This is a genomic window from Bradyrhizobium sp. Pha-3 (assembly GCF_042258325.1).
Classification (GTDB): domain Bacteria; phylum Pseudomonadota; class Alphaproteobacteria; order Rhizobiales; family Xanthobacteraceae; genus Bradyrhizobium; species Bradyrhizobium elkanii.
On record NZ_CP170151.1, the window covers coordinates 1637014 to 1692348 of the forward strand.

Annotated in this window: 53 protein-coding genes (1 of these 53 only partly in view); 20 read left to right on the forward strand and 33 right to left on the reverse strand. The window is 65.3% G+C overall.

Annotated features, from left to right (window positions below; genetic code table 11):
* Positions 1-482: the end of a tetraacyldisaccharide 4'-kinase gene (lpxK, locus tag ACE10X_RS07885; RefSeq protein ID WP_038388028.1), read on the forward strand. 541 nt of this gene lie to the left of the window's left edge; the window shows 482 of its 1023 coding nt (coding positions 542-1023); its start codon lies off the left edge, out of view; it ends in the stop codon at positions 480-482.
* Positions 483-496: 14 nt separating this feature from the next.
* Here the strand turns inward: lpxK and ACE10X_RS07890 are convergent, their stop codons facing one another.
* Entirely contained in the window at positions 497-724 is a 228-nt protein-coding gene (locus ACE10X_RS07890) for a DUF2093 domain-containing protein (RefSeq protein WP_016848019.1), read from the reverse strand.
* Positions 725-908: 184 nt separating this feature from the next.
* On the opposite strand from ACE10X_RS07890, the gene ACE10X_RS07895 reads away from it, so the two are divergent.
* Positions 909-1739, forward strand: coding sequence for a dienelactone hydrolase family protein (locus ACE10X_RS07895; RefSeq protein ID WP_038388027.1), 831 nt, complete (start codon positions 909-911; stop codon positions 1737-1739).
* Positions 1740-1755: 16 nt separating this feature from the next.
* Here the strand turns inward: ACE10X_RS07895 and xseA are convergent, their stop codons facing one another.
* Positions 1756-3378, reverse strand: a complete 1623-nt coding sequence (gene xseA / locus ACE10X_RS07900; protein ID WP_038388031.1) for an exodeoxyribonuclease VII large subunit — start codon at positions 3376-3378, stop codon at positions 1756-1758.
* 165 nt (positions 3379-3543) lie between these two features.
* On the opposite strand from xseA, the gene purD reads away from it, so the two are divergent.
* The gene (purD, locus tag ACE10X_RS07905) at positions 3544-4821 is read left to right on the forward strand and encodes a phosphoribosylamine--glycine ligase (RefSeq protein ID WP_038388026.1); all 1278 of its coding nucleotides are present in this window, start codon (positions 3544-3546) and stop codon (positions 4819-4821) included.
* A gap of 46 nt (positions 4822-4867) precedes the next feature.
* Positions 4868-6193: an adenylate/guanylate cyclase domain-containing protein gene (locus tag ACE10X_RS07910; protein WP_038388025.1), complete on the forward strand. Its 1326-nt coding sequence runs from the start codon at positions 4868-4870 to the stop codon at positions 6191-6193.
* Between the two features lie 134 nt (positions 6194-6327).
* On the opposite strand, the gene ACE10X_RS07915 is transcribed toward ACE10X_RS07910, so the two are convergent.
* A complete protein-coding gene (locus tag ACE10X_RS07915) occupies positions 6328-7560 on the reverse strand; it encodes an acyl-CoA dehydrogenase family protein (protein ID WP_038388024.1) in 1233 nt (410 codons plus the stop codon).
* A gap of 120 nt (positions 7561-7680) precedes the next feature.
* On the opposite strand from ACE10X_RS07915, the gene ACE10X_RS07920 reads away from it, so the two are divergent.
* Entirely contained in the window at positions 7681-8586 is a 906-nt protein-coding gene (locus tag ACE10X_RS07920; protein ID WP_038388023.1) for an alpha/beta fold hydrolase, read from the forward strand.
* 269 nt (positions 8587-8855) lie between these two features.
* Here ACE10X_RS07920 and ACE10X_RS07925 read toward each other — a convergent pair whose 3' ends face one another.
* Positions 8856-9302, reverse strand: a complete 447-nt coding sequence (locus tag ACE10X_RS07925) for a nucleoside deaminase (protein WP_244978690.1) — start codon at positions 9300-9302, stop codon at positions 8856-8858.
* 140 nt (positions 9303-9442) lie between these two features.
* On the opposite strand from ACE10X_RS07925, the gene ACE10X_RS07930 reads away from it, so the two are divergent.
* Both ACE10X_RS07930 and rsmD read left to right on the forward strand, forming a co-directional pair.
* Entirely contained in the window at positions 9443-11485 is a 2043-nt protein-coding gene (locus ACE10X_RS07930; protein WP_038388022.1) for a pseudouridine synthase, read from the forward strand.
* 6 nt (positions 11486-11491) lie between these two features.
* On the forward strand, positions 11492-12055 hold the full coding sequence (gene rsmD, locus ACE10X_RS07935) for a 16S rRNA (guanine(966)-N(2))-methyltransferase RsmD (protein WP_038388021.1): 564 nt from the start codon (positions 11492-11494) through the stop codon (positions 12053-12055).
* 145 nt (positions 12056-12200) lie between these two features.
* Here rsmD and mutL read toward each other — a convergent pair whose 3' ends face one another.
* Positions 12201-14006 (reverse strand): DNA mismatch repair endonuclease MutL, encoded by a 1806-nt coding sequence (mutL, locus tag ACE10X_RS07940; protein ID WP_038388020.1) that lies wholly within the window; start codon positions 14004-14006, stop codon positions 12201-12203.
* A gap of 232 nt (positions 14007-14238) precedes the next feature.
* Here mutL and ACE10X_RS07945 point away from each other — a divergent pair, with 232 nt between their 5' ends.
* Together ACE10X_RS07945 and ACE10X_RS07950 are read left to right on the forward strand one after the other, a co-directional pair.
* Positions 14239-14559 carry a ribbon-helix-helix domain-containing protein gene (locus tag ACE10X_RS07945; protein WP_016848007.1) on the forward strand — a complete coding sequence of 107 codons (321 nt, stop codon included), beginning with the start codon at positions 14239-14241 and terminating at the stop codon, positions 14557-14559.
* A 7-nt stretch (positions 14560-14566) separates the two neighbouring features.
* Positions 14567-14872 carry a DUF6966 domain-containing protein gene (locus ACE10X_RS07950; RefSeq protein ID WP_157788143.1) on the forward strand — a complete coding sequence of 102 codons (306 nt, stop codon included), beginning with the start codon at positions 14567-14569 and terminating at the stop codon, positions 14870-14872.
* A gap of 94 nt (positions 14873-14966) precedes the next feature.
* Here the strand turns inward: ACE10X_RS07950 and ACE10X_RS07955 are convergent, their stop codons facing one another.
* Genes ACE10X_RS07955 through ACE10X_RS07970 form a run of 4 tightly spaced genes read right to left on the reverse strand, consistent with a single transcriptional unit; the run spans position 14967 to position 17872 of the window.
* Positions 14967-16535, reverse strand: coding sequence for a GMC family oxidoreductase (locus ACE10X_RS07955; RefSeq protein ID WP_028341065.1), 1569 nt, complete (start codon positions 16533-16535; stop codon positions 14967-14969).
* An 18-nt stretch (positions 16536-16553) separates the two neighbouring features.
* Entirely contained in the window at positions 16554-17102 is a 549-nt protein-coding gene (locus ACE10X_RS07960; protein ID WP_038388019.1) for a twin-arginine translocation pathway signal, read from the reverse strand.
* A 53-nt stretch (positions 17103-17155) separates the two neighbouring features.
* Positions 17156-17551, reverse strand: coding sequence for a VOC family protein (locus tag ACE10X_RS07965; RefSeq protein WP_038388018.1), 396 nt, complete (start codon positions 17549-17551; stop codon positions 17156-17158).
* Positions 17552-17872 carry a cytochrome c family protein gene (locus ACE10X_RS07970; protein WP_038388030.1) on the reverse strand — a complete coding sequence of 107 codons (321 nt, stop codon included), beginning with the start codon at positions 17870-17872 and terminating at the stop codon, positions 17552-17554.
* A 390-nt stretch (positions 17873-18262) separates the two neighbouring features.
* On the opposite strand from ACE10X_RS07970, the gene ACE10X_RS07975 reads away from it, so the two are divergent.
* Entirely contained in the window at positions 18263-18568 is a 306-nt protein-coding gene (locus ACE10X_RS07975) for a hypothetical protein (protein WP_038388017.1), read from the forward strand.
* Positions 18569-18825: 257 nt separating this feature from the next.
* Here ACE10X_RS07975 and arfB read toward each other — a convergent pair whose 3' ends face one another.
* The 9 genes from arfB to ACE10X_RS08020 all read right to left on the reverse strand — a co-directional run bounded on the left by arfB (position 18826) and on the right by ACE10X_RS08020 (position 30149).
* Entirely contained in the window at positions 18826-19245 is a 420-nt protein-coding gene (arfB, locus tag ACE10X_RS07980) for an alternative ribosome rescue aminoacyl-tRNA hydrolase ArfB (RefSeq protein WP_038388029.1), read from the reverse strand.
* Between the two features lie 140 nt (positions 19246-19385).
* A complete protein-coding gene (locus tag ACE10X_RS07985) occupies positions 19386-20483 on the reverse strand; it encodes an ISAs1 family transposase (RefSeq protein ID WP_038389016.1) in 1098 nt (365 codons plus the stop codon).
* Positions 20484-20776: 293 nt separating this feature from the next.
* Positions 20777-22141, reverse strand: coding sequence for a pitrilysin family protein (locus ACE10X_RS07990; RefSeq protein WP_162136689.1), 1365 nt, complete (start codon positions 22139-22141; stop codon positions 20777-20779).
* Entirely contained in the window at positions 22138-23532 is a 1395-nt protein-coding gene (locus ACE10X_RS07995; protein WP_375764135.1) for a M16 family metallopeptidase, read from the reverse strand. Before ACE10X_RS07995 ends, ACE10X_RS07990 begins: the two co-directional genes overlap by 4 nt.
* Positions 23533-23684: 152 nt before the next feature.
* Positions 23685-24416, reverse strand: a complete 732-nt coding sequence (locus ACE10X_RS08000; RefSeq protein WP_028341057.1) for a hypothetical protein — start codon at positions 24414-24416, stop codon at positions 23685-23687.
* Between the two features lie 100 nt (positions 24417-24516).
* On the reverse strand, positions 24517-25059 hold the full coding sequence (gene lspA, locus ACE10X_RS08005; protein WP_193375455.1) for a signal peptidase II: 543 nt from the start codon (positions 25057-25059) through the stop codon (positions 24517-24519).
* Between the two features lie 98 nt (positions 25060-25157).
* On the reverse strand, positions 25158-28208 hold the full coding sequence (gene ileS, locus ACE10X_RS08010) for an isoleucine--tRNA ligase (RefSeq protein WP_375764136.1): 3051 nt from the start codon (positions 28206-28208) through the stop codon (positions 25158-25160).
* Positions 28209-28629: 421 nt separating this feature from the next.
* Complete coding sequence (locus ACE10X_RS08015; protein WP_375764137.1) at positions 28630-29181, reverse strand: sugar O-acetyltransferase; 552 nt, start codon at positions 29179-29181, stop codon at positions 28630-28632.
* Positions 29178-30149 (reverse strand): bifunctional riboflavin kinase/FAD synthetase, encoded by a 972-nt coding sequence (locus ACE10X_RS08020; RefSeq protein WP_038388155.1) that lies wholly within the window; start codon positions 30147-30149, stop codon positions 29178-29180. Before ACE10X_RS08020 ends, ACE10X_RS08015 begins: the two co-directional genes overlap by 4 nt.
* A 214-nt stretch (positions 30150-30363) precedes the next feature.
* Here ACE10X_RS08020 and ACE10X_RS08025 point away from each other — a divergent pair, with 214 nt between their 5' ends.
* Positions 30364-30759, forward strand: coding sequence for a response regulator (locus ACE10X_RS08025; protein ID WP_016844467.1), 396 nt, complete (start codon positions 30364-30366; stop codon positions 30757-30759).
* A gap of 336 nt (positions 30760-31095) precedes the next feature.
* Here the strand turns inward: ACE10X_RS08025 and ACE10X_RS08030 are convergent, their stop codons facing one another.
* The 7 genes from ACE10X_RS08030 to uvrC form a co-directional block, all read right to left on the reverse strand.
* Positions 31096-31950 (reverse strand): TIGR01459 family HAD-type hydrolase, encoded by an 855-nt coding sequence (locus ACE10X_RS08030; RefSeq protein WP_038388156.1) that lies wholly within the window; start codon positions 31948-31950, stop codon positions 31096-31098.
* A 15-nt stretch (positions 31951-31965) separates the two neighbouring features.
* On the reverse strand, positions 31966-33378 hold the full coding sequence (locus ACE10X_RS08035; RefSeq protein ID WP_038388157.1) for an EAL domain-containing protein: 1413 nt from the start codon (positions 33376-33378) through the stop codon (positions 31966-31968).
* A 164-nt stretch (positions 33379-33542) separates the two neighbouring features.
* Positions 33543-34502 (reverse strand): 50S ribosomal protein L3 N(5)-glutamine methyltransferase, encoded by a 960-nt coding sequence (gene prmB, locus ACE10X_RS08040; protein WP_038388158.1) that lies wholly within the window; start codon positions 34500-34502, stop codon positions 33543-33545.
* Positions 34502-34969 (reverse strand): molybdenum cofactor biosynthesis protein MoaE, encoded by a 468-nt coding sequence (locus tag ACE10X_RS08045; RefSeq protein WP_038388159.1) that lies wholly within the window; start codon positions 34967-34969, stop codon positions 34502-34504. Before ACE10X_RS08045 ends, prmB begins: the two co-directional genes overlap by 1 nt.
* 8 nt (positions 34970-34977) lie before the next feature.
* Positions 34978-35229, reverse strand: a complete 252-nt coding sequence (moaD, locus tag ACE10X_RS08050) for a molybdopterin converting factor subunit 1 (protein ID WP_028333074.1) — start codon at positions 35227-35229, stop codon at positions 34978-34980.
* Positions 35226-35840 carry a CDP-diacylglycerol--glycerol-3-phosphate 3-phosphatidyltransferase gene (gene pgsA / locus ACE10X_RS08055; protein WP_016844474.1) on the reverse strand — a complete coding sequence of 205 codons (615 nt, stop codon included), beginning with the start codon at positions 35838-35840 and terminating at the stop codon, positions 35226-35228. Before pgsA ends, moaD begins: the two co-directional genes overlap by 4 nt.
* Positions 35841-36033: 193 nt before the next feature.
* Positions 36034-38133: an excinuclease ABC subunit UvrC gene (uvrC, locus tag ACE10X_RS08060; RefSeq protein WP_038388160.1), complete on the reverse strand. Its 2100-nt coding sequence runs from the start codon at positions 38131-38133 to the stop codon at positions 36034-36036.
* Between the two features lie 261 nt (positions 38134-38394).
* On the opposite strand from uvrC, the gene ACE10X_RS08065 reads away from it, so the two are divergent.
* Complete coding sequence (locus ACE10X_RS08065) at positions 38395-39018, forward strand: outer membrane protein (protein WP_016844476.1); 624 nt, start codon at positions 38395-38397, stop codon at positions 39016-39018.
* A gap of 274 nt (positions 39019-39292) precedes the next feature.
* On the opposite strand, the gene ACE10X_RS08070 is transcribed toward ACE10X_RS08065, so the two are convergent.
* From ACE10X_RS08070 to ACE10X_RS08085, 4 genes are all read right to left on the reverse strand, one after another.
* Complete coding sequence (locus tag ACE10X_RS08070) at positions 39293-39505, reverse strand: cold-shock protein (protein WP_016844477.1); 213 nt, start codon at positions 39503-39505, stop codon at positions 39293-39295.
* A 260-nt stretch (positions 39506-39765) separates the two neighbouring features.
* A complete protein-coding gene (locus ACE10X_RS08075) occupies positions 39766-40626 on the reverse strand; it encodes a 23S rRNA (adenine(2030)-N(6))-methyltransferase RlmJ (protein ID WP_038388163.1) in 861 nt (286 codons plus the stop codon).
* A 236-nt stretch (positions 40627-40862) separates the two neighbouring features.
* Positions 40863-41549 carry a ribonuclease T2 gene (locus ACE10X_RS08080; protein ID WP_038388164.1) on the reverse strand — a complete coding sequence of 229 codons (687 nt, stop codon included), beginning with the start codon at positions 41547-41549 and terminating at the stop codon, positions 40863-40865.
* Positions 41550-41663: 114 nt separating this feature from the next.
* Complete coding sequence (locus ACE10X_RS08085; protein ID WP_038388165.1) at positions 41664-42140, reverse strand: hypothetical protein; 477 nt, start codon at positions 42138-42140, stop codon at positions 41664-41666.
* Positions 42141-42306: 166 nt separating this feature from the next.
* Here ACE10X_RS08085 and ACE10X_RS08090 point away from each other — a divergent pair, with 166 nt between their 5' ends.
* The 3 genes from ACE10X_RS08090 to ACE10X_RS08100 all read left to right on the forward strand — a co-directional run bounded on the left by ACE10X_RS08090 (position 42307) and on the right by ACE10X_RS08100 (position 46228).
* A complete protein-coding gene (locus ACE10X_RS08090; protein ID WP_026192261.1) occupies positions 42307-42606 on the forward strand; it encodes a hypothetical protein in 300 nt (99 codons plus the stop codon).
* A 43-nt stretch (positions 42607-42649) separates the two neighbouring features.
* The gene (locus ACE10X_RS08095) at positions 42650-43180 is read left to right on the forward strand and encodes a DUF3617 family protein (RefSeq protein WP_018269802.1); all 531 of its coding nucleotides are present in this window, start codon (positions 42650-42652) and stop codon (positions 43178-43180) included.
* 747 nt (positions 43181-43927) lie between these two features.
* A complete protein-coding gene (locus tag ACE10X_RS08100) occupies positions 43928-46228 on the forward strand; it encodes a TonB-dependent siderophore receptor (protein ID WP_085970810.1) in 2301 nt (766 codons plus the stop codon).
* Between the two features lie 68 nt (positions 46229-46296).
* Here the strand turns inward: ACE10X_RS08100 and ACE10X_RS08105 are convergent, their stop codons facing one another.
* The 3 genes from ACE10X_RS08105 to ACE10X_RS08115 all read right to left on the reverse strand — a co-directional run bounded on the left by ACE10X_RS08105 (position 46297) and on the right by ACE10X_RS08115 (position 49062).
* The gene (locus tag ACE10X_RS08105; RefSeq protein WP_016844484.1) at positions 46297-47682 is read right to left on the reverse strand and encodes an ATP-binding protein; all 1386 of its coding nucleotides are present in this window, start codon (positions 47680-47682) and stop codon (positions 46297-46299) included.
* A gap of 110 nt (positions 47683-47792) precedes the next feature.
* Positions 47793-48497 carry a response regulator gene (locus ACE10X_RS08110; protein ID WP_038377300.1) on the reverse strand — a complete coding sequence of 235 codons (705 nt, stop codon included), beginning with the start codon at positions 48495-48497 and terminating at the stop codon, positions 47793-47795.
* Positions 48498-48516: 19 nt separating this feature from the next.
* Positions 48517-49062 (reverse strand): MarR family winged helix-turn-helix transcriptional regulator, encoded by a 546-nt coding sequence (locus tag ACE10X_RS08115; protein ID WP_375764138.1) that lies wholly within the window; start codon positions 49060-49062, stop codon positions 48517-48519.
* Between the two features lie 330 nt (positions 49063-49392).
* On the opposite strand from ACE10X_RS08115, the gene ACE10X_RS08120 reads away from it, so the two are divergent.
* The 5 genes from ACE10X_RS08120 to ACE10X_RS08140 all read left to right on the forward strand — a co-directional run bounded on the left by ACE10X_RS08120 (position 49393) and on the right by ACE10X_RS08140 (position 54252).
* The gene (locus tag ACE10X_RS08120) at positions 49393-50472 is read left to right on the forward strand and encodes a branched-chain amino acid aminotransferase (RefSeq protein ID WP_038388173.1); all 1080 of its coding nucleotides are present in this window, start codon (positions 49393-49395) and stop codon (positions 50470-50472) included.
* A gap of 274 nt (positions 50473-50746) precedes the next feature.
* Positions 50747-52261 carry a histidine--tRNA ligase gene (gene hisS / locus ACE10X_RS08125; RefSeq protein ID WP_038388185.1) on the forward strand — a complete coding sequence of 505 codons (1515 nt, stop codon included), beginning with the start codon at positions 50747-50749 and terminating at the stop codon, positions 52259-52261.
* 119 nt (positions 52262-52380) lie between these two features.
* Positions 52381-52584, forward strand: coding sequence for a tautomerase family protein (locus ACE10X_RS08130; RefSeq protein WP_018269806.1), 204 nt, complete (start codon positions 52381-52383; stop codon positions 52582-52584).
* 270 nt (positions 52585-52854) lie between these two features.
* On the forward strand, positions 52855-53796 hold the full coding sequence (locus ACE10X_RS08135) for an IS110 family transposase (protein ID WP_375764572.1): 942 nt from the start codon (positions 52855-52857) through the stop codon (positions 53794-53796).
* Between the two features lie 45 nt (positions 53797-53841).
* A complete protein-coding gene (locus ACE10X_RS08140) occupies positions 53842-54252 on the forward strand; it encodes a thioesterase family protein (RefSeq protein ID WP_038388174.1) in 411 nt (136 codons plus the stop codon).
* A gap of 162 nt (positions 54253-54414) precedes the next feature.
* Here the strand turns inward: ACE10X_RS08140 and proC are convergent, their stop codons facing one another.
* On the reverse strand, positions 54415-55245 hold the full coding sequence (proC, locus tag ACE10X_RS08145; protein ID WP_038388175.1) for a pyrroline-5-carboxylate reductase: 831 nt from the start codon (positions 55243-55245) through the stop codon (positions 54415-54417).
* Positions 55246-55335: the final 90 nt, after the last annotated feature.

Below are 55335 nucleotides of genomic sequence, written 5' to 3' on the forward strand. Positions count from 1 at the left end.
TGGAACGGACCGACGCGCTGATCGTGGTCGGCGAGGGGAGCGCGGCGCAAAGGATTGCGGCCGATCTCGCGTCCCGCGGCAAGCCGGTGCTGTCGGCGCATCTGAAGCCGGACCAGGCTTCGCTGGCGGCGCTGAGCGGAACACGTGCGCTCGCCTTTGCCGGCATCGGCGATCCCGCGCGCTTCTTCAACACGTTGCGCTCAAGCGGTGTCGACGTCGTGCGCAGCAAGGCTTTCGCCGATCATCATGCCTTCACGAAGGAGGAGATCGATCAGCTCGTTGCCGACGCGCGTCGCGACGCGCTGACGCTGGTGACGACGGAAAAGGATCTCGCGCGGTTACGTGGTCCGGACGGCATGCCGGCCTGGGCACAGGCGATCGTGCCGTTCGCGGTGACGCTGCAATTCGATGATGGCGACGCGCTGCGGCGCCTGGTGGCCGATCAGCTGTTCAGGGCGCGGGACAGGAGCTTGCGCAAATGAACCCGGCGTCGAGCCTAGGCTTGCGGCTTGAGGACGCCGGGATGATGGCGCTGCAGCACGGCGGTCGGGGTGGCGTAGGCTTCCTGCAGATCGACGCTCCAGTACTTCAGCTCGTCGAGCGGAATCCGGACGTCGGTGATGGCACAACGCACAAAGGTGCCGGGCGAGATCACGCGGAAATCGCCGTCGAGATATTGCACCTGCGCTTCGCCATGGCCCGAGGGACCGAACTTGTTCAGCACGATTGAGCTCTCCGCCTTGCCTCCAACGAGGCCACCTATGTCGATGAAACCGTCTATCACAGATAGGGTGTCATGTCCGCCCGTTAAACCACCGACTTGTGATGATTTGGCGGCGGAGGCGCATGGTAGCGTTGCGCCTGTGGTCCGCTGTGTTTGCAGCGCCATAACGAGCCGACCGGATCGGATGCGCCTCAAGCCAGTTTTCATGCTCCTCGCCATGCTTGCCGTGCCGGCCGCGGCCGCGGCGCCACTCCCGGCCCCGCATCAGGTCGAGATCCCCGAAGGCAACGTCACGCTGCACGCGCAGCTCTACCGGCCCGATGGCGATGGCCCGTTCCCGACCGTGATCGCGTTGCATGGCTGCGGCGGTCTCGCCGGCCGTTCCGAGCCGGTCCTGCCGCGCTATCGCGACTGGGCCGAGGAATTGCTGACGACCGGCCATGCGGTGCTGCTGCCGGACAGCTACGGCTCGCGCGAGCTCGGTCCGCAGTGCCGCATCAGGGAGCATCAGGTGCAGACCCGCCGCGCGCGGGTCGCCGACATCAACGCGGCGCGGCAGTGGCTGGTGCAGCAGAAATGGGTGGCGAAGCGCCGCATCAGCCTGATCGGCTGGGGCAACGGCGCCGCCGCTTTGCTGTGGGCGGTGCGGCCGCAGATGTGGTCGCGCAACGTCGAGCCGGATTTTCGCTCGGCGGTCGCGTTCTATCCGGATTGCCGCGCTTCGTTCGGCCTCGGCTGGAGCGCGCGGGTGCCGACGCTGGTCCTGATCGGCGCGCGCGACGACGTGACATCGTCATCGGCCTGCCACCAGATGGTCGACGGCGCCCGCGGCCGCAGCGCGCTGGCGCGGATCGTGGTCTATCCCGAGGCCTATCACGGCTTCGACCGGCCCAACCTGCCGCTGCACGCGGTCGCGGCCTCCGATGCCGAGATCGCCGAGCGCGGTCACATCGGCACCGATACCGGCGCGCGCAAGGATGCGCAAAAGCAAGTCGCCGAGTGGCTGTCGCGCTAAGACAGTTGTTGCCGAGCTAGAACAAGCTGCCCTGGTCCACCGGCTTGGTGACGCGCTTCGGCGCCGCCGGTTTCGCCTCACGCGGCTGAGGCTTCGGCTGGCTCTCAGGCGCCACCGTTGCCGGAGGCTGATTGGCGTCAGCGGTGGCGGCAACGCGGCCATCGGCGAACTCGATCGAAAGGCCGTCGTTCGGTCCGACCGCCGCGGCGGAGTGCAGGGCGTGACCGTGCTCGTCGCGCACCAGCGCAAAGCCGCGCGCCAGCACGCCGCGATAGGACAGCGCCGATAGCAGCTGGCCGCTATGGGCGACGCGTGCCTCGAGCCGCTGCATCGTCGTCACCAATGCGCGCCGGGCGCGCTCGCCGAGCCGGTGGGTGCGCTCGAGGTCGCGGGCGATGGCGTTGCGCTGGGCCTTGGCATTGGCGAGCTTCGAGGCCTTGAGCCGGATTTCGAGACCGCTGAAGCGCTCGCGCCTGCGATGCAGCAGCGCGCGCGCCGACAGCGTGATGCGCTCGCCGGATGCGGTGAGCCGCTGCCGCGCATGCGCGATCTGGCCGCGCAGCACGCCGATGGTGAGGCGCGAACTGCTGGCGGCAAAGCGGCGGAAATGCGCGTGCGTATTGGCCTTCAGTCCGCGCGGCAGCCCTGCTGCGAGATGATCGAGCCGTTGCCGCGGGATCGCCAGCAGCTCGTGCGCCGCCGGCAGCGCCCGCGCCGCGGCGCGCAGCTCGTTGCGGCGGGCCTCCTGGGCGCGCTGCCAGCACACCATGGTGCGGCGGGCGAGCGCGGCAACCTCGACGAACAGCTCGCTGCGCACCGGGACCGCCATTTCGGCGGCCGCGGTCGGCGTCGGCGCGCGCTTGTCGGCGACGAAGTCGATCAGCGTGATGTCGGTCTCGTGGCCGACCGCCGAGATCAGCGGGATGTGGCTCTCGGCCGCGGCGCGGACCACGATCTCCTCGTTGAACGACCAGAGGTCCTCCAGCGAGCCGCCGCCGCGCGCGACGATCAAGAGATCAGGCCGTGGAATCCGGCCGTCCTCCGGCAGCGCGTTGAAGCCGCGGATCGCGGCCGCCACCTGTTCGGCCGAGCCGTCGCCCTGCACCTTGACCGGCCAGACCAGCACGCGGCGGGGAAAGCGGTCCTCCAGCCGGTGCAGGATGTCGCGGATCACGGCGCCGGTCGGCGAGGTGACGACGCCGATCACCTCGGGCAGCCAGGGCAAAAGCTGCTTGCGGGCCTCGTCGAACAGGCCCTCGGCGGCGAGCTTCTTCTTGCGCTCCTCCATCAGCGCCATCAGCGCGCCGACGCCGGCCGGCTCCAGCGAATCGATGACGATCTGGTACTTCGAGGAGTTCGGATAGGTGGTCAGCTTGCCGGTGGCGATGACCTCGAGGCCCTCCTGCGGCTTGAAGCGCATGCGGGCGTGGGCGAACTTCCAGATCACCGCCTCGATCTTGGCGCTCTCGTCCTTCAGGGCGAAATAACAGTGGCCGGAGGAATGCGGGCCGCGAAAGCCCGAAATCTCGCCGCGGACACGGACATGGCCGAAGCGGTCCTCCACCGTCCGCTTCAGGGCGGAGGAGAGTTCCGAGACAGTGAATTCAGGCGCGTTGACGAGATTCGGAGCAGCGGTCATCTGATCCATAGAATCGGGGTTTTCGACCCCGTGTGCAAGGTCCGGACGCCGCGTTTCAGGCGTCGAATCACATATCCACATCTGATCGAACCGCGTGTTGCTGCGGTTCGGGAGCGTGCTAAACCGGACGAAATGGCGTTACAACCCCTCTGATCGGCGACACAGATGAACATCCTCCTGCTCGGTTCCGGTGGCCGCGAACATGCGCTGGCGTGGAAGATCGCCGCGTCTCCGCTGGTGACGAAACTCTGGTGCGCGCCGGGCAATGCCGGGATCGCGCGCGAGGCCGAATGCGTCGCGCTCGACGTCGCCGACCACGCCGCGGTGATCGAATTCTGCCGGCGCAATGCGGTCGATCTGGTGGTGGTCGGTCCGGAGACGCCGCTCGCCGCCGGGATCGTCGACGACCTCGCCGCGGTCGATATCAAGGCGTTCGGGCCCGCCAAACAGGCCGCCCAGCTCGAGGGCTCCAAGGGTTTCACCAAGGACCTCTGCAGCGAGTTCGACATTCCGACCGGTGCCTATCGCCGCTTCGACAATGCGAAGGACGCGGTGGCCTATGTCCGCGCCCAGGGCGCGCCGATCGTGGTCAAGGCCGATGGGCTTGCGGCCGGCAAGGGCGTCGTGGTGGCACAGACGCTGTCCGAGGCCGAGGCCGCGATCGCGATGATGTTCGAGGGCGCGTTCGGCTCGGCCGGCGCCGAGGTGGTGATCGAGGAATTTTTGTCGGGCCGCGAGATCAGCTTCTTCGCGCTGTGCGACGGCGAGACCGCGATCCCGCTGGCCTCGGCGCAGGACCACAAGCGGGTGTTCGATCACGACAAGGGGCCGAACACCGGCGGTATGGGCGCCTATTCGCCGACGCCGTTCGTGACGCCTGAGGTGCACGACCAGATCATGGCGCGGATCATCCTGCCGACGGTTGCCGGGATGAAGAGCCGCGGCGCGCCGTTCAAGGGCGTGCTCTATGCCGGCGTGATGCTGACCGCGCAGGGCCCAAAACTGTTCGAATACAATGTCCGCTTCGGCGATCCCGAGTGCCAGGTGCTGATGCTGCGGATGATGTCGGACATCGTGCCGGCGCTGCTCGCCTCCATCGACGGGCAGTTGAAGAACTTCGACCTGCGCTGGTATCCGGACCCGGCGCTGACGGTGGTGATGGCGGCCAAGGGCTATCCCGGCGATTACATCAAGGGCACGCGGATCGACGGTCTCGACGACGCCGCCAAGGTCGAGGGCGTCGAGATCTTCCACGCCGGCACGGTGGCGAAGGATGGCGCAATCATCGCCAATGGCGGGCGGGTGCTGAACGTCTGCGCGATGGGCAAGACGGTGACCGAGGCGCGCGACCGCGCCTACCAGTCCGTCGATCGGATCAAATGGCCGGACGGATTCTGCCGCCGCGACATCGCCTGGCAGGCGGTGGAGGCGGAGAAGGGTTGATCGATCCGGCCTCAGCGGCGACAATGGCGCGCCCGGGGGCCTTCGAATGACCGATTTCAGACTGCCCGAGACGCACTACGCGCAAAGCGCCGACGCGAGCATCGCCTATCAGGTGATAGGCGATGGTCCTGTCGACATCATCCTTGTCCCCGGCTTGTTCTCGCACATCGAGTTCATGCACGAGATGCCCGGCTACACCGCCGTGCTGCGCCGCCTGTCGCGCTTCGCCCGGGTCGTGACCTTCGACAAACGCGGACAGGGATTGTCGGATCGGATGACCGGCGCGCCCTCCCTCGAGCAGCGCATGGACGACGTCCGGGCCATCATGGATGCCATCGGCTCCACGAAGGCGGTGTTGTTCGGCTTCTCCGAGGGCTGTCCGATGAGTGTGCTGTTTGCAGCGACCTATCCGGACCGCGTTTCGCATCTCGTTCTGCTCGGCAGTTTTGCCCGCTCGAAGGATCGCCTGGCGGACGACGTGTGGCAGCTGCGCTGCAACGAGATCGTGCAGAACTGGGGTTCCGGCGACACGGTCAAGACTGTCGCGCCGAGCCAGGCAACGAATGCAGAAGTGATCGCGCAGATCGCGAAATTCGAGCGGCTGTCGAGCAGTCCGGGAGCGTTGCGGACGCTGCTGGTTCTCAATCGCGCGATCGACGTCACGACGATCCTGCCGATGCTCCAGACTCCGACGCTTGTCCTGCATCGGACCGGCGATGCCCGCGTTCCCGTGGCGCTCGGCCGTGCCGTCGCGCGCTCGATCCCCGGCGCGAAATACGTGGAATATCCGGGCTGCGATCACTACTATTGGGTCGGCGAGACCGAGGCGATGCTCGGCGATATCGAGGAATTCGTCACCGGCCATCGCGATGGTGGTGATGCCGAGCTCGACCGTGTGCTTGCGACCGTGCTGTTCACCGATATCGTCGATTCCACTCGCAGTGCCGCGGTGATGGGAGATCATCGTTGGCGACGTCTGCTCGACGATCACGATCAACTCGCGCAGCAGATGGTCGGTCGCCATCGCGGCCATCTGGTGAAGAGCACTGGCGACGGCATTCTGGCGACCTTCGACGGTCCCGGCCGCGCCGTACGCTGTGCGCTGGCGTTCGGCTCGGCCGCGCGGCAGATCGGCCTGCCGGTGCGAGCAGGCCTGCACACCGGCGAGATCGAGGTGAGGGGAGCGGATATCGGCGGCATAGCGGTACACGCCGCGGCGCGCGTGATGTCGCAGTGCGGCTCGAACGAGGTGCTGGTGTCGCGCGTGGTGACCGATCTGGTCGCGGGCGCCGGGTTGAAATTCGCCGAGCGCGGCGCGTTCGAGCTGAAGGGACTGCCCGGGACATGGGAGCTGTTTGCGGCGAGCGGTTAGGCCCCGCCCCACGCCGTCATTCCGGACGACGCGCATCGCGCGCCGATCCGGAATCTCGATGTTGTGGGCACCTTCTCACCTTATCTCGAGATTCCGGGTTCGGCGCGTTGCGCCGCCCCGGAATGACGAAGTGGTCAGAGCAAATCCCCACCCGCCGCTGACGCCGTGGTGCCGTGCTCGCGGAACGCCTTGATGACGTTCTTGCCGATCTTCCACTTGTGCACCTCGTCGGGCCCGTCGACCAGCCGTTGCGAGCGCACCTGGGTGTACCACTTCGCCAGCGGCGTATCCTGGCTGAAGCCGAGCGCGCCGTGCAGCTGGATCGCGGTGTCGATCACCTTGTGCACCATGTGGGCGTGGAAGATCTTGGCGATCGAGTTCTCCTGCCGGATGTCGAGGCCCTTCTCGGCCTTGTAGGCGATGTGCAGCAGCATCAGCCGGCCGATATAGAGCTCGCTCGCGCAGTCGGCGAGCATGAACTGCACCGCCTGGCGGTCGGCCAGCAACTGGCCAAAGGTCGAGCGCTTGGTGACATGGGCGGCCGCCATGTCGAGCGCGCGCTGCGCCTTGGCGACGTTGTGCATGCCGTGGCGCAGCCGGCCGTAGGCGAGGCGGTGCTGGCCCATGTTGAAGCCGTTGCCTTCGCCGCCGAGCAGGTTGTCGGCCGGCACCTTCAGATCCTTGATCTCGATCTCGGAGTGGCCGCCATGGATCACGTCGTCATGCGGACCCTCGATCGCCATGTTGGCGACGTTGCGCTTGATGCGGTAACCGGGGTTGGGCAGCTCGACGATGAAGGTCGAGTACTGCTTGTGGCGCGGCGCGTTCGGATCGGTCTTCGCCATGACCAGCGCGAGGTCGGCGACGCTTGCCGACGAGGAAAACCATTTCTCGCCGTTGAGGATGTAGTTCTCGTTGCCGTCCTTCACCGCCGTGGTCTGCATGCCGGTGGCATCGGCGCCGGCGGCCTTTTCCGTCATCGAGAAGCAGATGCGCTTCTCGCCGTTCAGCAGGGGCTTGAGGAATTTTTCCTTCTGGTACTCGGTGCCATGCGCCAGGATCGTCATCATCGAGGCGTCGTCCGGTCCCTGCGTGTTCATCGAGAGCGCGCCGAGCATGCTCTCGCCGAGCTCCATCTGCACCAGCGCGTTGGCGAGCGGGCCGAGCCCCATACCGCCGTACTCCTTGGGCACGAAGGGGCACCACAGACCCTGCGCGCGGGCCTTCTTCCGCAGCGGTCCCAGCACCTCGGCGAGCGGCTTGGTGTCGAGTTCCTTTTCCGCCGGAATGCACTCGTCGTGCACGAATTTGCGAACCTTCTCGCGGATCGCCTTGGCTTCGGCCGGGATTTCGAAGTCGATCGACATGGCACTTCCTCGTTTCATGTTGTTGTTGGCGGGACTTGAGGATGGCATAAACCTCGCCAAAGCCAGCGGCAACGCCGAACAAAGTTTGAAGCAGCGCCCGCGACAGGGAAGGAGCTACCGATGCCTGATCTCGCTGATCTTTTTCCCGGCTATGAATCAAAATGGATCAACACCTCGCAGGGCCGCATCTTCGCCCGCGTCGGCGGCAAGGGCCCGCCATTGCTGCTGCTGCACGGCTTCTCGTCGACGCATGTGATGTGGCACACGGTTGCGCCGAAACTCGACGACAGCTTCACGCTGATCATCGCCGACCTGCCGGGCTACGGCTGGTCCGATATGCCGGACAGCGACAAGGACCATACGCCCTACACCAAGCGGGCCTGGGCCAAGACCATGATCGAGGTGATGGAGCAACTCGGGCACGTGCATTTCGCGCTCGCCGGCCACGACCGCGGCGGCCGGGTGTCGTACCGGCTCGCGCTCGATCATCCCGGCCGGCTGTCGAAGCTTGCGGTGCTCGATATCGCGCCGACCTATGACTACTGGCAGAAGCTCAATCGCCTGTCGGCGCTGAAAATCTATCACTGGGCGTTCCTGGCGCAGCCCTATCCGCTGCCGGAGACGCTGATCTCCAACAATGGCGAATTCTTCCTCAGGGAGAAGATGGCGAGCCAGACCAAAAGCAAGACGCTGGAGGCGATCGATCCGCGCGCGCTCGCGCACTACCTCGCGCCATTCCGCGATCCCGCGCGCATCCATGCGATGTGCGAGGACTATCGCGCCGGCGCCTATGCCGACTACGAGAGCGACAAGGCCGATGTCGACGCCGGCAAGAAGATCACGGTCCCGATGCTGGCGCTGTGGGGCGATGCCGGGGTTGCGAGCGCCGCAACGACACCGCTCGACACCTGGAAGACCTGGGCCACCAATGTCAGCGGCGCGCCGGTGGCGTCGGGACATTTCCTGCCCGAGGAGGCTCCGGACGCGACCGCGAAACTGCTGCGGGAGTTTTTCCTGGCGGGATGATGCAGTCTTTGCCCGTCATCCTGAGGCGCGAGCGGAGCGAGCCTCGAAGGATGAATCGGCCCGACTGGTGGCCGTCAATCCTTCGAGACGCTGCGCGCACCTCAGGATGACGGGATCAAGATCTTGCGTAGCCCGGATGGAGCGCAGCGAAATCCGGGAATCTCTCCGCGGAGATATCTCCCCGGATTGCGCGGAGCCTGTCATCGGGCGCGCGTTCGCGCGACCCGTTGGCTTCATCCGGGCTACAGGTCGTCCGCGCTACGGATTCGTCATCGTCGCTCCCTGAAGAACTCGCGCAGCAGGCGCGCGGACTCGGTCTCGCCGACCGCGCCATAGACCTCCGGCACGTGGTGGCAGGTCGGCTGCGCGAAGAACCGCACGCCTGATTCGACCGCGCCGCCCTTGGGGTCGGCGGCGCCGTAATAGAGCCGGCGGATGCGGGCAAAGGAGATTGCGCCTGCGCACATGGTGCAGGGCTCCAGCGTCACGTAGAGGTCGCAATCGACCAGCCGCTCGGTGCCGATGGCCTCGGCGGCCTGCCGGATCGCGAGGATTTCCGCATGGGCCGTCGGATCGCGGTCGGTCAGGGTGCGGTTGCCGGCGGTGGCGATCACCTCGTAGCCCCGCACGATCACGCATCCGATCGGAACCTCGCCCGCTTTTCCGGCATTTTCGGCGGTTTTTAGCGCCAGATCCATGAAAGAAGGGGCAGACATGCCTCGTATCATCGGAAGAAACCTGCTAGTAGCGTCGCCTTCAGCAGAAGTGGATGCCGGTTTTGCGCCAGTCGCGCCCAGATGGCGCGCGTATCGCCGGTTGCCCTGCGCCCCAATTGAACCTCCAGGCGAGAACATTCATGCCCCGCGACAGCGACAAAAACAACGATTCCCGCGGCCGGCGGGACCGGCCCGGCGGCGGCAAGGGGCGCTCCGGTGCCGCCCGTGGCCCGGACAAGAAGTTTGCCGGCAAGGGTGATGGCGAAAAGCGGCCCTACCGCGGCGATCGCGAGGACCGTCCGCCGCGCCGCGAGTTCGGCGACAAGCCGAGGTTCAACCGCGACGACCGCCCCCGCGGCGATCGGCCGTTCCGCGATCGGCCCGCGCGTGACGGCGATGGCGAGAGGCGCACGTTCAAGCCGCGCGAAGACCGCGGCGGCGAAAAGCGGCCCTACACGCCCCGTGGCGACCGCCCGAACTTCAATCGCGACGACCGCGCGCCGCGGCGCGATCGCGATGATGCCCGCCCGGCGGGGCGGTCTTCCGATCGGAAGTTCGGCGACCGCAAGCCTTACGCGGCGCGCGAGCGCGACGGCGAGAAGCGGCCGTATACGCCGCGTGGCGAGCGATCGTTCGGCGATCGTCCCTCGCGCGGCGGCGACCGGCCCGCGCGGAAATTCGGCGGCGACAGCAAGTTCAAGCGCGGGCCGGCCGATCGCGGTGATCGCGGCCCGCGCAAGGACTTCGGCGATCGGCCGCCGCGCGGCGAATCCAAGCCATGGCAGAAGCGCGAGGGCGGCTCCGATCGTCCGGAGCGGGGTTCGCGTCCGTTCCGCGACGGCCCGCGCAATTTCGACAAGCCGCGTTACGACAGGCCGCGCGATGATCGTGGCGGCGGCGAGCGGCCCAGATTCTCGCGCTCACGCGACGATCGCGAGCAGGGCGATCGCCATGAGCGGCCGAAGTTCAGCCGGCCGCGCTGGGAGCGGGACGAGGCTGGTGGCGACAACCGCCGCCGCGAGCGCCCCGAAGGCCGCACCGATTGGCAGGAACATCCGCGCAGCGAAGGCCGCTTCTCCGACCGGCCGCGCCGCGACAATGAGGACGACAGCAAGGTCTTTGCGAAGCGCCCGGCCTTCGGCGGCCGCGGCGCCTATCGCGAACGCTCCTACGACGATCGCCGCGAGCGTCCCGAGCCGAAGCCGAAGAAGACAGGCGAACGCATCGCCAAGGTATTGGCGCGCGCCGGTCTCGCCTCGCGCCGCGATGCCGAGGAGATCGTCACGCAAGGGCGCGTCACCGTCAACGGACGCGTGATCAACTCGCCGGCGCTCGATATCACCGAGAACGATGTGGTGGCGGTCGACGGCAAGCCGTTGCCGCCGCGCGAGCGGACGCGGCTGTTCATGTATCACAAGCCGCGCGGGCTGATGACGACGCATGCCGATCCCGAGGGGCGGCCGACCGTGTTCGACAATCTGCCAGAGGGCTTGCCGCGGTTGATCTCGATCGGCCGGCTCGATTTCAACACCGAGGGCCTGTTGCTGCTGACCAATGACGGCGGCCTGGCGCGGACACTGGAGCACCCCGACACCGGATGGCTGCGCCGCTATCGCGTGCGCGCGCATGGCGAGGTGACACAGGGCCAGCTCGACCAGCTCAAGGGTGGCGTCGAGGTCGACGGCGTCAAATACGGGCCGATCGACGCGACATTGGAACGCGACCAGAGCGCCAATGTGTGGGTGGTGTTCGCGATCCGCGAAGGCAAGAACCGCGAGGTGCGCAATGTGATGGCGCATCTCGGGCTCGAGGTGAACCGGCTGATCCGGATTTCCTACGGCCCGTTCCAGCTCGGCGAGCTCGAGGAGGGCAAGGTCGAGGAGGTCAAGACGCGGGTGCTGCGCGAGCAGCTCGGCGAGAAGATCGCCAAGATCGCGGGTGCCGACTTCACGCGGCCGGAGCAGCGTGACGCCGCCGACGGCGACGATACGCCTGTCAGGAAGCCGAAGCCGAGCAAGCGCGAAACGATCAATGACCGCAAGGGCCGCCGCGTGCTGGTGCAGCGCACCGGCAGCGAGGAAGCGCGTGCCCGTAACGAGGACGAGGCCAGCGGCTACGGCCCGCCACGCCGTCCCAAGCGCGGCTATCACGGCAAGCGCGATCTCACGCCGAAGGACGAGTAACGGTCAATGCGTGTAGTTGGGGGCAGGCTGAAGGGCCGCAACCTGGCTTCGCCGTCGGGCCGCGAGATCCGCCCGACCGCGGACCGCCTGCGCGAGTCCGTGTTCAACATTCTGATCCACGCCTACGACAATCCGATCGAGGACGCGCGCGTGCTCGATCTGTTTGCCGGCACCGGCGCGCTCGGCATCGAGGCGGTCTCGCGCGGCGCCAAGTTCACGCTGTTCGTCGACAATGGCGCCGAGGCGCGGGCGCTGCTGCGCAACAATGTCGAGTCGCTCGGCCTCGGCGGCACGACCAAGGTCTATCGGCGCGATGCCACCGATCTTGGACCTGCACATCCGGTCGAGCCGTTCTCGCTGGTGTTTCTCGATCCGCCCTATGGCAAGGGCCTCGCCGACAAGGCGCTCGCCTCGCTGCGCGACGGCGGCTGGCTGACGCCGGGCGCGCTGCTCGTGGTGGAAGAGGCAAAGGCCGCGGCATTCGCGGCGCCCGAGGGCTTCGAGGAGCTCGAGCGGCGCGCGTATGATGACACGGAGTTCGTGTTCTTGCGAGCTGTCACCGCAATTTAGTGTGTCGTCCCTGCGAAAGCAGGGACCCATAACCACGAAACTGTGTTGTGAAGGCACGCTGGGGCCCCAGCCTCTCTCAAACGGGAGATCGGTGGTTATGGGTCCCGGGTCGCGCTTCGCTTGCCCGGGACGACGGGGATGGAGACTACCTCCGCCCGAACAGCTTCTCGATATCGCTCAGCTTCAATTCGACATAGGTCGGGCGGCCGTGGTTGCACTGGCCGGAGTTCGGCGTGTCCTCCATCTCGCGGAGGAGCGCGTTCATCTCTTCCGGCTTGAGGCGGCGTCCGGCGCGGACCGAGCCGTGGCAGGCCATGGTGGCGGCGACGTGCATCAGCCGGCGCTCCAGCGGCAGCGCCTCGTCCCACTCGGCCATGTGCTCGGCGAGGTCGCGGAGCAGCCCGGCCGCATTGGTCTTGCCCAGCAGCGAGGGCGTCTCGCGCACGGCGACGGCGCCGGGGCCGAAGGATTCGATCGCGAGCCCGAACGACGCCAGCTCCTCGGCGCGATCGAGCAGCTTCTCGACCGTCGCCTCATCGAGCTCGACGATGTCGGGGATCAAGAGGATCTGCCGCTGCACGCCGTTCTTCGCCAGCGAGGCCTTCAGCTTCTCATAGACGATGCGCTCATGGGCCGCGTGCTGGTCGACCACGATGAGGCCATCGCGGGTCTGCGAGACGATGTAGGTCTCGTGGATCTGGGTGCGCGCAGCGCCCAGCGGCCGGTCGAGCATATCGGGCGCGGGCGCGGCCTCGAAGCGCACATCGGCGGTCGGCGCGCCGACGTCGAACGCGGCCTGTCCGGGCTCGGCGAAGGCCGGCGCCGCCGCGCCGTCGAACGCGCGCATCGGACCAGCCGGATAGGACGGCGAGCCGCGCCAGTCCCAATTGCTCGTGAAGGCGGGGCGGAACGCCGAGAGCGCGGCGCCGTCGGCGGTATTGGCCGCGGTGCGCCTGCCTTCGCGCGCGAGGCCCTCCTTCAGGGCGTGCACGATCAGCGCGCGCACCAAGCCGGCATTGCGGAAGCGCACCTCGGTCTTGGCCGGATGCACATTGGCGTCGACCTCTTGCGGGTCGCAGGTCACGAACAGCGCCACGACCGGATGGCGGTCGCGCGGCAAATAATCTGAATAGGCCGCGCGCACCGCGCCGAGGATCAGCTTGTCGCGCACCGGGCGGCCGTTGACGAACAGATATTGCCCGAGCGCATTGGCGCGGGTCAGCGACGGCGCGGCGGCAAAGCCCTCGACCACGACGCCCTCGCGCTCGGCGCGCACGTCGATCGCGGAGCTGCGAAAATCCGCACCCAGGATATCGCCGAGCCGAGTCAGCCGGCCGGCGGCGCCGGGCAGCGCCGCGGCCCAGGTGACCGGCGCGCGCTCTTCGCCGGCCAGCGTGAAGGCGATGTCCGGGCGCGCCATGCCGAGCCGCCGCACCACCTCGCGGATCGCCTCCGCCTCGGTGCGGTCGGTCTTGAGGAACTTCAACCGCGCCGGCGTGGCGTAGAAGAGTTCGTTGACCTCGACGCGGGTGCCCTGGCCGAGCGCGGCCGGCATGATCTCCGACTTCTCGCCGCCTTCGACCGACAGCGACCAGGCATGCGGCTCGCTGGCATGACGCGTCGTGATGCCGAGCTTTGCGACCGCGCCGATCGATGGCAGCGCCTCGCCGCGGAACCCGAGCGTGCGGATGCGCAGCAGGTCTTCGTCGTCGAGCTTGGAGGTGGCGTGACGGTCGACCGCAAGCGTGAGGTCGGCGCGGGTCATGCCACCGCCATCGTCGGTGATGCCGATCCGGCGCCGCCCGCCGCCATCGGTGAAAACGTCGATCCGGCTGGCGCCGGCGTCGATCGCGTTCTCGACCAGTTCCTTGACCACGCTCGCGGGGCGTTCGACCACTTCGCCGGCGGCGATGCGGTTGACGAGCTGTTCGGGAAGCTGGCGGACGGGCATGGATTGGACGGTCGGAGAGCGATTCGAGGCTGGCCGTTACTATAAGTCGCCGCGCCGGCAAATGCATGGGACCGATCTGGCGGCCGGATGCGGGTTGGGGATGAGTCCGGCCTATCGCCTTGAAGACGCTTGGCTTCGGCGGCCGGCGCGTTACGCCCTACGTCCCGATTGTGGGGCCGCGCGCACAGGTATATCGTTTAGAAAAATTATAAGTTCTCGCCGGAGGAACGCCATGTGCCATCTTTTCGCGCATCAGCCGCAACGCGACTATGAATCGCAGACCCGATCGTTGCGGATCGACGGCCATTGCACCTCGATCCGGCTGGAAATGTCGTTCTGGGATACGCTGGAGGAGATCGCGGCCAAGGAAGGCATGACGCTGGCCAAGTTCCTCACCACCCTGCACAACGAGGTGCTCGATCATCACGGCGAGGTGAACAATTTCGCGTCACTGCTGCGCTGCTCCTGCCTGATCTACCGCGCCAAGGCGAATGCGCCGGCAGTCGTTCCGGACTATCGCGGGGCGGCGGCGATCATGGATGCGGCGGAATAGGCCTCACTTGAATAGTCGTTTGTCGCCTTCGGCCGTAGTACCGGAACTCATCCTTGTTTTGGACCGCCTAGCGGCTTTGCTGCGTGAAGATAGGTGGGGTTCGCGTTGGGCCGATTGGATGGAAAAGTCCCGTCGCGAAATTGTCGATGGCGATTTTCATGGCATCGAGCGACTGTTGAGTGCCTACGGCGGGATGGGGTCATTTAATGATCTGGTCTCATCATCATCAAACGATGAGATAGACCGGCTTCGAACCCAAGCCCGGGAGTTAGCGATCTCGATCAGGAATAACGCCGATATCAGCGGGTCGTAGCTCCGAGACTGTCAAAGGCAATAACCCCTAAAGAAAGGCGGCCTTGTCCAGTTGGGCAAGGCCGCCTCAGTGAGAGGGGAATTGTATTTTCTTGCTAGATCTCCTTGCGCTGCATCGCGCCGGCGATGTGGTCGGCCTGCCGGATCGCCAGCGACACGATCGTCAGCGTCGGGTTGCAGGCAGCACCGCTCGTGAACTGGCTGCCGTCGGAGACGAACAGGTTCTTGATGTCGTGGGTCTGGCCGAACTTGTTGACAACGCCATCGCGCGGCTTCTCGCTCATCCGGTTGGTGCCCATGTTGTGGGTCGAGGGGTAGGGCGGCGTCGGGTAGGTCACGGTAGCGCCGACCGCCTCATAGACCGCGGAGCCCTGCTTGTAGGCGTGATCGCGCATCGCGACGTCGTTCGGATGATCGTCGAAATGCACGCTGGCGACCGGCATGCCGAACTTGTCCTTGATCTTCGGGTCCAGCGTGATGCGGTTGGTCTCCTGCGGCATGTCCTCGCCGACCAGCCACATGCCGGCCATCCGCGGATAGCCCTCGATCGCGCTGGTGAAGCTGCGTCCCCAGGCGCCGGGATTGAGGAACGCGGCCATGAAGGGCAGGCCGAGCGACAGCGTCTCCATCTCGTAGCCGCCGACGAAGCCGCGCTTCGGATCGTTCTTGGCCTCGTCGCGGATGATACCGGCCATCGTGGTGCCGCGATACATGTGCACCGATTTCTCGAAGCTCGCATACACGCTGCCGGTCATGTGCCGCATGTAGTTGCGGCCGACCTGGCCGGATGAATTGGCGAGCCCGTCCGGGAACATGCTGGAGGCGCTGTTGAGCAAGAGCCGCGGGCTCTCGATCGAGTTGCCGGCAACGGCGACGACGCGGGCCTTCTGGCGCTGCATGGCGCCGGTCGAATCGGCATAGACCACGCCGGTGACCTTGCCGGACTGGTCGTGCTCGATCTTGATCACCATGCTGCCGGGACGCACTTCGAGGTTGCCGGTGGCTTCGCCCTTCGGGATCTCGGTGTAGAGCGTCGACCATTTGGCGCCCGACTTGCAGCCCTGGAAGCAGAAGCCGATCTGCTGGCAGGAGCCGCGACCGTCGCGCGGCTCGCTGTTGATCGCCATCCGCCCGGTGTGCACTTCCTTGTAGCCGAGCTTCTTCGCGCCGGCTTCCATCACCTTGAAGTTATTGTTGCCGGGCAGTCCGGGGATGCCGTTGGTGCGGGTGACGCCCATCTTGTCCTCGGCCTTGGCGTACCACGGCTCCATCTCGGCGAGCGTGATCGGCCAGTCGATCAGGTTGGCGCCGGGAATGGCGCCATAGGCCGACTTGATCTTGAACTCGTGCTCGTCGAAACGCAGCGAGGCGCCGGCCCAGTGCGTGGTCGAGCCGCCGACCGCCTTCACGATCCAGGCCGGCAGGCCCGGAAAGTCCTGGTGGACGCGCCAGCTGCCTGAGGTCGAGCGCGCGTCGGACCAGGCGAGCTGGGTAAAACTGTCCCATTCATCGTTGATGAAGTCCTGGTTCTCGATGCGCGGGCCGGCCTCCAGGATCACGACCTTGACGCCCTTCTGCGCCAGTTCATTGCCGAGCGTTCCGCCGCCGGCACCGGAGCCGACGATCACCACAACGCCGCTGTCATTCAGATCGAATTTTGCCATTGTTTCCTCCCGACCCGTTCAGACCTTCGGCAGCCAGTCGATATCGGCAAAGCCGCGCTTGATGTAGCCGCCATGCTCGGCGGAGGAGCCCTCGTAGCCGAACCGCGGCCACACCTCCTTGTTGTTGTAGATGGAGACGATGAGGTCGCCGCGGATCTTCTGGAAGAAGGCGCTTTGCTCGATCTGTTGCAGCAGCGCGACGCGGTCGTTTTCCCAGGCGACCTGGACATAAGGCATCTTGTGGCGGTCATTGGCCGCCTGATCGAGCCTCGTGACGCCGTCATTGATCAGCGACTTGACCGCCGGATCCTTCGCCGCCTTCTCATCATACGGCTTGACCGCTGCTATGTAGTAGCTGTCGCCGAGGAAATCGTGCGGATAGATGTCGCGCGCCATCTTCTGCAGCGTCTTCAGCGTGGCCGGCGTCAGCGTCGTGGCGCCTTCGGCCCATGCATCGGCGATGCCGAGCCCCGTCGAGGTCGCAATTGCGACTGCGGGTGCGGTAACGGCCGCGCCTTTGAGAAAGACACGCCGGTCATATTTGCTGCGTCGATCGATTTCTCTCATGGGTTCCTCCGTCAATTTTTATTTGTGCAATTGCCTTGTCATTTGAGCATGCTCTAGCCGAAGCGCCCGCCGCGCTGGATCACCTCGATCTTGTAGCCGTCGGGATCGGAGACGAAGAAGAAGCGCGCCAGCGTCTTGCCGTCATGCTTGAAGTCGCGCAGCGGCCCGGGCGACAGTTTCTCCTGCTCGAAGCGCGCGTGCTCGGCATCGACGTCATCGACGATGACGGCGAGATGGCCGTAGCCGTCGCCGAGCGCGTAGGGCTCCTTGCGATCGAAATTGACCGTGAGCTCGACCTCGAAGGGCGAGGAGGGATGGCGCAGGTAGATCAGCGCGAAATCGGGAAATCTCAGATTGTCCGCGATCTCCAGGCCAAACGCGCGCTGGTAGAAGTCGAGCGCTTTGGCTTCGTCGAACACGCGGATCATCGAATGCACGGGTTTCGCCATTCAGTTCAGCTCCTTCAGATAGGCGATGATCATGGCGCGGGTTTCCGGCTTGGCCTGCCGGTAGGCCATCACGGCGCCCGGGATCACCTCCTGCGGATTGGTCAGCCAGGCATCGAGCCGGGCGTCGTCCCAGACGAAATCGGCCTTGCCAAAGCCCGCGGAATATTTGAAGCCGTCGGCCTTGCCGGCGTGGCGGCCGACGATCCCGTAGAGCGACGGTCCCTGCCGGACGGCATCCGACATGTTGGTGGTGTGGCAGGTCGCGCATTGCTGCTTGAACAGAGTCGCCCCATCGGGCGGCTTGGCGGCGGGCAAGGGCATTTGCGCAGCCGTCATTTGCACTGCAAGCATTGCGCTGCAAAATCCCAGCCCCAACGTCCACCTTGCGCGCAGCTTTGTCATCTACATCACCGCCTCTGTGCGGTGACTGTAGGAGGCTGAAATCCGCCGTTGGTAGTAGCGGGCTGTTTCACAGCAGAACAAAGCTGGGCGGTGATCTGGCGCGGAACCGGTGGTTGCCGCATATGCGGACGACAATTTCGCAAAATGACCGCGAAATCCCTGCACGATCACCACACGACGCAGCTTGCATCTCGCGTGCGCCGTTTGCGGAAAATGCAGTCTTGCGCGATGGGGTTCAGGGTCGGCGCTGCAAACGGCGCACCACCTGCGCCGCTCCTCCATCGTCAATTAAAATCCCAGGAGAATTGGATGACGTTTGCAAAAACCAGCGTGCTCGCCCTTGCCATCTCGGCCGCGATGGCCGGCCCGGTCCTGGCACAGGGAACGACTGCACCGGATACCCAGCTTCGCGGCGGTGCGCAGGGCAGAGGTACCATGCAGCAGGGCGGCGGCATGTCCGGCAGCGGCGATGAGGAAATGGCGGCCCAGCCTGGCGCGCCGACGCAGAAGAGCGGTGCCACCGCCAAGTCAGGCAGCAAGGGAACGGTCGGCAGCGGACGCACGGCACCGAAGTCGGGCGGTTCCGAGATGGCGCCTGCAACCAAGAAGTACTAGAGCCTTCCCGGTTCTGATTGATCAGAACCAAAGCTCAAGCTTCTTGTTCTGACTCGTTTCCTTCGCGCGAACCGGCATCCGCTTCGCGCGAAAACGCGTCTGGTTACGCTGACCGGATCCCGGATGCAGTGCCGCGTGCGCTGCGTCCGGCGTTCCCTGGAGCATGATCCGGAAAAGTGGAAACCGGTTTTCCGAAAAGATCATGCTCAAACAAGGAGATGAGACCATGATGCGATTCCGTGGAAACGCATCATGATCTAGTCGTCGAAACGGCGCGTGCCGCGTCCCGCCTTGATGTCGCTGCGGCGCTTCTTGCCCTCGAGCCGGCGCTGCTTGGAGCCGAGCGTCGGCTTGGTCGGCCGCCGCGGTGTCGGCCGCACCATCGCCTCCTTCAACATCTCGAGCAGCCGCTCGATCGCATCAGCGCGATTGCGTTCCTGGGTGCGAAAGCGGAAGGCGTGGATCACGATCACGCCGTCCTTGGTCATGCGGCTGCCGGCGAGCCGCGCCAGCCGCTGCGCGGCGTCCGGCGGCAATGCAATCTTGTTGGTATCGAAGCGAAGCTGCGCCGCGGTCGAGACCTTGTTGACATTCTGCCCGCCCGGGCCGGAGGCGCGGACAAAGACGATCTCAATGTCGTTCTCGTCGATCGCAAGGTCGCGGGACACCCGCAGCATGACATCACCCATGGAAGAATCGGCGGCCGCAGAATAGCGGGTTTGGGTGTGCTTGGGTGGCGTTGATGCGGTGTTCGTTGCGTCAGCGGTTCGAGCCCGCGGCTCACCCCTCTCCCCAACCCTCCCCCGCAAGGGCAGGGCTATCGCATGTGACCGAGGAGTTCGAAGAGGAACGCATCGTTCCATCCGGCGCGTTTGAGCTTGCCGCGCAAGGAGCCTGTCGTGTCCGGGTGGGCTTGGGCGACGTTGAGGGCCAGGCGCCTGAGCACGGCCAGGTTGGCCGGCCCGTTGTCCTTGCGGTTGCGGGCGAGGTCCTCGTCGAGGGTGACATCGAGCGGCCAGTGCAGGTTATTTTCGATGCCCCAATGAGCGCGGACGATACGCAGGACGTCTTTGCGGCTGTAGGGGCGGCTCATCAGGAAGTAGCGCTCGACCGTGTCGTCCTGTCCACGCTTGCTGGTGATGCGGGCGACAGCTTTGAGGCCCGGGAAGTCGTGCTTCTTGGCCATGCCGGGAGCCGGCGCAACGAGAGCAACACGCTTGTCGGTGCGTCCATGGTCCGCATCGGTGGTGGCGAGCGAAGTCTTGCCCTTGCGTTTGACGGCGCAGATTGCGGCTTTGGCATCCTCCAACAGAGCGGGCTGGTTCGCCTTCACCGCCAGCACGTAGTCACCGCCCCGTGCCACGATCGCTTTGGCCATCGCGCGGTGGCAATGCAGGGCATCGGCCGTGACTACGCAGCCCTTGAGCTGCAAGAGCTCAAGCAACTGCAGGGCACCGTCGACTTCGTTGTTGTTCGGCGCCAGCACATTGGCAAGCGCCATGCGCGTCTGCGCCGCCCAGGCGGTCACCATCACCGGCGGCATGTGGCTCCTGCCGCGTTCGTAGCCGCGTCGCAACGCTTTGCCGTCGAGCGCGATCACACCGCGCGGCCGCTTGATCTTCGCGCCTTGCGCAAAATCCTTCATAAAACGCCGGAACGCGACCTCAAACGCCTTCGGGTCGAGCATCCGGAACACCCGACTGAACGTGTCGTGGCTCGGCAGGCCGTTCCTGAGCACCAGCACATCCTGCCAAAGGTAGGCCTTCATCCGGGCAAACAGCGCCATATCGGTGCAACTCGTCGCCCCGCACAGCGTCGCCATCAGCGCGATGAACAAGATCTCGGTCAGGTCATGCAGCGCGTTGTCGGCCCGCGGGTCCGGCAAATCCTCAAAGCACTCGGCAAATCGTTGCATCGGCCGCTCCCTTCAGATCAGGAACTGCCTTCAGAATCCCTTTCCTTCGATTCGGCAACTACTTGCACGCGCACACATGCGATTCCCCTGCCCGCAAGGGGGGGGGGAGGGAGCCCACCCGCTTGCGCGTCCCTAACGATCGAAGCGTCAGAGCCAATCCAAGCATCAGTGCCCGTGTTGGCAGTGTGTGAGGTGAGCACGGCCTTCATGCTCCCTCCCCCCTTGCGGGGAAGGTGGGGAGAGGGGTGGCCACAACGGTGGTGTATGAAGAAGTGGACGCCCGCCGAAAAGCGTCAGTTCGCCTTCGGCGGCGCCGACACCGGCTGCGCCGCGGCTTGCGGGGCGCGGCCGACGATTGCGGTGAGCAGGCCGTTGCCCCAGAGCCTCCTGGCGACCCGCTTGGCGTCGTCGAGCGTCACCGCGTCGACGATGGCGTTGCGCTTCTCGACGTAATCGATCGGCAGCTTGTCGAGCTGGTATTGCAGCATCGCCTGCGCGAGCTTGGAGGAGGTGTCGAGCGCCAGCATCTGCGAGCCCTTCAGGTAGGACTTCGCCTCGTCGAGTTCCTTCTGCGTCGGACCTTCCTCGGCGATGCGGCGGACTTCCGCTTCGATCGCATCGACGGTCTCCCCGGCGCGGTCGGCGCGGGTGCCGGTGTTGCCGATGAACAGCGCGGAGTGATCCATCCAGACCAGCGCTTCATAGATCGAGTAGGCCAGCCCGCGCTTCTCGCGCACTTCCTTGTAGAGCCGCGACGACAGCCCGCCGCCGCCGAGAATGTGGTTCACCACATAGGCCGCCATGAAATCCGGGTCGTGCCTGGCAATGCCGGGCCCGCCGAAGGTGACGACGGTCTGCGGCACGTCGAGCGGGACGAAGGCGCGCTGCGGCGGCCTGGTCGCCACGACGTCGGGGACGGGCGTCAATTCGGCCTTCGCCGGCAGGCCGCCAAAGGTCTTGTCCAGCAGCTTGCCGAGCGTATCGGCATCGACGTCGCCGACCACGGCAACGCGCAGCGTATCCTTGGCGATGATGCGGCGGGTATAGTCCTTGAGATCCGGGATCTGGATGGTCGGCACGCTGTCGAGCGTGCCGGTGGCCGTCCTGGCATAGGGATGATCGCCGAATGCGAGCTCGAGGAATTTGCGGCCGGCGAGCGAGGACGGATTGGTCGATTCGCGGCGCAGATTGGCGATCACCTGGGCGCGGATCCGTTCGACGTCCTTCGGCTCGAAATGCGGCGAGGTCAGCGCCATCCGCAACAGGTCGTAGGCTTCGTCCTTGTTGTCCTTGAGCATGCGCAGCGAGCCGCGGAATTGATCGCGGTTCGACTGGAAGCCGAGCTCGATGGCGCGGCGCTCGAGCCGCTCATGATAGGTCTTGGAATCGAGATCGCCGGAGCCTTCGTCGAGCAGGTCGGCGACCAGATTGCCGACGCCGGGCTTGCCGGGCGGATCCTGGCTGGCGCCGCCGCTGAAGGAATATTCCATTGCGATCAGCGGCACGGTCGCGTCCTGCACGAACCACGCCTCGATGCCGCCGGGCGATACCAGCCGCTGGATCTTGGCCGCGGCCTGCGAGGGCGCCGACGTCAGCGTCAGCAGCGCGGCGCAGGCGCCGCCGATCAGCGCCGCACGGCGGGTGAGGGAATAGATCACGAGCGCTTCTCCTCGCGTTTCGGCGCAGTAGTATCCTTGATCAGATAGCCGGTCACCGACCGCTTCTTGTCGAGCCAGCTGGCGGCGGCAGTGCGCACCTGCTCGGCGGTGACGGCGCGAATGCGATCCGGCCAGCTGCGGATATCCTCGATGCTGAGCCCGGTGGTCAGCGCGCCGCCATACCAGCGTGCCAGCGTCGCCTGGTTGTCCTGGGCGTAGATCGCCTCCGCGATGAGCTGGGTCTTGACCCGTTCGAGATCCTCGGCGCGCGCCGGGTTCTGCGCGAGGTCGGCGATCACCTTGTCGATCGCGTCCTCGATCTGCGCGAACTCGACGCCGGGTTTCGGCGTCACCGAGATCGAGAATTGCGACGGATCGAGCGAGGTGCCCTGGTAGCCGGCGCCGGCCGAGATCGCGAGGCCCTTGTCGATCACCAGTGAGCGATAGAGATAGGAGTTGGCGCCGCCGCCCATCAACTGCGCGAGCACATCGAGCGCCTGGCTCTCGCCTGAAGCCGCTGTTGTCGCCGAGGGCACGAGGTAATAGCGGCGCAGGCTCGGCTGCTCGACGCGCGGATCCGACAGCGTCACGGTGCGCGGCGCGGCCGGTGTCGGCTCCTGCGGCCGGACCCGCTTTTCGGGGATCGCATGCTGCGCCGGGATCGGGCCGAAATTCTTCTCGACCAGCGGGCGGATATCCTTGACGTCGACGTCGCCGGCGATGACCAGGATCGCGTTGTTCGGCGCATAGAAGCGCCGGTAGAAGGCGAGCGCATCCTCGCGGTCGAGCTTCTCGATCTCCTGGTGCCAGCCGATCACCGGCCGGCCATAGGGATGGTTGAGATAGAGCGCGGCCATGATCTGCTCGGTCAGCCTTGCATCCGGGTTGTTGGCAACCCGCATGTTGAACTCCTCGAGGACGACATCGCGCTCGGGCAGCACGTTCTCGTCCTTGAGGATCAGGCCGGTCATGCGGTCGGCCTCGAACTCCATCATGGTCGGCAGCTGCTCGCGCGGCACGCGCTGGAAGTACCCGGTGTAGTCGACCGAGGTGAAGGCGTTCTCATTGCCGCCGACGCGCAGCACGGTCTGCGAGAACTCGCCGGCCGGATGCTTGGCGGTGCCCTTGAACATCAGATGCTCGAGAAAATGCGCGAGGCCCGACTTGCCGGGCGTCTCGTCGGCCGAGCCGACCTTGTACCAGATCATCTGCGTCACCACCGGCGTGCGGTGGTCGGGGATCACCACGACCTGCAGGCCGTTGTCGAGCGTGAAACTGGCGGGGCGTTCCGAGGTGACGGTGGTCTGGGCGCGGAGGCTGGCACCCGGCAGCGGGATGGTGGAAACAAATGCGGCAGCGAACAGGGCGATCGATCGGCGAGAGCGCATCATGGTCCTTATGAAAGCCCGGACACACGGCCGGGGCGCGAAAGCAAGCCATCGTACACGGTCGTTGCCGTGCCCATGGTCACGAAGCGGAGAGACACCCGCCGCTCCGCATTAAGCTTTGCTCATGTCAGCCTTCGCCCGAACAGGCCAAGCGATCACTGCACCGGTTTTCCGGTCATGACGTCGTACTGGCCTTCCTTCGCCATCGGCGCCTGCGGACCGGTGCCGTAGGCATAGCCAGCGGACGGCGTCTGGTAGCCCGGAGGTGGCTCGGTCAGGGAATCGCGCGTCGGCTCGCCCTTGAAGGGTTTGGACTCGCTGCTGTTCCCCTTGAACATGCCGAGCAGGCCGCCGGTGTAACCGAGCTGGCTCGGCATCAGCGACGGATTGGTGCTCACGCCGGGCTCGAGCGGCTCCTTGCGGCCATCGGTGGCGGTCTGCTGCTTGCGGCCGGCCTCGATCTCGGCCGGCGTCAACGCCACCGCCGACTGCCACGGCTCCTTCTTGACTTCCTTCTTGCGCGCCGCGATCGCAGCCTTGCGCGCCGCGATATCGGGGTCTTTCGGCCAGTTCGGCGCGTTGACCTGGGCGGTCGATGCCGGCGGGGGCAAATCGAGCTTGGGCGGCACCACCAGCGGCGAGCGCTCGCGGTAGTCGATGCCCTTGCTGGCCGCGCTCTTGGCGCCGAGCCCGGTCATCAGATTGTCGACGATCCGCTCTTCGAAGGTCAGGCCGTCGTCGCCGTCATCCTCATCGTCGCCGGCGCGCACCGGGCCGGCCGTCATGACAAGGCCGATCCCGGCTGCGACGAACGCCAGGCGCAGGCCACGCATCAGCGACAGCCGGGACGTCTCGATCAGGTAACCGCGGGCTTTGGTGTTGCGCATCGCGCCATTCCCATCTCAAAATTCGCCAAAGCGATCACTGGCTTAGGCACAGTTCCGCTTGAGCAGGTGTCGACCGCTGACCGGCTCGTATCGGCCGGGATCAGGGCGCTTTTACGGCGGGGGTCCCCACCACGGAATCATACAATAGGGCTGCCACGCCAGCAACGATGGCTACATCGGCAAGGTTGAAGATGTACCAATTGAAGGTTTTTCCCCCGATCTCGGCATGAAGCAGGGCAAAATCGACCACCGCGCCATAGGCGAAGCGGTCGATGCCGTTCCCGATGGCGCCGCCGATGATCAGGCCGAGCGACACCGTCGCGAGCCAGGTCCGCGACCGCGCCATCCAGATCGCCAGCGCGATCACGGCCGCGGCCTTGATCACCATCAGCAAGATCTGGGCCGCCGGGGTTTCGCTCTGGAACCAGCCGAAACTGATCCCCGGATTCCAGGCGAGCACCAGGTCGAAGAACGGCGTCACCCGCACCGGGGCGTGACGCGCGATATCCAGGACGTGGAGCAGCCAGAGCTTGGAAGCCTGGTCGGCGATCAGGGTGATCACCGCCGCCAGCACACCGGCGCGGAGGGGAGGATTCATCGGAGCCCCACCAAAGGTGTCGTCCCGGCGAAAGCCGGGACCCATACGCCGTGCCAAGTGTTGTTTGAATGACTCGGAGTCATCAACCTCAGTCCATTCTAGACAGCGGTGGTTATGGGTCCCTGCTTTCGCTGGGACGACGGTTAGGCCGTGACGTCCAGCGCCTTCCATTCGCGCAGCGCTTGCGCATCGCGCGGCGAGACGTCGGGATATTCGGGGTCCTCGCCCACCGTCGGCAGGATCTTCCACGAACGGGCGCATTTGGTGCCGACCGCCTTCTCGACCACGACCGCAACCCCAGGCACGGCATCGAGGCGGAAGGCGTTCGCCGGCGCCTCGCCCTCGCGCACCTCGTAGTTCGAGGTGATGCAGACCTCGGCGAGATCGATGTCGAACAATGTGGCCAGCATCTGCCTGTCGGCGACGTAGATCACCGGCGATGCCTCGAGCGAGGAGCCGATCCGCTTGGCGGCGCGTTCGAGTTCGAGCGCGCCGGTGACGACGCGGCGGACGCTGCGGACCGTCTCCCACTTCGCGGCAAGCGCGTCGTCGCGGAACTGCTCGAGACCTTCGGGGAACAACGTCAGATGCACCGAAGGCTCGGCGTTCGGCCGATACATCCGCCAGGCCTCGTCGGTGGTGAAGCTGAGGATCGGCGCCAGCCATTTCAGGATCGCGTCGCAGAGCAGATCGATCGTGGTCAGCGCCGCCTTGCGCGCCACCGAGGACGGCGGATCGCAATACAGCGTGTCCTTGCGGATGTCGAAGTAGAACGCCGACAGCTCGGAGTTCATGAAGGCCGCGAGGCTTGCGACCACGGTCTTGTAGTCGAAGTCGGCATAGGCCTTGCGGATGGTCTCGGCGTGGCCGGCGAGCTCGTGCAGCATCAGCCGCTCGAGCTCGGGCATCTCGGCAAAGGCGACCTTCTCGCTCGGCTTGAAATGATGCAGCGTGCCGAGCATCCAGCGGATCGAGTTGCGCAGCTTGCGGTAGGTCTCGATGGTGTTCTTGAGGATCTCCGGGCCGATGCGCTGGTCGTCGGCATAGTCGGTGGCGCACACCCACAGGCGCAGGATATCCGCGCCGGAATCCTTGATCACCTTTTGCGGCTCGACGGTGTTGCCGAGCGACTTCGACATCTTGCGGCCGTTCTCGTCGAGCGTGAAGCCGTGGGTCAGCACGATGTCGTAGGGCGCGCGCCCGCGCGTGCCGGCACTTTCCAGCAGCGACGAGTGGAACCAGCCGCGATGCTGGTCGCTGCCTTCGAGATACATCACGGTGTCGTTGCCGCCATCGACCTTGCGGACGATGTTGCCGAGCTGCGGGAAGTTCTGCCGGTCTTCCAGCACGAAGGCGTGCGTGGAGCCGGAATCGAACCAGACGTCGCAGATGTCGTCGACCTTCTTCCAGTTCTCGGACGCGCGTGACCCGAGGAAACGCTCGCGGGCGCCGTCCATGTACCAGGCGTCGGCGCCTTCCTCCATGAACGCCTCGGTGATGCGCTGGTTGACGACCCCGTCCTGCAGGATCGCGGCCGAACCGTCGCTGTTCTCGCGCACGAACACGGCGATCGGCACGCCCCAGGCGCGCTGCCGCGAGATCACCCAGTCGGGACGGTTGGCGATCATGCCGTTGATGCGGTTCTCGCCGGCCGGCGGCACCCATTGTGTGACAGAGATCGCGTGCAGCGCGCGGGCGCGCAGCGTGTCGCCCTTCTTCGCATGGCCATTCTCGGCGATGTCCGTAGCCCCGGGCTTGCCCGGGGCGTCTACGATGGGCTTATCCATCGCGATGAACCATTGCGGCGTGTTGCGGAAGATCACCGGCTTCTTGGACCGCCAGGAGTGCGGATACTGATGCTTGAGGCGGCCGCGCGCGAGCAGCTTGCCGGCCTCGATCAGCGCCTTGATCACGGCCTCGTTGGCGTCACCCTTCTCGCCCTTGTCGTTGAGCACGCGTTTGCCGGTGAAGCCCGGAGCCTGCGCGGTAAACGCGCCGTTCTCGTCGACCGTATAGGGGATCGCCGTCGGGATGCCGCGCGCATCGAGCTCGCGGGTGTTGGCCGTCCAGACGTCGAAGTCCTCGCGGCCGTGGCTCGGCGCGGTGTGCACGAATCCGGTGCCGGTGTCGTCGGTGACATGCTCGCCGGCGAGCAGCGGCACGATGAATTCGTAGCCGCCACCGAGGCCGCGCAGCGGATGGGCGCATTCCACGGCGTCCAGCGTGTCGCCGGGAATATCGCGGACCTTGTCATAGGACGTGACGCGCGCCTGCTTGAACACCTCGGCGGCAAGCGCGTCGGCCAGGATCAGGAGATCGCCGGTCTTCGCCCAATTGTCGGCGGGCGCTTCGGTCACCTTGTAGAGGCCATAGGCGATCTTCGGCGAGAACGAGATGGCGCGGTTGCCGGGCAGCGTCCACGGCGTGGTGGTCCAGATCACGACCGAGGCATTGGCCAGTGCGCCATGCGCCGGCGAGGTGACCGGGAATTTCACCCACACCATGTCGGAGGTGTAGTCCTCGTATTCGACCTCGGCTTCGGCAAGCGCGGTCTTCTCGACCACGCTCCACATCACGGGCTTCGAGCCGCGATAGAGCGTGCCGTTGGCCGCGAACTTCATCAGCTCGCGGGCGATCTGGGCTTCGGCCGGATAGCTCATCGTCTGGTAGGGATGATCCCAGTCGCCGATGATGCCGAGCCGCTTGAACTCCTCGCGCTGCACGTTGATCCAGTGCGTCGCATAGGCGCGGCATTCCCTACGGAACGCGACCATCGCCGCCGAGTCGCGGAAATCGGGCTTCTGCTTGCCCTTGGAGCGGTAGTTCTCCTCCTCGATCTTCCATTCGATCGGCAGGCCGTGGCAGTCCCAGCCCGGCACGTAGTTGGAGTCGAAGCCGAGCATCTGCTGGCTCTTGGTCACGACGTCCTTGAGGATCTTGTTCAGCGCGTGCCCGATATGGATGTTGCCGTTGGCGTAGGGCGGGCCGTCATGCAGCACGAATTTGGCACGGCCCTCGGCTTCCCGGCGGAGCCTGTCGTAGAGGCCGATCTCGTTCCAGTATTTCAGGATTTCCGGCTCGCGCTGGGGCAGGCCGGCGCGCATCGGGAATTCCGTCTGCGGCAGGTAAAGGGTCTTGGAATAGTCCCTAACGTCAGTCTTTTGGGCGTCGGTCTTTTGCGGCTTGTCGGACATGAAGGCTCTGATTTGGCAGGTGCGGGCGCGGATACGCGATCAATCGCGGGTGAAACGGCGAAGTCCCGGTCTTGCGCCGAGCCTTCAGGCTCAGGCGGAAGCCGGGCAGCTAATCCGTATGATGCGCCGCGAAAACATGGGGTTTCCATAGCAGCCGGACGGGGAAATCGCAAAGCCCCCGGTTGCCGGCGGCCCGTACCGCGGGACCGCCCCTGGAGCGGGACTTGGTTGAGCTGGAGCGACAGCGGCGAGTTCACCTCTCCCTTGGGAGAGGTCGGCGCGAAGCGCCGGGTGAGGGGTTAAGGTCTCTCGGTGGAGCTGCGGCCCCTCACCCGATTTGCTGCGCAAATCGACCTCTCCCCGCCGGGGAGAGGTGGACCGAACCCGCGGTCAAACCGATTCAACCTGACTTCATCCCGCTCTAGGCAGCCAGTGCCCGGGCCGGATTTCCGGCCACGATTGCGCCGGGGGCGACGTTCTGTGTGACCACGCTGCCGGCCCCGACCAGGGCGCCGTCGCCGATCGTGACGCCGGGCAGGATGATGGCACCCCCGCCGATCCAGACGTCGCTGCCGATCCGGATCGGGCGGCCGAATTCCAGCCCGGCGCGGCGGGTTTCGGCATCGCGCGGGTGGTCGGCGGTATAGATCTGCACCGCGGGTCCGATCTGGGTCCGATCGCCGATCACGACCTCGACGACGTCGAGGATGACGCAATTGAAGTTGAGGAACACGCCATCGCCGAGGCTGATATTGCTGGCGTAGTCGCAAAAGAACGGCGGCCGGATCACGGCATCCCTGCCGACCTTGCGGAAGCGCTCGCCGAGCAGCGCGTGCAGCTCGGCCGCGGACGATGCGCCGGCCGCATTGTAGCGCGTCATCCAGTGTTCCGCCGCGGTATGGTCGGCGGCGAGCTCTGCATCCGGGCGATACAGCTCGCCCGCCAGCATTTTTTGCTTTTCAGTCCTGTTCAACCAATCACTCCGAGCTGCGGGAACGCGTCGGGCGCTGCGGCAAGTAGCGTGCGCGCCTTGGCGCTGTCGTCATCCATCTGGCGTATCAACGCCTCGATGGTGTCGAATTTCAGCTCTTCACGAATGAAACCGATGAATGCGACATCAAGGGCCGCGTCGTACAGATCGCCCTTGAAGTCGAACAGGAACACTTCGAGCAGCGGCGCGCCGTTGTCGAAGGTCGGCCGGCGCCCGAAGCTGGCGACACCGTCGAACCGTTGCGAGCCCTTGCCGACCCGCACCGCGTAGATGCCGTGCTTCAGGCCGCAATGCTTGTCGAGGCGGATATTGGCGGTGGGGTAGCCGAGGTCGCGGCCGCGCTTCTCGCCGTGGATCACCTTGCCGGTGACGAACCACGGTCCGCCCAGCATCGTGGTCGCATCCGCGATCTCGCCCTCGGTGAGCGCCATGCGGATGGCGCTGGAGGAAACCGGGCGTTCCTCGATGTCGACATGGGCCTGCACGTCGACCTCGATGCCGAGCCGCGGCGCTTCGCTGACCAGGAGGCTCGGCGAGCCGACCCGGCCCTTGCCGAAATGGAAGTCGTAACCGACTGCGATCCCGCTGATGCCGAGCCGGCCGATCAGGTCGTGGTGAATGAAATCCTGTGCCGAGGTGCCGGCGCGCGCCTTGTCGAACGTCATCACGACGGCACCGGCGAGCCCGGTGGCCGCGAGCAGCCGCAGCTTGTTGGTCTCGTCCGTGAGACGGAATTGCGGGGTGTTCGGGCTGAAGAAGCTGCGCGGATGCGGCTCGAAGGTCACGGCGAGCGCGGGTACGCCGTGTGCTCTGCCCATCGCAAGCGCCGCGCCGATCACGGCGCGGTGACCGAGATGGACGCCATCGAAATTCCCCATCGCGACCACGGCGCCTTTCGGAATGGCGCTTGCGGGGGTGTTGTCGCGGATAACGGTAAAGCCGGTGCTCATGAGCGGTATTCTTCAAGGATTCTTAAGCATGATTGGTGCGGGCCGGACCGTGACGCGGCGGCGGCGTGGAAGTCAAGGCTAACGAAAATCGCGTCAAATCCGTAACAATCCGGATTCAGCCGGTTAACGCGCTGTTTAACGGCTGCTGTTAGTCGTTGGCGGAAAGCTGCGTTCGTGCAGAAGCCAAGTTGCGTTTGTTGTTTTGGGGGGAAAGATGGCGGTTGATTTGTCCATGCCGGTTCTGGTGGTTGATGATTACAGCACCATGATCCGCATCATCCGGAATCTTCTCAAGCAGCTTGGATTCGAGAATATCGACGATGCCTCCGACGGCTCCGCAGCGCTGAACAAGATGCGCGGCAAGAAGTATGGCCTGGTGATTTCCGACTGGAACATGGAGCCGATGACCGGCTACGACCTGCTCAAGGAAGTCCGCGCCGATCCCAACCTTGCGACCACGCCCTTCATCATGATCACGGCGGAATCCAAGACCGAGAACGTGATCGCGGCCAAGAAGGCCGGCGTGAACAACTACATCGTCAAGCCGTTCAACGCGGCCACGCTGAAGACCAAGATCGAGGCGGTCTTCCCGGACATGGCGACGGCGTAAGACGCCCGCCCATCGCATCACGATTCATCCTCATCTCATCGCGCGTTAGCGAATGACCAGCGCCGCCTCACCGTCACCCTGAGGGCCGCGAAGCGGCGTCTCGAAGGGTCGACGGCCCGGCTGGTGGCCGTGCATCCTTCGAGACGCGCGCAAGAGCGCGCTCCTCAGGATGACGGGGCTAAAGCATGACGCGGATTGCACGATTTCGGAATATTAGAAGAATATCCCTGAGTTGCCCGACGTGTCAAGTTGGCTGGTCGAACGTCGGCCGCCGCCGACTCCTTTGCATGGGGTTGTTTTCGATATTTTGGCGGCGCGCCCCTGCGGGGGTGGCCGCTACCACTTCAGCTCGCGCATCAGCGCGCGTGGCGGATGGCCGAACAATTCCTTGATCGAGGCCGCATCGAGCTGCTCGATGCCCTCGAACTGTTCGGAATGGATGCCGCGGGTGACGAACAGGAGATCGATGCCGAAGCCAAGGGCGCCGGTGAGATCGGTGCGCACGGAATCGCCGATCGCGAGCACGCGGCTGAGCTCGGTCGGACCCCCGCGGCGCTCGGTGGCCAGCGCCATGGCGCGCTCATAGATCGGCCGGTGCGGCTTGCCGTAGAAGATCACCTCGCCGCCGAGCTCGCGATAGAGTTCGGCGACCGCCCCGGCGCAATAGATCAGCCGGTCGCCGCGCTCGACCACGATATCGGGATTGGCGCAGACGAGCGTGAGGTTGCGCTCGAGCGCCTTCAGCAGGGTGTCGCGGTAATCTTCGGCCGACTCGGTCTCGTCGTCGAACAGGCCGGTGCAGATGATGTAGTCGGCCTGCTCCAGCGGCACCAGCGTGGCGTCGAGGCCGCGATGGATCGAGCTGTCGCGCTCCGGGCCGATCCAGAAGATCTTCTGGCCGGGATGATCGGCCACGAAGTGGCGCGTCAGGTCGCCCGAAGAGACGATCGCATCATAGGTCTCGTCGGCGACGCCGAGCTTGCGCAGCTGTCGCTGCACGGAATCGGCCGGCCGCGGCGCGTTGGTGATCAGGATGACCGTGCCGCCTTTCTGGCGGAACGTGTGCAATGCCTCGCAGGCCTCGGGAAAGGACTCGAGCCCGTTGTGCACGACGCCCCAGATGTCCGACAGCACGACGTCGACGCCGCCAATGAGATCGCGCAGCCGCTCTACGTAACGCAGCGAGGTCATGATGCAATTGGCCGGCTAGTTTGGACCGAGGGCGCGGCGCGCCAGCGCGGCGCTGCCGGTTGCGCGCGGCGGGGCTGCGGGGCCGGAGACAGGGGCTGAAGTGCTGGCGCCATTAAGATCCTGGGGGTTGGTCTGCGGAGCCTCGGCGGTAGCAGATGCCCCCTCCGGCCGCAACGGCCGCGGCGGCGCGAACAGGAACCCCTGGCCGAACCGGACATCGTAGTCGAGCAGGTCGACCACCGAGCGCTCGCCCTCGATCCGTTCGGCGATCAGGTCGATGCCGTAGCGGCCGAGCAGGTCGGACAGATCGGAAGGATGGATATCGGTGCTCGCGATCTGCTTGGCGTCAAGCAGCAGCGCCGCCGGCACCTTGATGAAGCGGACACCGCGATCGGCGAGCTCGCGCGGCTCGAGGCGGAGGTCGCTGACATGGTCGATCGAGAACCGGTAGCCGCGCTGCGCCAGCGCCGCGAGATTCTCGCTCTCGGTCGGGCCGAGATTGCGGAAGGTCGCTTGCTTGAACTCGAGCACGAAGGACGGCGCCAGCGCGCGGTTGGCCTCGAGGAAGTCGAGACACTGGGTGAAATGCGCCGGGCTGGACAGCGTCGCCGCCGAGACGTTGCAGAACACGCCGACATCCTTGCTGCGGATCATCAGGCGGCGCAGCACCTGGACGCAGCGAAGCATCACCATGTGATCGATGCGGCCGATCAGGCCGCCGGCCTCGGCCGCCTCGATGAAATCCTCGGCGGCCAGCACCTGGTCGCGCTCGTCGCGCAGCCGCGTCACCGCCTCGTAGTAGCGCACCTTGCGTTGCGGCAGCGTCACCATCGGCTGCAGGTAGATGTCGAGGCGGTTCTCGTCGATGGCCTGCTTGATCGCGCCGATCAGCTGGGTCTGGCTGCGCGAGACCTCCGGCGGAGCCGCAGGTGTCGGCGGAGGCGCAACCACGACGGTCGGCGCCGGCGCGACCCGTTGCAGCACATCGTCGCGCGGGGACGCGACCGGCTGCACCGCCGGAGCCGCCGCCAGCAGGTCCTCATGATGGGCGACGGATGCCGCAAGCTGCCGCACCAGTCCACCGAGCTCGCTGATCTCGCCGGCCATGCCCTGCATCCGGTCGGCACCGGTGGAGTTGGCCGAGGCGACGCGGCCTTCGACTGCGGCCAGCCGGCGGCCGAACTCGGCGACTTGGCGGGCAAGGTCGGCGGTGCCGCGCGACAGATCCGCGATCTGGCCGCCGACATCGCTGCGGTCACGCAGCCGCATCGAGACCGCATTGTAAAGGATCAGGCAGGTGAGGGCGGTGAGCGCCACGATCGCCGATTCCGATCCGCTGATGCCCGCCACCGAATACAGCACGAAGCCGAGCGAGGCTGCGAGCAGCACCATGCAGATGGCGATGAAGATCGTCGAAATGCGAATCATGTCGCGCGCCCGCGCCCTCTGTCCGAACGTCCCCGGACCGCGACCTTAGCACCATTGTTGATTCGACGGGCCAGCGATCTTCGGAACCGGCTGGAACTGCACACGATTTTCGTTTCGCCCGGATCGGGCCGCGTAATTCGCCGGAGCCGGCGGCGGCACGCCGGTCAGAGGTCCGCGGCCGCGATCCAGAACACCTCGCCCTCGGAGTCCTCGGTGTCGAGCCAGAGCAGCGGCAGGTTTGGGTAGGCGGCCTCCAGATTGTCGCGGCCGCGGCCGATCTCGCAGAGCAGCCCGCCCTGCGGGGTCAGATGTTGCCTCGCCTCATCGAGCAGGCGACGGACGATATCGAGCCCGTCAGCGCCGCCATCGAACGCGATCTTCGGCTCGGCACGGCACTCGCGCGGCAACGCCGCCATGCCTTCGGCGTCGACATAGGGCGGGTTCGAGATGATGAGATCGTATCTGCTGTCGCCGAGCGGCTTGAACAGGTCGCCGCGATGGAGCGTCAGGCGACCGTCGAGGCCGTGGTCGGCGACGTTGCGCGCGGCGACCTCGAGCGCGTCCTTTGAAATATCGACCGCGTCGACCGCGGCGTTGGGAAAATGCCGCGCCGCCAAAATCGCAAGGCATCCGGAGCCGGTGCAGAGGTCGAGCACGCGTTCGACCTCCTCGGGATCGCCGATCAGCGAGGTGCCGTCCTCGTCGCCGCCGAAATGCGAATCCAGCAATTCGCCGATGAAGGAGCGCGGCACGATGGTGCGCTCGTCGACATAGAACGGCAGGCCGCGCATATAGACCTTGTTGACGAGATAGGCGGCAGGCTTCCGCGTCGCGATCCGGCGCTCGATCAGGTCGAGGATCTGCCTGCCTTCGGCAATCGTGACGCGTGCGGTGGCGAAGTTCTCGAACTGGTCGGGATGCAGGTGCAGCGTTTCGCAGATCAGGAACGCGGCCTCGGCCACCGGATCGGTGGTGCCGTGCGCGAACACGAGCTTGGCCGCGTTGAAGCGGCTCACGGCATAGCGCAGGAAATCAAACAGGGTCTGAAGCTCGCCGGCGCCGACTTTCGGCGCTTTCGGCACGGCGCGGCTGCGCTTGGCCGGCACTTTGCTGCGCTTGGCCATCAGGATTTGGTCCAGCGCGCGGCGGCCGCGTCGTCGTGGTCCTGCGCCTCGATCCAGCTCGCGCCGCGCGCGCTTTCCTCGCGCTTCCAGAACGGTGCGTTGGTCTTCAGATAGTCCATCAGGAACTCGGCGGCCTCGAACGCGGCCTGCCGGTGCGGCGAGGCGGTCACGACCAGCACGATGTTCTCGCCCGGCGCGATGCGGCCGAAGCGGTGGATGATGGTGAGGCCCTGCAACGGCCAGCGCGACAGCGCCTCGTCGGCGTGGCGCGCGATCTCGGCTTCCGCCATGCCCGGATAATGTTCGAGCGTCAGCGCCGCGATCGGCTCGCCCTGTTCGCTGCCGCGGCAGATGCCGCTGAAGCTGACGATCGCGCCGACATCGGTGCGGCCCTTGCTCAAGGCCGCGATCTCCTGCGCGACGTCGAAGTCGGCTTGCTGGATACGGATGGTCGCTGCGACGGTCATGTCGGGATCTAGCCGCCGGTCATCGGCGGAAAGAACGCGATCTCGCGGGCGCCGGAGATCGCCGCGTCCGATTTGACATGGGCGTGGTCGATCGCGGCGCGGATCACCGTCGGCTTCTCGAACGCATAGGCGTAGGCATCGTCGCGCGCGGCAAGCCAGCCGATCAGGTCGCCGACGGTGCGCACCTCGGCCGGCGGCTCGACGATCTCTTCAGCCTTGCCGACGCGTTCACGCACCCAGGCGAAATATTTCAGCTTCATCCCTCATCCTCCTTGATGAGGTGATGGATGCCGGCACGGAAATAATCCCAGCCGGTGTAGATCGTGAAGATCGCCGACATCCACAGCAGCACGATGCCGATCAGGGTGGTGGCCGGGAAGACCTGCTCGCCCGCCTCGCCGGCGATCAGAAAGCCGATCGCCACCAGCTGGATCGTCGTCTTCCACTTCGCCAGCTTGGTGACGGGAACGCTGACCCGCAAGCCTGCGAGATATTCGCGCAGGCCCGAGACCAGGATCTCTCGGCACAGGATCACGATCGCCGCCCACAGCGTCCAGCCATGGATCGAATTGTCGGCGGCGAGCATCAGAAGGCTGGAGGCGACCAGGAGCTTGTCGGCGATCGGATCGAGCATCCGGCCGAAGGCGGACTGCTGGTCCCACATCCGGGCATAATAGCCGTCGAGATAGTCGGTGATCCCCGCAGCAATGAACACGGCCAGCGCCACCCAGCGCAGCCACAACGGGCCGTCCAGGATCGATTGCCAGTAGACGCAGCCGATCACCACCGGGATCGCGGCGATCCGGGCGTAGGTCAGGATATTCGGGAGGGACATGGTCTTGGTCTGTCCCCGGGTCGTGGCGATGTTCATCCGTTCTACCAATACCGCTGAAGCGAGAAGGTCAACCGTGCGGACGCGTCAGGCGCGACCAGATTGCGCTGGATCGTCATAGCGCCTTAGCTCGTTGTTTAAGCATGATCTTTTCGGATAACTGCCTCACACTTTTTCGCATCATGCCCTAGATGCCCTGTCGCAGGCGACGCCCTGATGACTCGCCTTTGGTTTAACCCGGCTGAGCGTGGAAAAACTCGAAAATCTTGCGGGCACTCTCGGCGCTGACGCCGGGAACCTTGCCGAGGTCGGCGATCGAGGCCCGCTCGATCTCCTTGAGCGTTCCGAAGTGGTGCAGCAAGGCACGCTTGCGGGACGGGCCGATGCCCGGGATCTCCTGCAGGCCGGCCTCGCGGATGTCCTTCTTGCGCAGCTTGCGGTGCGAGCCGATCACGAAGCGATGGGCCTCGTCGCGCAGCCGCTGGATGAAATAGAGCACCGGGTCCCGCGGCTCCAGCTTGATGGCCTCGCGGTCGGGCATGAACAGGGTTTCGCGCCCGGCATCGCGCTCCGGACCCTTGGCCACCGCCATCAGCGAGACCTCGGTCAGCCCGAGATTCTGGAAAATCTCCCGGACCGCGTTGAGCTGACCGCGGCCGCCGTCGATGATGACGAGGTCGGGCCATTGCGGAAACGAATCGTCATCCGCTTTCGTCCTGGCGGCGGCCTCGCCCTCCGGCGGCTTCAGCAGCCGCTTGAAGCGGCGTTCCAGCACCTCGCGCATCATTCCGTAATCGTCGCCGGGCGTCAGCCCTTCGGACTTGATGTTGAACTTGCGGTATTGGTTTTTCATGAACCCGTCGGGTCCCGCCACGATCATCGCGCCGACCGCGTTGGTGCCCTGGATGTGGCTGTTGTCGTAGACCTCGATCCGCTTGGGTGTGTGCGGCAGGCCGAGCGTCGAGACCATGCCCTCCAGCAGCCGGCTTTGCGTCGCGGTATCGGCGAGCTTGCGGCCGAGCGCCTCGCGCGCGTTGGTGAGCGCGTGGCCGATCAGCTCCTTCTTCTCGCCGCGCTTCGGCACGGAGACCTCGACCTTGGATTCGGCCTTGACCGACAGCGCGTCGGCGAGCAACGCGCTTTCCTCGATCTCGTGCGACAGCAGGATCAGCTTCGGCGGCGGCTTGTCGTCGTAGAATTGCGCGAGGAACGAGGACAGCACCTCCTCGGGCGTGAAGCTCTTCTCGGCCTTCGGGAAATAGGCGCGGTTGCCCCAGTTCTGGCCGGTGCGGAAGAAGAACACCTCGACGCAGGAATAGCCGCCCTCCTGGTGGATCGCGAACACATCGGCCTCTTCGACCGTGCGCGGATTGATGCCCTGCTGCGACTGGATTGCCGACAGCGCCGCGAGACGGTCGCGGTACAGCGCCGCGGTTTCGAACTCGAGCTCGCCGGAGGCCTTCTCCATCTCGGCCGCGAGCAGCTCCTTCACGGCGTGGCTGCGACCGGAGAGGAATTCGGTCGCCTCGCGCACCAGTTCGCTATAGCCGGGGAAGTCGATCTCGCGCGTGCAGGGGCCGGCGCAGCGCTTGATCTGATAGAGCAGGCAGGGTCGGCTGCGGCTTTCGAAGAAGCCGTCGGTGCAGGAGCGGATCAGGAACGCGCGCTGCAGCGCCGTGATGGTGCGGTTGACCGCGCCTGCGTTGGCGAACGGGCCGAAATAGCGCCCCGGCCGCGACTGCGCGCCGCGATGCTTGAGGATCTGCGGCGCCCAATGGTCGCCGGTGATCAGAATATAGGGAAACGACTTGTCGTCGCGCAGCTGCACATTGAAGCGGGGACGGAGCTGCTTGATCAGATTGGCTTCGAGCAGCAGCGCCTCGGTCTCGGTCATGGTCGAGACGATCTCGACCTGCGTGGTCGCCGCGATCATGCGCAGGATGCGCGCCGGCAGCGGCGCGTTGGCCCGCGCATAGGACGACAGCCGCTTTTTGACGTTCTTCGCCTTGCCGACATAGAGCACGTCGTTGGCGGCGTTGAGCATGCGGTAGACGCCGGGCGAGGTCGGGGCGAGGCGGACCGCGTTCTCGATCGCGGCATGCCCGATTGAGAGCGTGCCCTCGGCGACCGCCTCGGCGGCGTCCTCGGAAGCCTCGGGCAGGCGCGCCTCGTCCTCCTCCTCGGCGGCGGAGGTTTCGGGATCGACGTCGCTTGTATCGAGCGTCAGATCGTCCTGCGGCAGGTCGGACTTTGAACCGCGCCGTGGCTTGGGATCAGCCTTGGAGTCGGCTTTGGGGGCCGGCGTCGGACGCTCGGGAGAATCGTGAACCATGGGCCGTAAACTAAGTGCTTGGGCGACCGGTCGCCAGCGTTGACGGCACCAAGAAAACCATCTCGATTGCAGGAGGTTACCGGCCCCGCGCGGACCGTCGGGAAGGGGTGCGTAACATCTTGTTAAGACTGATGAGCGGGCCGGTAACCGGGCTTAACAGCCCTTTAACTTAAAACTCTCGATAAACCTTAGCGAAAAAAGTGGAATTCCGTAACCACGCCGGCCTTGGCCGGCGGGCTGCGGCTGTTGCGTGGTGTACCAATGACCCGGTTTGTCGCGCGTGCGCTGGCATTGATCGTTGCAGGCTGGACGACCTCGGCGGCGTCGGCCGACCTCAACTACGGATCGCCCTATACCGTCTATCAGCCGCTCAATGCCTATAGCTGGGCCGGCCCCTATCTTGGCGGCAATGTCGGCTATGGCTGGGGTTCGGTCGAGAACAACCCGACCAAGCCGTCCGGGTTCGTCGGCGGTGTGCAGGCCGGCTACAACTTCCAGAACGGCTCCCCCTGGGTGTTCGGTATCGAGGCCGACATCCAGGGCACCACGGCCGACGACCGGTTCGCGCCGTGGAAGTTCTCCAACCCGTGGTTCGGCACGGTGCGCGGCCGCGCCGGCTATGCGGTCAACAACGTGCTGTTCTACGCGACCGGCGGTCTCGCCTTCGGCGAACTGCGCGGCGAGACGTTCGGTATCACGGAGAGCCACACCAATGCGGGCTTCACCGTCGGTGCCGGCGCCGAAATGGGCTTTGCCCCGCACTGGAGCGCCAAGATCGAATATCTCTACGTCGACCTTGCCAACAGCAATTTCACGATCACCGGTGGCGTGTCGAACGGCTACAGCTTCAGCCTGGTTCGCGCCGGCATCAACTATCACTTTTGAGAACAAGAAAACGTCGACCATCAACTCCCGGCCGCGCCTTGCGTGGCCGGGCTTTTCTTTGTGTTGATGGTCTTAACGTCGCGCATGGCGGCATGCACGCCGCGGCGTCCGCGAATCCAATCGGTGGGCCGCACGTGTGGGATATGCGGCACCGCCAGTCGCGTCCGCATCATAGAGGTGGTCACCCAGAGCACGCCAGCCGCGCGCTCGGCGGCCAACTCACACGCAACGCCTCATTCGGCGTTCATCACGAGCCGCGAATCGCGAGCGCTCGTCATGAGACCACCAGGTTGACCGCCTTCGGGCCCTTGCCCTTCTTGTCGGGCTCAACCTCGAACGTAATGCGTTGTCCTTCAGTCAGGTCCTTCAATCCTGCACGCTCGACAGCTGTGATGTGAACGAACACATCGCGGCCGCCATCATCAGGCTTGATGAAGCCGTAGCCACGCTCTCCGTTGAAGAACTTGACTGTCCCAGTCATGGCCATCGGGAAACTCCTCCCCCGTATTGCTCCACCGCTACGCGCACGCCGCGTAGCGGTTGACCGACATTCGCTTGTCGGAAGCTTGGCCACCTGAACAGGCCGGCGTCACGCCGCCGGTCTGCCTGGATTTATTTCGGCCTTGTCACTCCGCCGCAACCATTCGCGGAAGCGGAACGTAAAGCCAGTCGTAACAGGATGAGCATAATACGGTTCCGCGCAAATTGCCTATGCTCAAAATTGAACTTTTCAGTAGGAGCTGTCGATCAAGGTTTAGGCGTCTCGAGTCTGAAGCGTCCCGCACCGCCTTGACCGAGCGGCCGCTCGAGTTCGGGCAGGATGATCTTCAACTCATTCGCCAGCGTCCACGGCGGATTCACCAGCAAAAGCCCTGTGGAAACGAGGCCTGCGCCTGCTTCTTGCGGTGCCACACTGAATTCCAAACGCAGGCATTTGCCGGTGGGCCGACTCGCTGCTGCTGCAGCGGCCACACTGCGCGCTAGCTCATCGGTGGCTCTCCGGGTTTTTACGGGGTACCACAAAAGATACGTGCCGGTCGGCCACTTCGCGAATGCTTCCGTGAAAGCACTGGCCAGCCGCTCGAACTCGTCCTTCGCTTCGAACGGCGGATCGATCAGCACCAGGCCGCGCCGCTCGTTCGGCGGCACGAATGCGGGCAGCGCCATCCAACCGTCGAGATCGACGACGCGCGCTTGCGCGTCGCGTCGCAAGGTGTCGATCAGCTGTTTGCGCGCCGTCGGTTCGATCTCGCAGGCGGTGAGGCGATCTTGCGGACGCAGCAGCGCCCGCGCGATCAACGGCGAACCCGGATAGGCTTTCAGCTCGCCTCTCGGATTGAATGCCCTGACGATGTCGAGATAGGGCGCGATCAGCGGCAACGCCTTGTCGGAGAGCCGCGCCTGCATCAGCCGCGCGATGCCGGTGAGCCATTCGCCGCCGCGCTGCGCTTCGCTCGACGTCAAATCATAGAGGCCGGCGCCGGCATGGGTGTCGATAACGCGGAACGGCGCCGGCTTGTCCTGCAGATAGGTGAGCATGCGCACCAGCACGATGTGCTTGATAACATCGGCAAAGCTGCCGGCATGAAAGGCGTGACGGTAGTTCATGTGATGATCGTGCTGCGCTCCCAAAGGGTCGCGCATGTTGTACTCGTCATGCCCGGGCTTGTCCCGGCCTTCGCTAAAGCTTCGGCGGGGTTAACATCCGAGCTCGGCGAAGCCTTGGCGTAGCCGGCTCCCGGGCATCTGCGCCTGATCTTGCTTGTTTCGCGATGGCGCAGGTGGCCGGGACGTTCTGCGCGACGACGCGCGGCGCGGGTCCGCCGGCCATGACGCAGAGGGTTTCAGCCGCCGCGAACCGGAGGCATCAGCACCTGATCGCGGCGGCAGGCGCGGCGATCGATTTCCTCGCAGGAGCGGAATTGCAGATCCTTGCTGAGGCAGATCCGCACCTCGCTGAGCCGCTTGCTATCGCAGGTCACCGAGATCGCGGAGTTGCTGAGGCCCGGATTGACCTTGAGGAACGCCGCCTCCAGCTCGTCGGGCGCGACCGTCTTCGGCTCCGACAATTGCAGGAATTCCTCGGGGATCTTCACCGTGGCGCGGGCCTTGCGGATGGCTTCGAAATAGGCGCGTTCGCCGAGACCCGAGCAGGTGCCGTGCTTGTCCCACTCATTGTAGATCAGCCCGGGCGCCGGCATCAGGTCGAGCATCGAGCTCATGATGCTGCGGGCGAGTCGCGGCGAGGGCCGCTGGCAGTATTCCGGAAAGCCCCGCTCATATTGCGGCCACAGGCCGTGCACCACGAAGGAATAGGGCCGTCCGCCGCACTGCGCCTGCGTGCCGCGGCCGTTGTTGCCGCGCTCGCTCGCCGCCTCGCAGAACGAGGGCGACCACGACAGCGACAGCACATAGAAATCGAACTCACCGGGCGCATTCTGGCGACGATCCTGGGCCGAGGCCGCAACCGCACCGCACAGAATAATGACAACCGAAATCAAAAATCGGGAAATTATGTCCAACCGAGGCATCAAACGCTCCCCTCACTCGACCGCCCGGAGCCTAGCAGGCCGCGAGAACATTTCAAGAACAAAAAGCCGCCGTCCAAATGGCGGCGGCTCCTGCTTTAGCAATCTGGTCGGAGATCAGGGCCGGGCGGCCTTGCAGGACGGGTTATAGGCCCAGTTGCGGTCGAGCCCCGCGACGCACCATTCGACGCCCTGATTGATGCTGGCAAAGCCGCCGTCCTCGATGATCGAATAGTGCACCTTGCGCACCTTGCCGTCGCTCAGCATCGCCTCGCCGCTGCAATAGCGGCGCGGAATATTGTTGGACTGCCAGGGACGGAAGGCGGTTTCGTGAATCCCGTTGAAGCCGGTGATCACGAGCGGCGAATTCCAGAAGGTGGCTTCCTTTTCCTGGAATTGCGTGCTGATGACCGTCAGGGCCTTCTCGCATGGGGCCACATTGCCGTCATAGCGCGGGCCGGACAGCCAAAAGTTCATTTCGAGCGGATTGGCGGCCTGGGCCGTGCCCCCGAACGCCAGCGTGCCGACCACGAGTGCGGCGCCGAGGCCGAGCTTGCGGCCGAGTTTATTGCGGGAGCTGAACAGGTTGCGCATGGGAATCCACCCGATTATCCGATGCCGCGGACGGTGCCGCGAAGCCCCGGCAAGGTCAAGTGCAGCGCGGCAACACCTGCGGAGAAGTCCACCTTGGGGAGCCGGCTCGTTCTTTTCACGGTCGCCGGCGCACTCTATGTTGGCTCGAAGCGAAATGGAGTCTGCGATGCGAAGGAAATTGGCCGCGTGCCTGGTTGCCGTTTGCGGGATGCTGGCCGTTGTGCCGGCGCGGGCGGATTGGATGCAGCCGGTGCCGCCGTTCAAGGGCAATGATACCGGCGGTATCATCGCCTATACGCTGGCGACCCAGGCCGACGCCCGGCAGCTTGCCGTCGATCACTGCGCCTCCTACGGCAAGGTGGTCAAGTTCCTTGCGATGCAGAACTATCCGGGCGGCTACATATCTTTCGCCTGTCGCTGGGTGCCCTATGGCGCAGCCCAGAGGCCGTTGCGCACGCTCTACTGAGCGCGCTTCAAATCTTTCGATCGTTCAGCCGGGAGCCGACCGCATGACCCGACAGCTTGCCTTGCTTGGTTCGGCTGTGTGCCTTGTCCTGTCCGCTGGCGCCGCAAGTGCCGTCGACCTGCCGATCCGCAAGGCCGGTCTGTGGGAGATGAAAATGGTGCGCACCGGCGGGCCGATGCCGGAAATCACCATGCAGCACTGCACCGACGAGACCACCGACAAGGAGATGAGCGCGGCGGCCTCGCCGATGGCCAAGGAAGTCTGCTCCAAGCAGGACATCCAGAAGACCGCCACCGGCTATGTCAGCGACAGCGTCTGCAGCGTCGCCGGCATGACGATGCAGAGCCATGCCGAGATCGTCGGCGATTTCAATTCCGCCTACACGGTGAAGAGCACCTCGCATGCCGAGGGCGGCGCGGCCGGCTCGCGCGACACCACGATGACCATCGAGGCGAAATGGCTCGGCGCCTGCAAGAGCGACCAGAAGGCCGGTGACATCATCATGCCAGGCGGCATGAAGATGAACGTCAAGGACATGGAAAAGCTGAAGGGCCTCCTGCCCAAGCAGAAGTAGCGCGCAGCGCATTCGGCTGTTGCCGCGCCTGAATGCATCGCCTCGCATGCCGAGAGGCTGTGCCGCCTTGCACCACAGTCATTGCGAGCAGTTCGCGACGAAACTGCGGAGCAATCTTGCGCTGAGGCGATGCGCAATCCATCCGATCCCTCCCGGTCACCCCCAAGGCTATCGCGTATGCCCCTTGGCGACCGCGCAAGTGTTTGGCCCCGTGGTTCGAGACGCGCCGCAAGCGGCGCTCCTCACCATGAGGGTCTACTATTGTGCCGCAGAACAAGACCTCATCCTGAGGAGCCCGCCGACGGCGGGCGTCTCGAAGGATGGCCACGGGCACACCGCCACGAAATGCGATAGCCCTGCCGTCACCCCCGCGCAAGCCTTTGCGCGGGGGTGACGGTTCACCGCGTTCGTGCGCTCCTTGGCGCGCGATGACGTCGACGGGATGCAACATCATTGAATGATCGCTGCGTGCCTCGCGTTCGAGACTCTCTGCGAGAGACGACGCGCATCGCATTCGTCGAGTCGAAAGCCTGACGCGCCAACCTGTCGTTTTGAACCGTTCCAGTGTTGCGCATCTTGAATCATTCCAGTGTTGCGCTTCTTTTCTGCTTTCATCGATTCTATTTTGCGCGTGTGGAATTTCGCGCATCCCGCCGATAGAAGTCCGCCCCAATCGATGCCGGCCTTGTCGCAAACGCGACTCGATCGATGTCAGCGTAAGGCAATGTGGGGATTTGTTCGGTGGGAATGGTTTCGTATCGGAGCAAGCGCGGCTTGCTCGGATCAACGGCTGCGATCAATGCAGCGCTGCTCGGTTCGGTCGTGCTTGTGCCAATGGGCGCAGACGTCGCCTGCGCTCAGGCGCAGACAAGTCCTCCGCAGAACAATGTCAGCGAACTTCCCGCAGTGACGGTGGATGAACCTGGCGCCGCAAAGAAGCGCGGTGCCGTCGTTTCAAGTCAGAACACCAGGGCTTCGCGCGCCGTCGCGGCGAACCGGCGCCGCAATGCCGTGGCGCCCGCTCAGAGTCAGGCTCCGCGGTCGCAAGGCACAGGTGGCGCGATCGGTACGACGACGGGTTACGTCGCGACCGCCAGCACGGCCGGCACCAAGACCAGCACAGCGCTGATCGAAACGCCGCAGTCGCTATCGGTCGTCACGCAAAAGGAGCTTCGGGATCGCAACGTTCAGACGCTCAAGGACGCCGTCAGCTACACGCCGGGCGTGACGACCACGGCGTTCGGCTATGATCCAAGGTTCGATAGTTTCTACATCCGTGGCTTCGATGCGACCTATACGGGGATCTATCGCGACGGCCTGCGTCAGGGCGGCGGCAACTTCGCCATTCCAAAGATCGAACCTTACGGTCTCGACAGCGTGTCGATCCTCCGCGGACCGGCCTCGGGCCTCTATGGCCTCGGCTCTCCGGGAGGCATCGTGGATGTCACGACCAAGCGGCCGCCGTGGACGGCATTCGGTGAGGTGCAGCTGCAGGGCGGCACCTACGACCGTTACCAGGGCAGTTTCGATATCGGTGGTCCGGTGCCTGGCAGCGATCAGCTGTACTACCGGCTGACGGGGTTGCTGCGCGACGCAAAGACCTGGTACCCCGGCAACGACGACGATCGCGCCTATATCGCGCCTGCGCTGACCTGGCGGCCGGACGCCGACACGTCCTTCACCATCCTCAGCGAATATCAAAAGAGCCGAACCGCCGCCAGCATCGGCAACTTCCGCACGCCTGACGGACAGTTGACCAACATCTATTCGAATGATCCGGCCTTCAGCGCGATGGATCAGAAGCAGTATCGCATCGGCTACGCGTTCGAGCACAATGTCGACGACGTGTGGACGGTGCGGCAGAACTTCCGCTTCTACCAGGTCGACGTCGACGCGAAATACACCCAGATCGATTCGATCGACAGCAGCACCAATCGCGCCTCGCGGTCGGCCTGGCGGATCCTGGACAGCTTCAACACCGTAACGCTCGACAATCAGGCCGAGGCCAAGTTCATGCTTGGCGCGATCAGGAACACGGCGCTGTTCGGCGTCGACTACGGTCACTCCTACTACAACGACAAGATCGGCTACGGGCCGGCGCCCGATCTCAATCTCCTGACCATGAACTACGGCGCCCAGGCGATCGCGACGCCGGCATTCTCGATCTTCAACAAGCAGTCGACCGACGAGGTCGGTGTCTATGCACAGGAGCAGGCCAAGCTCGGGGGCTTCATTCTGACGCTCAACGGCCGTCAGAGCTGGGTGTCGCAGACGACGACCGCGGGTCTGGACGGCGTGCCGTCGACGCAAAAGGCCACCGCCTTCACGGGCCGTGCGGGGCTGAGCTACGTCTTCGACAACGGCATTGCGCCCTATGTCAGCTATGCGACGGCGTTCGCCCCGCAGGTCGGCGTCGATGCATCCGGATTGCCGTTCAGGCCGACCACCGGCGAGCAGAAGGAAGTGGGCATCAAGTACCAGATGCCGAACCTTCCGGTGCTGTTGACCGCCGCGGTGTTCGACATCACGCAGGACAATGTGCTGCGCACCGATCCGAACAACATGGCGTTCCAGGCAGCCACCGGGCAGGTCGAATCCAAGGGCGTGGAGCTCGAGGCGAAGCTGGCGCTCAAGCAGGGATTTGATCTCACCGCCGCCTACACCCATCTCAACGTCGTGATCACGCAGGGCGATCCCGACACGACCGGCAATGAGCTCTCCGGCATTCCGAGGAATTCCTTCGCCGCCTTCGGCAAATATACGTTCCAGTCCGGCGTGCCCGTCGAAGGGCTCGGGCTTGGTCTCGGCGTGCGTTATATCGGCACGAACTTCGGCAACGACCAGAACACGTTCCAGAATGCGGCGACGACGCTGTTCGATGCGGTGATCGATTACGATCTCGGCAAGCTGGACCGGCGCTTCCTCGGCGCCACCGCGCGCCTGAACGCGACCAATCTGTTCGACACGCACTACCAGACCTGCCAGTCCGGTTACTGTTATGCCGGCGAGCGGCGGCAGGTCATCGGCACCTTGTCTTACCGCTGGTAGCTCGAATTTGTTGTTTGGACGCGTTGTCTTCACGCGAACCGGCGTCCACTTCGCTCGAAAACGCTATGTTACACCGGCACCCGCACGACGGCGCGCAGGCCGCCCATCGGGCTTTCGCTGAGCATGATGTCGCCGCCATGCGAGCGGGCGATGTCGCGGGCGATCGCGAGCCCGAGCCCGGTGCCGCCTTCGTCCTGGTTGCGGGCATCGTCGAGCCGCAGGAACGGCTTGAACACTTCCTCGCGCATGTCGGCGGGGATGCCCGGTCCGTCGTCGTCGACCGTGACGTTGAGATAGCGATGGTCGCGATGGCCGGTGATCGAGATCGTGTTGGCGTGGCGCGCCGCGTTGGAGACGAGATTGGCGAGACAGCGCTTGAACGAGGCCGGCTTCACCGTGACGACGGGCAGGCCGTGGAACGCGACGGTTGCGGTGTGGCCGTGGCGTTCGGCGTCGCTGCGCAATTCCTCCAGCGCCAACGCCATGTCGGTCGGCTGCGCGACCTCGCCGGAATCGCCGCGCGCGAAGGCAAGGTAATCCTCCAGCATCATCGACATCTCGTCGACGTCCTTGCGCATCGCGTCGATCTCGGGGCCTTCGCCGATCAGGGCAAGCTCGAGCTTGAACCGGGTCAGGATGGTGCGCAGATCATGCGACACGCCGGCGAGCATCGCGGTGCGCTGCTCGATCGAACGTTCGACGCGCGCCTTCATCTCGATGAAGGCCTGCGCCGCGCGCCGCACCTCGCGCGCGCCGCGCGGCCGAAAGTTCGGCGCCTCGCGGCCCTTGCCGAAACTTTCGGCGGCGTCGGCGAGCCGCAGGATCGGCTTGATCTGGTTGCGCAGGAACAGCACGGCGACGATCAGGAGGATCGTCGAGGTGCCGAGCATCCAGAAGATGAAGATCTCCGAATTGGAGGCGTAGGCCGCGCTGCGCTGGGCGAAGATCCGCATCACCGAATCGTCGAGCTGCACGCGGATCTCGACCAAATTGGATTTGCCGACGGTGTCGATCCAGAACGGACGGCTGATCTGGCGGCCGAGCTGCACCGACAGCGTCTGGTCGAGCAGCGAGAAGAACGGCTTCGGCCCCGGCGGCGGCATGTCGCCGGCGGGCAGGAAGTCGACCACCAGCTGCAGTTTCTGGGCGATGCGGCGAAGCTGCGCGCGGTCCTTGTCCTGCGGATAGCTCTTGTAGACGTCGATCAGCGCGGCGATATCGGACACCACCGCGGCCGACAGCCGCCGCGTCACCGTGTTCCAGTGCCGCTCCATGAACACGAACGCCACCACTGTCTGCAGGATCACCATCGGCACGATCATGATCAGCAGCGCGCGCGCATAGAGGCCGGTCGGCATCCAGCTCTTGAACGCATTGCCCATCCAGCCGTTCGCCTTCGAGACGCGCTGCGAGGCGTTCTTGATCAGGGTCAGGCCGGAGTCGAGCGTGCTCATGCGGATGCTCTACAGCATGATCCGGAAAACTGCGCAGCGGTTTTCCGGCAAGATCATGCTCAAACAAGGATCTGAAGCGCGATGACGATTCATCCTGATCTCATCGCGCTTCAGGGCGAGGCCACCAGGCGATAGCCGATCCCGCGCACCGCCTGCAGGAACAGCGGATTGGCGGGATCGTGCTCGATCTTGCGGCGCAGGCGGTTGATCTGCACGTCGACCGCGCGTTCGTTGACGGTGCCGCCGGAGGTCAGTTCGGCCCGCGGCACGGTCTCGCCGGGCGCGCTGGCGAGGATGCGCAGCATCTCGCGCTCGCGATCGGTGAGATGAATGATCTCCTCGCCCTGACGCAGTTCGCTGCGCTCGATGTGGAAAATGTAGGGGCCGAACGCAATCTGCTCGACGACTGCGACCTGCGGCGGCGCGGTGCGCTTGAGGATATTGCCGATCCGGAGCACCAGCTCGCGCGGCTCGAACGGCTTGGCGACATAATCGTCAGCGCCGATCTGCAGGCCCTCGATGCGGGCTTCCGCCTCGTGGCGGGCGGTCAGCATGATGATCGGCACCGTCGAGGAGCTGCGGATGAAGCGGGCGAGGTCGAAGCCGTTCTCGCCGGGCATCATCACGTCGAGGATCAGCAGGTCGAAATGCAGCCCGAGCAGCTTGGCGCGTGCGTCGGTGGCGCTCATCGCCGTCGTGACGCGATAGCCCTCGCCGGAAAGAAAGCGCGACAGCAGGTCGCGAATGCGGCGGTCGTCGTCGACCAGGAGAAGATGCGGCGCGTCGTCGGCCGGCTCGACCGGCGCGCGCATCATGGTTGCAGCCTGCACCAGCTCACTCCCTCGTTTTTTTGCCGCCGCCGAAGATCGCTTCGAGCACCTTGTCGGGATCGTCGCGGTCGATCATCGCGCGGAGGAATTGCCGAACCGTCCCGACGCCGGCCGGATCGATGCCGGCGACCGCGCGGTTGATGCGGTCGGTCTGCAGCCCCGCGAGCTTGGCGACCAGCGCCTCGCCCTTCGGGGTGGCGTAGAGCAGGCGCTGCCGGCGGTCGTTGTTGCCGGTCTTCTGCACGATGTAGCCCTCGTCCAAGAGCTGTTTGAGCACGCGCCCGAGCGACTGCTTGGTGATGCGCAGGACGTCGAGCAGGTCGGCGACCTTCAGCCCCGGATAGCGGGTAACGAAGTGGATGACGCGGTGGTGGGCGCGGCCGAAGCCGAACGCCTCCAGCTCCTGGTCGGCGTCGCCGACAAAGTCGCGGTAGGCGAAGAACAGCAGCTCGATGATGTCCCAGCGCAGGTCGCGCGCCCCCGCCGCAGGAGCGTTGTCGTCTCCCTGCGAATCGGGCTTGGCAGCCCCTGAGAAATTTATGTCAGCCATATTGACGTATCTTGGGTTCAATGTTACAAAACTGCCTGTCACGACGAAACATTAGGTCGTTTTGTCCTCGACAGCGTTTAAGGCGGCCTGAACGAGCCTGTGAGGCGGTTTGGGCCGCAAATTGGACTACCGTGCGATTGTCGAGCGGCATTTCGGCAAACATACTGGACTTCAGCATTCCGCAAAAGCATGTCTAAACGGCATGTTGGCGATGGAAGCCGGCGGCGCGGCCGGCGGTGGTGAAGTTCGGGCCAGCCGAGCCTGATGGCTCCGGGGGAAACAGGCCGGCGCCGGGTATCGCGCCGGTTCCGACAGCGGAAAGCAAGAAAAATGACTTTGAAATTCGATATCCAGCCTTCGCCGAATGCAACGTCCGACAAGGATCGCGCGGCGAAGCTCGTGGACCCCGGCTTCGGCCGGGTCTTCACCGATCACATGGCGATCGTCCGCTACAGCCAGGGCAAGGGCTGGCACAGCGCCCGCGTCGAGGCCCGTGCGAATTTTCCGCTCGATCCGGCCGGCGCGGTGCTGCACTACGCCCAGGAAATTTTCGAAGGCCTCAAGGCCTACAAGCGCGACGATGGCGGCGTGAACCTGTTTCGCCCCGACGCCAATGCCCGCCGCTTCCATGATTCGGCCGAGCGCATGGCGATGGCGCCGTTGCCCGAGGATCTGTTTATCGATGCGGTCGAGCAGCTGGTGCGGATCGATCGCGCCTGGATCCCGGGCGGCGAGGGCAGTCTCTATCTGCGGCCCTTCATGATCGCGAGCGAGATCTTCCTCGGCGTGAAGCCGTCGGCCGAATACATCTTCTCGGTCATCGCCTCGCCGGTCGGCTCCTATTTCAAGGGCGGCCCGGCGCCGGTGTCGATCTGGGTGTCGGAGAATTACACACGCGCCGCCATCGGCGGCACCGGCGCCGTCAAGTGCGGCGGCAATTACGCCGCCAGCCTGCGCGCGCAGGCCGAGGCGATCGAACGGGGCTGCGACCAGGTCGTGTTCCTCGATGCGGTCGAGCGCCGCTACATCGAGGAGCTCGGCGGCATGAACGTGTTCTTCGCGTTCGACGACGGCTCGCTGCTGACGCCGCCGCTCGGCACCATCCTGCCCGGCATCACCCGCGACTCGATCATCGCGCTTGCCAAGGATGCCGGCACGCGTGTGCGCGAGGAGCCCTATACGATCCAGCAATGGCGCGCTGACGCCGCCAGCGGCAAGCTGAAGGAGGCGTTCGCCTGCGGCACCGCGGCCGTCATCTCGCCGATCGGCAAGGTGTGCTCGGCAAGCGGCGATTTCCAGATCAGCGGCGGCGTGGCCGGCCCGGTCGCCATGGGCCTGCGCAAGAAGCTGGTCGACATCCAGTACGGTCGCACCAACGACCCGCATAACTGGATCCGAAACGTCGCCTGAGCCGCCTCGGCTTAGCGTAAGGCAGGCGTGCTCGCTCACTCCCTCGCCCCGCCCTTGCGGGGAGAGGGTGGGGTGAGGGGCTGCTTCCGCAAATAAGAGACCGGCTCGTGGAGGGTCCCCCATCACCCGGAATTCGAGCTGCGCTCGAATTTCGACCTCTCCCCGCACCCGGGGCGAGGTAAGGAGCGCCGTAGGCTTGCTGCATCGGGCCTTGGCTGGTAACCCGGCGTTCTATTTGTAAGCTGCCGCGGCTTACGGACCTGTGACGCATGACATGGCCGAGAAACCCAAAAAACCCCAGAAACTGAAGGCGCGCCTGCCGCGCGGGCTGGAAGATCGCGGCCCGGCCGCGATTAATGCCACGCGGGCGATGGTCGAGAAGATCCGCGCCGTCTACGAGCTCTACGGCTTCGAGCCGGTGGAGACGCCGGCGATGGAATACACCGACGCGCTCGGCAAGTTCCTGCCCGACCAGGACCGGCCCAACGAGGGCGTGTTCTCGTTCCAGGACGATGACGAGCAGTGGATCTCGCTGCGCTACGACCTGACCGCGCCGCTCGCGCGCTATGTTGCGGAAAACTTCGATGCGCTGCCGAAGCCTTATCGGTCGTATCGGTTCGGCTACGTCTTCCGCAACGAGAAGCCCGGTCCCGGCCGCTTCCGCCAGTTCATGCAGTTCGACGCCGACACCGTCGGCTCGGCGACGCCGGCGGCCGACGCCGAGATTTGCATGATGGCAGCCGACACGATGGAAGCGCTCGGCATTCCGCGCGGCTCCTATGTCGTAAAGGTGAACAACCGCAAGGTGCTCGATGGCGTGCTCGAGGCGATCGGCCTCGGCGGTGAGGAGAATGCAGGCCGCCGTCTCACGGTGCTGCGCGCGATCGACAAGCTCGACAAATTTCCCGCCGACGAGGTTCGCAAGCTGCTGGGTCCCGGACGGTGGGATGGCGGCGAGGAAGGCAAGGGCGACTTTACCAAGGGCGCCGACCTGAGCCCCGCCGATGCCGATATCGTCCTGGCCGTCACGCAGCAGCGTGACGATTGGCGAGAGGCGATTGCTGCGGCAGAGACCTATCTGGCGAAGAGCGAAGTTGGTCAGGCCGGCGTGAGCGAGCTCGAAGAGATCGCCAAGCTGGTCGCGGCGTCCGGCTATGGCGCGGATCGCATTCGCATCGATCCGACCGTTGTTCGCGGCCTCGAATATTACACCGGCCCCGTCTACGAGGTTGAGCTGCTGCTCGACACCAAGGACGAGAAAGGCCGCCCGGTGCGGTTCGGCTCGGTCGGTGGCGGCGGCCGCTATGACGGCCTCGTCTCGCGCTTCCGCGGCGAGCCGGTGCCGGCAACCGGCTTCTCGATCGGCGTGTCGCGCCTGCAGGCCGCGCTGACGATGCTCGGCCAGCTCGACACGCAGGCCGAGTTCGGTCCTGTCGTTGTCACCGTGTTCGATCGCGATCGCGTCGCCGACTACCAGAAGATGGTCGCGCAACTGCGCCAGGCCGGCATCCGCGCCGAGCTCTATCTCGGCAATCCGAAGAACATGGGCAACCAGCTCAAATATGCCGATCGCCGTAACTCGCCCTGCGTGATCATCCAGGGCTCGGACGAGAAGGCGCGCGGCGAGGTGCAGATCAAGGATTTGATCGAGGGCGCCAAGGCCGCGGCTGCGATCGCCTCCAACCAGGAATGGCGTGAAACACGTCCGGCGCAGTTCTCCTGCGCGGAAGCCGATCTGGTCGCCAGGGTCCGCGAGGTCCTGGCGCGGCATGACGTGGCGTGGGGATAGCCATTCGCTTGTGACGTCATGCCCGGCCTTGTGCCGGGCATCCACCTCTTGTTTGATGCGCGGCGACGTGAATGGCCGGGAGGAGCCCGGCCATGGCGACAACGAGAGGGAGAGCAACAATGCCTGAGATCACCGTGAGCATGGCCGCCGGCCGCACCGACGAGCAGAAGCTCGGCATGATGCGCGACATCACCCAGGCGCTGGTGAAGAATCTCGGCGTCGATGCCGACGCGGTCGTGATCCAGATCAACGAAGCGCCGCTGCATCACAAGATGAAGGGTGGCAAGTCGTTCGTCGAGCGCGCCGCCGCCGCGAAGAAGTAATTCACCTCTGTCGTACCTGCGAAAGCAGGGACCCATAACCACCGATGCTTGTTGTGTATGTTCGCTGGGGCCCCAGCCATCGCAACACAAGCGTCGGTGGTTATGGGTCCCTGTGTCTTGGAAGTCTGTCAGGATGTGGGTGGGCGGGAAGCCGTTGGGTCCTTGGCGCTTGACGCCGCGAGCCGGCTCGGTCTCCCGCCCGTTCCATCTATCAACCTGAACAGTTGCACGAGGCTGCGCAACAGACCTCGCATCACAGGGGCAGGCACCGTGATCATAGCTCTTCGTTACGTCGGAATCGACGTCTCCAAAAAACACCTCGATATCTTTGATGAGGCTGACGGCGTGCCGAGGCGCATTGCCAACGCGACACAGGCCATCACACAGCAGGTGGCGCGTTGGCAATGCGATGCGCTGGTGGTCTTCGAGGCGACGGGTATCTATGACCTCGCGCTTCGCGAGGCGCTGCGTCAGGCCGGGATCCAGTTCGCACGGATCAACCCGGCCCGTGCCCGCGACTTTGCACGGGCCAGCGGCCTGCTCGCCAAGACCGATCCGATCGATGCGCGGATGCTGGCGGCCTTTGCGCGGGCCATGCAGCCCGCCCCCGAGCAGGTCGCCGATCCTGCACGGGGCGCCTTGGCGAGGCTTGCAAAACGGCGGGATCAGCTGGTCCTCATGCGCGCCCAGGAGAAGAACCGGCGCAGCGAGGCCGACGATCGCGCCATGGCCGAACGCATTGGCCGCCTCATCGAGGTCCTCGACAGCGAGATCGCCGAGATCGAGGCCGACATCAGCGCATTGATTAAAGCCGAAGCGCAGATCGCGGACGATGCGAAGTTAATGCGTTCGCTGCCCGGCGTGGGTCCCGTGGCCTGCATACAGCTCATCGCGCAGATGCCGGAACTCGGGCGGGTCGGACCGAAACAACTCGCAGCGCTCGCTGGCCTTGCTCCCTTCAACGTCGACAGCGGCACCTTCCGCGGCAAGCGCAAGATTGCGGGCGGCCGAAAGCGCGTTCGTGACGCCCTTTATATGGCGGCCCTCAACGCAGTTCGCAGAGCTGATCCGTTCAAGGCCTTCTATGCACGACTGCGACAGGCCGGAAAACCAGCCAAACTCGCCCTCATCGCCGTCGCCAGGAAGCTGCTCACGGTCCTCAATGCCATGATGCGAGACCGAAAGCCGTACCTGCAGACCAAACCAACATAACAGTTGCCGGCTCAAGGCCGGGACGACAGTCTTTTTGAGGCACCGATGGACGCACGCGAATTCATCAGGATCGGGATGAGTGCCGAGCGCATGCTCGTGGTGCCGCCGGAGCGCACCGTCGGGCATTTCGTGCCCGGCATGCCGATGGTCTATGCGACGCCGATGATGATCCTCGAGATGGAGATGGCGTCGGGCGATGCCATCCGCGCCGCGTTGCGGCCCGGCTGGGTCACGGTCGGGACCGAGGTCGATGTCCGCCATCTCGCCGCTGCGTTGGTCGGCGCCACCGTGCGGACCACCGCGAAGGTGGTCGCGGTCGAGCGCCGCGTGATCCGCTTCGAGGTCGAGGCCTTTGAGGGCACGCGCAAGCTCGGCGAAGGCCGCCACGCCCGCGGTCTGATCAATGTCGAGAGTTTTAACAAGCGGCTTGCCGGGACATCGGGTTCGGCGCACTAGATGAAGCCTTGAGGCCGATCCGCGTATTCCGACGTCATCCTGAGGTGCGAGCCTTGCGGCGCACTTGCGCCGCTGGGCGAGCCTCGAAGGATGGGCCGCGGGCCGTGCACCCTTCGAGGTGCGCAAGAGCGCACACCTCAGGGTGACGGGACTAGCAGGCGGCTATTTCGCCAATTCCTTCGAGCGCCTTGTCGCAGCGGCGATCGCGCGGGTCATCAGTGGCTGCATGCCGTCATTGGCCATCAGCACCTCGAGCGCGGCAGCGGTGGTGCCGCCGGGCGAGGTGACGTTCTGCCGCAGGGTCGCGGATGGCAGATCCGAGCGATGCAGCAACTCGCCGGAGCCGGCGACGGTCGCCCGCGCCAGCGTGGTCGCAAGCTGCTCGGGTAGGCCGGCCGCAACGCCGGCACGCGCGAGCTCCTCGGCGAGCAGGAACACATAGGCCGGACCGGAGCCGGAGACCGCGGTCACCGCGTCCATCAGGCTCTCATCGTCGACCCATTCGACGAGCCCGGTCGCTTTCAGCAGCGCATCGGTCATCGCGCGTTGCGCGGCGGTGACGCGCTTCGACGGTACGGCAACGGTAATGCCGCGACCGATCGCCGCCGGCGTGTTCGGCATCGCGCGCACCACCGCGCCGCCGACAACCTCTTCCAGCGCCGACATGGTCGTGCCGGCCATGATCGAGACGACGAGTGTCGAGGGACCGACGAAGGATTTCAGCGCGGCGCCGGCGTCGCGGAATGATTGCGGCTTCACCGCGACGACAAGCGTGTCGACCGTGCCGAGATCCTTTGCCTGCGGATTGAGCCGCACACCCTTTGCGGCAAGCGCGGAGATCTCCGGCGAGAGATGCGGATCGATCACCGCGACGAGCTCGGGTGCGAGGCCCTGGGCGAGCCAGCCGGTCAGCATGGCGCCGCCCATCTTGCCCGCGCCCGCTAGCGCGATGGTGCCGGTCGAATTTTTCAGTGCGCTGCTGGATGTGTTCACGGGTGGCTCCACAAACTCGGTGTCGTCCCGGCCTGGAGCCGGGACCCATAACCACAGGCGGTTCTAGTGAAGCGTGACGCCAGCCACAAG

What these genes read in the sequence shown, in the direction of transcription:
- ACE10X_RS07895 (WP_038388027.1), top strand. Translation starts at nt 909, where the DNA reads ATGCGCCTCAAGCCAGTTTTCATGCTCCTCGCCATGCTTGCCGTGCCG.
- xseA (WP_038388031.1), bottom strand. Translation starts at nt 3,378, where the DNA reads ATGACCGCTGCTCCGAATCTCGTCAACGCGCCTGAATTCACTGTCTCG.
- purD (WP_038388026.1), top strand. Translation starts at nt 3,544, where the DNA reads ATGAACATCCTCCTGCTCGGTTCCGGTGGCCGCGAACATGCGCTGGCG.
- ACE10X_RS07910 (WP_038388025.1), top strand. Translation starts at nt 4,868, where the DNA reads ATGACCGATTTCAGACTGCCCGAGACGCACTACGCGCAAAGCGCCGAC.
- ACE10X_RS07915 (WP_038388024.1), bottom strand. Translation starts at nt 7,560, where the DNA reads ATGTCGATCGACTTCGAAATCCCGGCCGAAGCCAAGGCGATCCGCGAG.
- ACE10X_RS07920 (WP_038388023.1), top strand. Translation starts at nt 7,681, where the DNA reads ATGCCTGATCTCGCTGATCTTTTTCCCGGCTATGAATCAAAATGGATC.
- ACE10X_RS07925 (WP_244978690.1), bottom strand. Translation starts at nt 9,302, where the DNA reads ATGTCTGCCCCTTCTTTCATGGATCTGGCGCTAAAAACCGCCGAAAAT.
- ACE10X_RS07930 (WP_038388022.1), top strand. Translation starts at nt 9,443, where the DNA reads ATGCCCCGCGACAGCGACAAAAACAACGATTCCCGCGGCCGGCGGGAC.
- rsmD (WP_038388021.1), top strand. Translation starts at nt 11,492, where the DNA reads ATGCGTGTAGTTGGGGGCAGGCTGAAGGGCCGCAACCTGGCTTCGCCG.
- mutL (WP_038388020.1), bottom strand. Translation starts at nt 14,006, where the DNA reads ATGCCCGTCCGCCAGCTTCCCGAACAGCTCGTCAACCGCATCGCCGCC.
- ACE10X_RS07945 (WP_016848007.1), top strand. Translation starts at nt 14,239, where the DNA reads ATGTGCCATCTTTTCGCGCATCAGCCGCAACGCGACTATGAATCGCAG.
- ACE10X_RS07955 (WP_028341065.1), bottom strand. Translation starts at nt 16,535, where the DNA reads ATGGCAAAATTCGATCTGAATGACAGCGGCGTTGTGGTGATCGTCGGC.
- ACE10X_RS07960 (WP_038388019.1), bottom strand. Translation starts at nt 17,102, where the DNA reads ATGAGAGAAATCGATCGACGCAGCAAATATGACCGGCGTGTCTTTCTC.
- ACE10X_RS07965 (WP_038388018.1), bottom strand. Translation starts at nt 17,551, where the DNA reads ATGGCGAAACCCGTGCATTCGATGATCCGCGTGTTCGACGAAGCCAAA.
- ACE10X_RS07970 (WP_038388030.1), bottom strand. Translation starts at nt 17,872, where the DNA reads ATGCCCTTGCCCGCCGCCAAGCCGCCCGATGGGGCGACTCTGTTCAAG.
- ACE10X_RS07975 (WP_038388017.1), top strand. Translation starts at nt 18,263, where the DNA reads ATGACGTTTGCAAAAACCAGCGTGCTCGCCCTTGCCATCTCGGCCGCG.
- arfB (WP_038388029.1), bottom strand. Translation starts at nt 19,245, where the DNA reads ATGCTGCGGGTGTCCCGCGACCTTGCGATCGACGAGAACGACATTGAG.
- ACE10X_RS07985 (WP_038389016.1), bottom strand. Translation starts at nt 20,483, where the DNA reads ATGCAACGATTTGCCGAGTGCTTTGAGGATTTGCCGGACCCGCGGGCC.
- ACE10X_RS07995 (WP_375764135.1), bottom strand. Translation starts at nt 23,532, where the DNA reads ATGATGCGCTCTCGCCGATCGATCGCCCTGTTCGCTGCCGCATTTGTT.
- ACE10X_RS08000 (WP_028341057.1), bottom strand. Translation starts at nt 24,416, where the DNA reads ATGCGCAACACCAAAGCCCGCGGTTACCTGATCGAGACGTCCCGGCTG.
- lspA (WP_193375455.1), bottom strand. Translation starts at nt 25,059, where the DNA reads ATGGGTCCCGGCTTTCGCCGGGACGACACCTTTGGTGGGGCTCCGATG.
- ileS (WP_375764136.1), bottom strand. Translation starts at nt 28,208, where the DNA reads ATGTCCGACAAGCCGCAAAAGACCGACGCCCAAAAGACTGACGTTAGG.
- ACE10X_RS08020 (WP_038388155.1), bottom strand. Translation starts at nt 30,149, where the DNA reads ATGAGCACCGGCTTTACCGTTATCCGCGACAACACCCCCGCAAGCGCC.
- ACE10X_RS08025 (WP_016844467.1), top strand. Translation starts at nt 30,364, where the DNA reads ATGGCGGTTGATTTGTCCATGCCGGTTCTGGTGGTTGATGATTACAGC.
- ACE10X_RS08030 (WP_038388156.1), bottom strand. Translation starts at nt 31,950, where the DNA reads ATGACCTCGCTGCGTTACGTAGAGCGGCTGCGCGATCTCATTGGCGGC.
- ACE10X_RS08035 (WP_038388157.1), bottom strand. Translation starts at nt 33,378, where the DNA reads ATGATTCGCATTTCGACGATCTTCATCGCCATCTGCATGGTGCTGCTC.
- prmB (WP_038388158.1), bottom strand. Translation starts at nt 34,502, where the DNA reads ATGGCCAAGCGCAGCAAAGTGCCGGCCAAGCGCAGCCGCGCCGTGCCG.
- ACE10X_RS08045 (WP_038388159.1), bottom strand. Translation starts at nt 34,969, where the DNA reads ATGACCGTCGCAGCGACCATCCGTATCCAGCAAGCCGACTTCGACGTC.
- moaD (WP_028333074.1), bottom strand. Translation starts at nt 35,229, where the DNA reads ATGAAGCTGAAATATTTCGCCTGGGTGCGTGAACGCGTCGGCAAGGCT.
- pgsA (WP_016844474.1), bottom strand. Translation starts at nt 35,840, where the DNA reads ATGAACATCGCCACGACCCGGGGACAGACCAAGACCATGTCCCTCCCG.
- uvrC (WP_038388160.1), bottom strand. Translation starts at nt 38,133, where the DNA reads ATGGTTCACGATTCTCCCGAGCGTCCGACGCCGGCCCCCAAAGCCGAC.
- ACE10X_RS08065 (WP_016844476.1), top strand. Translation starts at nt 38,395, where the DNA reads ATGACCCGGTTTGTCGCGCGTGCGCTGGCATTGATCGTTGCAGGCTGG.
- ACE10X_RS08070 (WP_016844477.1), bottom strand. Translation starts at nt 39,505, where the DNA reads ATGGCCATGACTGGGACAGTCAAGTTCTTCAACGGAGAGCGTGGCTAC.
- ACE10X_RS08075 (WP_038388163.1), bottom strand. Translation starts at nt 40,626, where the DNA reads ATGAACTACCGTCACGCCTTTCATGCCGGCAGCTTTGCCGATGTTATC.
- ACE10X_RS08080 (WP_038388164.1), bottom strand. Translation starts at nt 41,549, where the DNA reads ATGCCTCGGTTGGACATAATTTCCCGATTTTTGATTTCGGTTGTCATT.
- ACE10X_RS08085 (WP_038388165.1), bottom strand. Translation starts at nt 42,140, where the DNA reads ATGCGCAACCTGTTCAGCTCCCGCAATAAACTCGGCCGCAAGCTCGGC.
- ACE10X_RS08090 (WP_026192261.1), top strand. Translation starts at nt 42,307, where the DNA reads ATGCGAAGGAAATTGGCCGCGTGCCTGGTTGCCGTTTGCGGGATGCTG.
- ACE10X_RS08095 (WP_018269802.1), top strand. Translation starts at nt 42,650, where the DNA reads ATGACCCGACAGCTTGCCTTGCTTGGTTCGGCTGTGTGCCTTGTCCTG.
- ACE10X_RS08100 (WP_085970810.1), top strand. Translation starts at nt 43,928, where the DNA reads ATGGTTTCGTATCGGAGCAAGCGCGGCTTGCTCGGATCAACGGCTGCG.
- ACE10X_RS08105 (WP_016844484.1), bottom strand. Translation starts at nt 47,682, where the DNA reads ATGAGCACGCTCGACTCCGGCCTGACCCTGATCAAGAACGCCTCGCAG.
- ACE10X_RS08110 (WP_038377300.1), bottom strand. Translation starts at nt 48,497, where the DNA reads ATGATGCGCGCGCCGGTCGAGCCGGCCGACGACGCGCCGCATCTTCTC.
- ACE10X_RS08115 (WP_375764138.1), bottom strand. Translation starts at nt 49,062, where the DNA reads ATGGCTGACATAAATTTCTCAGGGGCTGCCAAGCCCGATTCGCAGGGA.
- ACE10X_RS08120 (WP_038388173.1), top strand. Translation starts at nt 49,393, where the DNA reads ATGACTTTGAAATTCGATATCCAGCCTTCGCCGAATGCAACGTCCGAC.
- hisS (WP_038388185.1), top strand. Translation starts at nt 50,747, where the DNA reads ATGGCCGAGAAACCCAAAAAACCCCAGAAACTGAAGGCGCGCCTGCCG.
- ACE10X_RS08130 (WP_018269806.1), top strand. Translation starts at nt 52,381, where the DNA reads ATGCCTGAGATCACCGTGAGCATGGCCGCCGGCCGCACCGACGAGCAG.
- ACE10X_RS08140 (WP_038388174.1), top strand. Translation starts at nt 53,842, where the DNA reads ATGGACGCACGCGAATTCATCAGGATCGGGATGAGTGCCGAGCGCATG.